The sequence below is a fragment of the Citrobacter sp. UYEF32 genome (assembly GCF_040546205.1).
GTDB classification, from domain to species: Bacteria; Pseudomonadota; Gammaproteobacteria; order Enterobacterales; family Enterobacteriaceae; genus Phytobacter; species Phytobacter diazotrophicus.
The window spans coordinates 230,686-288,356 of sequence record NZ_JBEPNI010000006.1 but is presented as its reverse complement, the minus strand read 5'-3'; the positions used below and the strand labels follow the sequence as shown (position 1 = coordinate 288,356).

The 57,671-nt window shown below is 55.4% G+C and carries 47 protein-coding genes, 1 tRNA gene and 1 other RNA gene (2 of these 49 only partly in view); 19 read left to right on the top strand and 30 right to left on the bottom strand.

The genetic code is table 11. The annotated features are described in order from the left end of the window. The 6 genes in view from bcsC to bcsR are tightly spaced (at most 25 nt apart) and all read right to left on the bottom strand, a layout consistent with a single transcriptional unit that may run on beyond the window. On the bottom strand, positions 1-737 hold the 5' portion of the coding sequence (bcsC, locus tag ABIB59_RS18825; RefSeq protein ID WP_354036560.1) for a cellulose synthase complex outer membrane protein BcsC. The gene continues 2,755 nt to the left of window position 1, outside the view; the window shows 737 of its 3,492 coding nt (coding positions 1-737); the start codon lies at positions 735-737; its stop codon lies beyond the left edge, outside the window. Further along, positions 719-1,825 carry a cellulose synthase complex periplasmic endoglucanase BcsZ gene (bcsZ, locus tag ABIB59_RS18820; RefSeq protein WP_354036649.1) on the bottom strand — a complete coding sequence of 369 codons (1,107 nt, stop codon included), beginning with the start codon at positions 1,823-1,825 and terminating at the stop codon, positions 719-721. Before bcsZ ends, bcsC begins: the two co-directional genes overlap by 19 nt. 6 nt (positions 1,826-1,831) lie before the next feature. Continuing rightward, positions 1,832-4,243, bottom strand: a complete 2,412-nt coding sequence (gene bcsB, locus ABIB59_RS18815; protein ID WP_052249308.1) for a cellulose biosynthesis cyclic di-GMP-binding regulatory protein BcsB — start codon at positions 4,241-4,243, stop codon at positions 1,832-1,834. A 25-nt stretch (positions 4,244-4,268) separates the two neighbouring features. Beyond that, positions 4,269-6,866 (bottom strand): UDP-forming cellulose synthase catalytic subunit, encoded by a 2,598-nt coding sequence (gene bcsA / locus ABIB59_RS18810; RefSeq protein WP_107224346.1) that lies wholly within the window; start codon positions 6,864-6,866, stop codon positions 4,269-4,271. Beyond that, on the bottom strand, positions 6,863-7,627 hold the full coding sequence (bcsQ, locus tag ABIB59_RS18805; protein ID WP_354036558.1) for a cellulose biosynthesis protein BcsQ: 765 nt from the start codon (positions 7,625-7,627) through the stop codon (positions 6,863-6,865). Before bcsQ (ABIB59_RS18805) ends, bcsA (ABIB59_RS18810) begins: the two co-directional genes overlap by 4 nt. An 11-nt stretch (positions 7,628-7,638) precedes the next feature. Further along, a complete protein-coding gene (gene bcsR, locus ABIB59_RS18800; protein WP_039080217.1) occupies positions 7,639-7,827 on the bottom strand; it encodes a cellulose biosynthesis protein BcsR in 189 nt (62 codons plus the stop codon). 171 nt (positions 7,828-7,998) lie between these two features. Between bcsR and bcsE the strand changes: the two genes are divergently transcribed. The 3 genes from bcsE to bcsG are packed head-to-tail and all read left to right on the top strand — an operon-like array spanning position 7,999 to position 11,424. Further along, on the top strand, positions 7,999-9,558 hold the full coding sequence (bcsE, locus tag ABIB59_RS18795) for a cellulose biosynthesis c-di-GMP-binding protein BcsE (RefSeq protein ID WP_125123739.1): 1,560 nt from the start codon (positions 7,999-8,001) through the stop codon (positions 9,556-9,558). Continuing rightward, positions 9,555-9,752, top strand: coding sequence for a cellulose biosynthesis protein BcsF (bcsF, locus tag ABIB59_RS18790; protein ID WP_039080215.1), 198 nt, complete (start codon positions 9,555-9,557; stop codon positions 9,750-9,752). The genes bcsE and bcsF overlap by 4 nt, the downstream gene beginning before the upstream one ends. Beyond that, positions 9,745-11,424, top strand: coding sequence for a cellulose biosynthesis protein BcsG (gene bcsG, locus ABIB59_RS18785; protein ID WP_354036555.1), 1,680 nt, complete (start codon positions 9,745-9,747; stop codon positions 11,422-11,424). The genes bcsF and bcsG overlap by 8 nt, the downstream gene beginning before the upstream one ends. Before the next feature lie 126 nt (positions 11,425-11,550). Here bcsG and ABIB59_RS18780 read toward each other — a convergent pair whose 3' ends face one another. Genes ABIB59_RS18780 through bcsO form a run of 7 tightly spaced genes read right to left on the bottom strand, consistent with a single transcriptional unit; the run spans position 11,551 to position 22,853 of the window. Beyond that, positions 11,551-12,549: a family 8 glycosyl hydrolase gene (locus ABIB59_RS18780; RefSeq protein WP_039080213.1), complete on the bottom strand. Its 999-nt coding sequence runs from the start codon at positions 12,547-12,549 to the stop codon at positions 11,551-11,553. A gap of 8 nt (positions 12,550-12,557) precedes the next feature. After that, positions 12,558-13,037 (bottom strand): cellulose biosynthesis protein BcsD, encoded by a 480-nt coding sequence (bcsD, locus tag ABIB59_RS18775; protein ID WP_025760132.1) that lies wholly within the window; start codon positions 13,035-13,037, stop codon positions 12,558-12,560. Continuing rightward, on the bottom strand, positions 13,037-17,038 hold the full coding sequence (locus tag ABIB59_RS18770) for a cellulose biosynthesis protein BcsC (protein WP_354036553.1): 4,002 nt from the start codon (positions 17,036-17,038) through the stop codon (positions 13,037-13,039). Before ABIB59_RS18770 ends, bcsD begins: the two co-directional genes overlap by 1 nt. Positions 17,039-17,051: 13 nt before the next feature. Beyond that, complete coding sequence (gene bcsB, locus ABIB59_RS18765) at positions 17,052-19,346, bottom strand: cellulose biosynthesis cyclic di-GMP-binding regulatory protein BcsB (protein ID WP_354036551.1); 2,295 nt, start codon at positions 19,344-19,346, stop codon at positions 17,052-17,054. Then, positions 19,343-21,457 carry a UDP-forming cellulose synthase catalytic subunit gene (gene bcsA / locus ABIB59_RS18760; protein WP_079496934.1) on the bottom strand — a complete coding sequence of 705 codons (2,115 nt, stop codon included), beginning with the start codon at positions 21,455-21,457 and terminating at the stop codon, positions 19,343-19,345. The genes bcsB (ABIB59_RS18765) and bcsA (ABIB59_RS18760) overlap by 4 nt, the downstream gene beginning before the upstream one ends. A 17-nt stretch (positions 21,458-21,474) precedes the next feature. Next, a complete protein-coding gene (gene bcsQ / locus ABIB59_RS18755; protein ID WP_025760128.1) occupies positions 21,475-22,278 on the bottom strand; it encodes a cellulose biosynthesis protein BcsQ in 804 nt (267 codons plus the stop codon). Then, positions 22,269-22,853, bottom strand: coding sequence for a cellulose biosynthesis protein BcsO (gene bcsO, locus ABIB59_RS18750; protein WP_107224353.1), 585 nt, complete (start codon positions 22,851-22,853; stop codon positions 22,269-22,271). Before bcsO ends, bcsQ (ABIB59_RS18755) begins: the two co-directional genes overlap by 10 nt. Before the next feature lie 574 nt (positions 22,854-23,427). On the opposite strand from bcsO, the gene ABIB59_RS18745 reads away from it, so the two are divergent. Beyond that, a complete protein-coding gene (locus ABIB59_RS18745; protein ID WP_039080208.1) occupies positions 23,428-24,339 on the top strand; it encodes a LysR substrate-binding domain-containing protein in 912 nt (303 codons plus the stop codon). Here the strand turns inward: ABIB59_RS18745 and ABIB59_RS18740 are convergent. Continuing rightward, positions 24,331-25,149: an oxamate carbamoyltransferase subunit AllH family protein gene (locus ABIB59_RS18740; protein ID WP_354036548.1), complete on the bottom strand. Its 819-nt coding sequence runs from the start codon at positions 25,147-25,149 to the stop codon at positions 24,331-24,333. The two genes, ABIB59_RS18745 and ABIB59_RS18740, sit on opposite strands and share 9 nt — an antisense overlap. A 239-nt stretch (positions 25,150-25,388) precedes the next feature. Between ABIB59_RS18740 and ABIB59_RS18735 the strand changes: the two genes are divergently transcribed. The 6 genes from ABIB59_RS18735 to ABIB59_RS18710 all read left to right on the top strand — a co-directional run bounded on the left by ABIB59_RS18735 (position 25,389) and on the right by ABIB59_RS18710 (position 31,351). Further along, on the top strand, positions 25,389-26,051 hold the full coding sequence (locus tag ABIB59_RS18735) for a cysteine hydrolase family protein (protein ID WP_039080206.1): 663 nt from the start codon (positions 25,389-25,391) through the stop codon (positions 26,049-26,051). Positions 26,052-26,118: 67 nt separating this feature from the next. Continuing rightward, the gene (gene fdrA, locus ABIB59_RS18730) at positions 26,119-27,666 is read left to right on the top strand and encodes an acyl-CoA synthetase FdrA (protein WP_039080205.1); all 1,548 of its coding nucleotides are present in this window, start codon (positions 26,119-26,121) and stop codon (positions 27,664-27,666) included. A 3-nt stretch (positions 27,667-27,669) separates the two neighbouring features. Further along, positions 27,670-29,070, top strand: coding sequence for a YlbE family protein (locus ABIB59_RS18725; RefSeq protein WP_354036546.1), 1,401 nt, complete (start codon positions 27,670-27,672; stop codon positions 29,068-29,070). A gap of 110 nt (positions 29,071-29,180) precedes the next feature. After that, positions 29,181-29,309 (top strand): hypothetical protein, encoded by a 129-nt coding sequence (locus ABIB59_RS18720; RefSeq protein WP_255423272.1) that lies wholly within the window; start codon positions 29,181-29,183, stop codon positions 29,307-29,309. Positions 29,310-29,337: 28 nt separating this feature from the next. After that, positions 29,338-29,733: an allophanate hydrolase-related protein gene (locus tag ABIB59_RS18715; RefSeq protein WP_107224357.1), complete on the top strand. Its 396-nt coding sequence runs from the start codon at positions 29,338-29,340 to the stop codon at positions 29,731-29,733. A gap of 19 nt (positions 29,734-29,752) precedes the next feature. Next, positions 29,753-31,351: a hypothetical protein gene (locus ABIB59_RS18710; RefSeq protein WP_039080202.1), complete on the top strand. Its 1,599-nt coding sequence runs from the start codon at positions 29,753-29,755 to the stop codon at positions 31,349-31,351. Positions 31,352-31,477: 126 nt separating this feature from the next. Here ABIB59_RS18710 and dppF read toward each other — a convergent pair whose 3' ends face one another. The 11 genes from dppF to ABIB59_RS18655 form a co-directional block, all read right to left on the bottom strand. Further along, the gene (gene dppF, locus ABIB59_RS18705; RefSeq protein WP_039080201.1) at positions 31,478-32,488 is read right to left on the bottom strand and encodes a dipeptide ABC transporter ATP-binding subunit DppF; all 1,011 of its coding nucleotides are present in this window, start codon (positions 32,486-32,488) and stop codon (positions 31,478-31,480) included. Then, positions 32,485-33,468 (bottom strand): dipeptide ABC transporter ATP-binding protein, encoded by a 984-nt coding sequence (gene dppD / locus ABIB59_RS18700; RefSeq protein ID WP_039080200.1) that lies wholly within the window; start codon positions 33,466-33,468, stop codon positions 32,485-32,487. Before dppD ends, dppF begins: the two co-directional genes overlap by 4 nt. Before the next feature lie 10 nt (positions 33,469-33,478). After that, entirely contained in the window at positions 33,479-34,381 is a 903-nt protein-coding gene (gene dppC, locus ABIB59_RS18695; RefSeq protein ID WP_039080199.1) for a dipeptide ABC transporter permease DppC, read from the bottom strand. Positions 34,382-34,390: 9 nt separating this feature from the next. Then, complete coding sequence (gene dppB / locus ABIB59_RS18690) at positions 34,391-35,410, bottom strand: dipeptide ABC transporter permease DppB (RefSeq protein WP_354036543.1); 1,020 nt, start codon at positions 35,408-35,410, stop codon at positions 34,391-34,393. A gap of 169 nt (positions 35,411-35,579) precedes the next feature. Next, positions 35,580-37,187: a dipeptide ABC transporter periplasmic-binding protein DppA gene (dppA, locus tag ABIB59_RS18685; protein ID WP_039080197.1), complete on the bottom strand. Its 1,608-nt coding sequence runs from the start codon at positions 37,185-37,187 to the stop codon at positions 35,580-35,582. Between the two features lie 868 nt (positions 37,188-38,055). Then, positions 38,056-38,189, bottom strand: a non-coding RNA gene (locus ABIB59_RS18680) — RtT sRNA. A 32-nt stretch (positions 38,190-38,221) separates the two neighbouring features. Continuing rightward, a tRNA-Pro gene (locus tag ABIB59_RS18675) sits at positions 38,222-38,298 on the bottom strand. A gap of 90 nt (positions 38,299-38,388) precedes the next feature. Then, positions 38,389-40,071 carry a kdo(2)-lipid A phosphoethanolamine 7''-transferase gene (gene eptB, locus ABIB59_RS18670; RefSeq protein WP_039080196.1) on the bottom strand — a complete coding sequence of 561 codons (1,683 nt, stop codon included), beginning with the start codon at positions 40,069-40,071 and terminating at the stop codon, positions 38,389-38,391. Between the two features lie 214 nt (positions 40,072-40,285). Then, positions 40,286-40,717: an organic hydroperoxide resistance protein gene (locus ABIB59_RS18665; RefSeq protein WP_354036540.1), complete on the bottom strand. Its 432-nt coding sequence runs from the start codon at positions 40,715-40,717 to the stop codon at positions 40,286-40,288. 136 nt (positions 40,718-40,853) lie between these two features. Continuing rightward, the gene (locus tag ABIB59_RS18660) at positions 40,854-42,056 is read right to left on the bottom strand and encodes an L-lactate MFS transporter (protein ID WP_039080194.1); all 1,203 of its coding nucleotides are present in this window, start codon (positions 42,054-42,056) and stop codon (positions 40,854-40,856) included. 244 nt (positions 42,057-42,300) lie between these two features. Next, complete coding sequence (locus tag ABIB59_RS18655) at positions 42,301-42,990, bottom strand: autotransporter domain-containing protein (RefSeq protein WP_039080193.1); 690 nt, start codon at positions 42,988-42,990, stop codon at positions 42,301-42,303. 160 nt (positions 42,991-43,150) lie between these two features. On the opposite strand from ABIB59_RS18655, the gene tag reads away from it, so the two are divergent. Both tag and ABIB59_RS18645 read left to right on the top strand, forming a co-directional pair. Beyond that, positions 43,151-43,732, top strand: a complete 582-nt coding sequence (gene tag, locus ABIB59_RS18650; RefSeq protein ID WP_039080192.1) for a DNA-3-methyladenine glycosylase I — start codon at positions 43,151-43,153, stop codon at positions 43,730-43,732. Further along, on the top strand, positions 43,710-44,156 hold the full coding sequence (locus tag ABIB59_RS18645) for an N-acetyltransferase (protein ID WP_108700470.1): 447 nt from the start codon (positions 43,710-43,712) through the stop codon (positions 44,154-44,156). The genes tag and ABIB59_RS18645 overlap by 23 nt, the downstream gene beginning before the upstream one ends. Here the strand turns inward: ABIB59_RS18645 and ABIB59_RS18640 are convergent. Continuing rightward, positions 44,119-46,467: a molybdopterin guanine dinucleotide-containing S/N-oxide reductase gene (locus tag ABIB59_RS18640; RefSeq protein WP_335256576.1), complete on the bottom strand. Its 2,349-nt coding sequence runs from the start codon at positions 46,465-46,467 to the stop codon at positions 44,119-44,121. The genes ABIB59_RS18645 and ABIB59_RS18640 overlap by 38 nt on opposite strands. Here ABIB59_RS18640 and ABIB59_RS18635 point away from each other — a divergent pair. The 6 genes from ABIB59_RS18635 (at position 46,462) to ghrB (ending at position 51,938) form a co-directional block, all read left to right on the top strand. Continuing rightward, the gene (locus ABIB59_RS18635) at positions 46,462-46,752 is read left to right on the top strand and encodes a hypothetical protein (protein WP_146158920.1); all 291 of its coding nucleotides are present in this window, start codon (positions 46,462-46,464) and stop codon (positions 46,750-46,752) included. The genes ABIB59_RS18640 and ABIB59_RS18635 overlap by 6 nt on opposite strands. Continuing rightward, positions 46,664-47,680: a LacI family DNA-binding transcriptional regulator gene (locus ABIB59_RS18630; protein ID WP_039080189.1), complete on the top strand. Its 1,017-nt coding sequence runs from the start codon at positions 46,664-46,666 to the stop codon at positions 47,678-47,680. The genes ABIB59_RS18635 and ABIB59_RS18630 overlap by 89 nt, the downstream gene beginning before the upstream one ends. A 112-nt stretch (positions 47,681-47,792) precedes the next feature. Then, entirely contained in the window at positions 47,793-48,542 is a 750-nt protein-coding gene (locus ABIB59_RS18625; protein WP_354036536.1) for a sugar phosphate isomerase/epimerase family protein, read from the top strand. Between the two features lie 4 nt (positions 48,543-48,546). Next, positions 48,547-49,485: a sugar kinase gene (locus ABIB59_RS18620; protein ID WP_107222627.1), complete on the top strand. Its 939-nt coding sequence runs from the start codon at positions 48,547-48,549 to the stop codon at positions 49,483-49,485. Between the two features lie 177 nt (positions 49,486-49,662). Beyond that, positions 49,663-50,943, top strand: coding sequence for an MFS transporter (locus ABIB59_RS18615; protein ID WP_271849382.1), 1,281 nt, complete (start codon positions 49,663-49,665; stop codon positions 50,941-50,943). Between the two features lie 20 nt (positions 50,944-50,963). After that, a complete protein-coding gene (gene ghrB / locus ABIB59_RS18610) occupies positions 50,964-51,938 on the top strand; it encodes a glyoxylate/hydroxypyruvate reductase GhrB (protein WP_071195041.1) in 975 nt (324 codons plus the stop codon). 65 nt (positions 51,939-52,003) lie between these two features. On the opposite strand, the gene ABIB59_RS18605 is transcribed toward ghrB, so the two are convergent. Beyond that, positions 52,004-52,714, bottom strand: a complete 711-nt coding sequence (locus ABIB59_RS18605) for a DUF3053 domain-containing protein (RefSeq protein WP_039080184.1) — start codon at positions 52,712-52,714, stop codon at positions 52,004-52,006. Between the two features lie 377 nt (positions 52,715-53,091). On the opposite strand from ABIB59_RS18605, the gene ABIB59_RS18600 reads away from it, so the two are divergent. Next, entirely contained in the window at positions 53,092-53,385 is a 294-nt protein-coding gene (locus ABIB59_RS18600) for an HTH-type transcriptional regulator (RefSeq protein WP_039080183.1), read from the top strand. Between the two features lie 43 nt (positions 53,386-53,428). On the opposite strand, the gene ABIB59_RS18595 is transcribed toward ABIB59_RS18600, so the two are convergent. The 3 genes from ABIB59_RS18595 to glyQ form a co-directional block, all read right to left on the bottom strand. Further along, on the bottom strand, positions 53,429-55,048 hold the full coding sequence (locus ABIB59_RS18595; RefSeq protein WP_071195042.1) for an ABC-F family ATP-binding cassette domain-containing protein: 1,620 nt from the start codon (positions 55,046-55,048) through the stop codon (positions 53,429-53,431). 256 nt (positions 55,049-55,304) lie between these two features. Further along, on the bottom strand, positions 55,305-57,374 hold the full coding sequence (gene glyS, locus ABIB59_RS18590; RefSeq protein ID WP_079496919.1) for a glycine--tRNA ligase subunit beta: 2,070 nt from the start codon (positions 57,372-57,374) through the stop codon (positions 55,305-55,307). A gap of 9 nt (positions 57,375-57,383) precedes the next feature. After that, positions 57,384-57,671, bottom strand: partial view of a glycine--tRNA ligase subunit alpha gene (gene glyQ, locus ABIB59_RS18585; RefSeq protein ID WP_004126458.1) — the final stretch only. Its footprint extends 624 nt past the window's final position; the window shows 288 of its 912 coding nt (coding positions 625-912); its start codon lies off the right edge, out of view; it ends in the stop codon at positions 57,384-57,386.

Here is a 57,671-nt window from a genome sequence, read left to right as displayed (position 1 = left end):
CTAAACACGCTCAGGAAACGCTTGAGAGCCGCCACGCTTTTTTCGCTGACGGCCATGCCCTGAATCTGCTGATACCAGAGGTTGGCTGCGGCATCGCGCCCGGTGTTGTTTTTCGCCATTTGCTCAAGAACGGCATAGCCTTCTTCGTTGCGCCCGTCGGCGATCAACAGCCGTGCCAGCGTAATTTGCAAATCGGCATTTCCCGGATTGCTGGCATTAAGGGCTTTCAACTGAGTAATGGCTTCGTTGTGTCGCGCCGGGACTTTCGCCACCTGAATCCAGTATTCCGCCGCCAGATCGCCTGCTGGCGCACTGCCGTTAAACATCTTCTCGTAAGCGGCAACGGCCTCCTGCGGATGCCCCGTGGCCGCCTGTAAACGCGCTTCCTGCAAGGCCTGTCGCCCTTCGGGTGTCGACAGCGCCATCGTGATACGCGACGCTTTGGTCGCGCTGGCGTTTGGTGCGAGAGCGTTCAGCCGCGCCATCTGCTTTTGCGCTCCGGCATTATCACCCTGACGCAGCAGATAGCGCAGACGCGCGGCAATCACGTCCGGGTCGTCGGGGGCCATTAACTCAAGGCGGTATAACGACTGGCGAACCAAATCTTCACGTTTGGTGGTTTCGCCCAGGCGTACCTGTTCAAGCAGTTGTTGTTGCGCGCCCGGTGCCGCCTGCGCGAAAGGCATCACTGAGATGCCGAGCGTGAAAGACAATAAACTTAATGTGAGCTTGCGCATTGCTGGCCCCAGTCAGGTTGTAACTCACCGCGAGGGGTGAAGCGGAAACGATGCTCGTCCCAACCTTGTCCGAAAAGGGTCAGAACATAACTGTAATACGCGTCTTTGCCGGGGAAGCGATCCGCCACCCGCTGACGCTGCGCCGCCTGAGCATCACGATCCTGTAAAAACGGCAGGAGTGCCGCCGAGAAACCCACAGGGCTATTACCCTGTACCTTGCCGGTCGCCACGTTGACTCTTTCTGGCGGCACACCCTGTTTCGCCGTCATGGTTTCCATGGGTTTGAGGCGCGCCAGCATACGCGCCTTTTGCGGGTCGCTGTCATGCATCATGCCTACCCATGCATACACGCGAATCGCATCGTAACCCCCGATAACCGGCTTATCGGCGGTAAGCTGCCAGCCCTTATTTTTCTGATAACTCACCCAGTCAGGGGAGAACCCTTTCGGCGCGCTTTCCATAATTAACCGCAGGTTGGTCTCCCGTAGCGTCGTCCAGGGCGCGCCATAACGGGTAAAGTACTGGGCCAGTTGGGGCGGCAGATAGCCGGGGTTGAAGCGCCAGGTATCGTTATCAGCAAACCCGATCTTGCCGGGAAGCAGCATGGAGCCAAGGCCGGGTACCGTGGTCACCTCTTCTTTGGCAATGCGCGAGAGCAGCGCTTTTCCGATCCCGGTATAGTCCGGCATGTTCCACAGCCGTCCGGCTTCCAGCAGAGACCAGGCAATCCAGATATCCGCATCCGACGCGGAGTTGGTATCCAGTACCGTCCATTCGGTTTCGTTTTTCCGCCCCCACAGCCATGCGGGAAGCCGCGCGCTTAAATCCCCTTCCGCCAGGTTATTTTGCGTCCAGCTCAGCACCGTTTTAAAGGCATCGCGATCGTTCGCCGCAAGGGCAAAGAACAGGGCATAGCTTTGCCCTTCGGAGGTGGTTATCTGGCGGGCATCACTTGGGTCAATGACGCGTCCGCCATCGCTAATATAGTCCTGTTTAAAGCGCTCCCATGCGGGCCAGTTACAGGCGGCGCTTACCTGCGCCGCCGCCAGCATAAGCGCCGCCATGACCATCCAGCGTAGCGCTTTCATCACCGCTTACTCGTGATCCGGGTCGAGACGACGACGGCTAATAATACGCAGCAGACGCCACAGCACCCATGCCAGCAATACCACGCTCACCGCGGCCAGAATCGCCAGCAGTACCGGATGGTTCGCCAGCGCATACCAGATACGTTCGAACCACGGCAGATGCCCCACGTAGTAGATGTCACCCACACGCAGACCGTTCACCCCCGATTCACGAATCACCGACACGGAGCCGAAAATCGAGGCACGTTTACCGCTGTCATTCATCGCATCGTTTAACAACTCGTAGCCGCGCGGGCTATCCGCCAGCAGTGCCACCACGCTGCGCTGATCGTTATAAGGCGACTGGAAGCCGATAATGGCCGCCATCGGGCCGCTGGACGACACCGAGGTCTGCGCATCCGCCTGACGATCAACATCATCAGGCGTCACGCCAGGGAACGGCGTCTGGCGCAGCGGCGTTTTCACCCAGCTTTGCGCCGCGTGAACCAGCAGGTCGATACGCTTGTCGTCTTTCAGTTTTTCCGGGAGCGCGCCGATGATCATGATGTCGGCGTCTTTCCCCTGAATCTGCGTACCGTCATTGGTCAATGTCACGTTAATGGCCGGGAAGCCCGTTTGCGCACCGACGGTAGCCAGCGAGTCCAGCAGCGTGGTCAGTTGCCCCTCCGTCGGAGTTGGCGGCACCACAACAATGGTTTCAGACAGGTCAGCCATTCGGGTGAACGGGAAGCCTGCATTGGCAAACGCGCGCAGATCCGGCATCGCCAGGAAATGGTAGTACTTCGAGAAGTCGATGGTGGAATCGTCGCCAATCACCACACGGTTTTGCACCGGCTGGAAGGTGACGCAGTTGTCGATAGTGCCCCCCGGCATGGGATTCATATACTGGAAGTCAAAGCGCAGTTGGTTCACCGCCCCCAGTTTCAGCGCCGGAATAGAAACATCGGTTTTACCATCCAGCAGCCCCTGTAACACCGGCAGGCGCAGCAGTAGTCGGTTGGTATCCTGATTACTGACCAGACTGAAATATTGCAGGAACTGGTTGTTCAGGCTGATATCCATGCGCGAATTGTCTTTGGTCGGCGGCGCGGTATAACGATAGTTCAGGTGCATATCGATACCGTTGCTGCGCAAGAGATAGAGATCCGGCGGCAGGTTCAACGCGACATTGATCGACGCCGGTTGCAGGCCCGTGGACTGCAACTGCTCTTCATAGGTTTTCAGTTCACCAAAGGTGACCGCGCGGTCAGTGCGTATCCAGTTCGGCGCATCATAGGGTTTACGCGCCAGCAGTGGTTTCACTTCATCAACGGTGACACTGCTGCCACGGAACAACACGTTCCCCTGAGCGATACCTTTTGCCGCCTGTAACAGGTCTTTGTCATCGCGCCCAAATACCACCAGTAATTTCACATAAGGATTGTTCGGGTGGCTCATCATGGTGATGGTTGGGGCGTTCACCGCCGGTGCGTCACGCAGGAAATCCGGACGCTTGTCGTTGGTGGCGAAAATAATCGCATTACGATCCGGCAGACCGTTGTACATGACCGGGAAATTCTGCCCCCGCCAGCCGGTACGCGAACCAAACCAGGAGGCAATGACCGCCGCCGCCTGCTGCTCAGCCAGATCCGGCGCACCGGCGAAGACCATCGGCAGCGTTAACGGACGGGTGTCACGCGGGTCGAAGAACGGGATCGGGAAGTGCGACAGGTCGTTTTGCACGGCCAGCGTCTGGTAAGAAAGTTCCAGCGAGCTACTGCGGCCAATATCCATCCACAGCGTCGTGCTGGCCGGGTTTTCACAGACATCGCGATAGTGACCGACAAACTCCAGCCGCACACGGTTGAAGTCGGTAATGTAAAGCGGGTCGATGGGCACCTGCGCAAAGGTCTTTTTACCCAGTTGTTCTTTGGTGACCGGCAGCACGCCCATCAGTTCGTCATTCAGGTAGACCTTTAGCTGCGACTGGACCGGCAGCAGTGACGGTGATGGGGTATATTCGAGATTGAGCAGCGCTTTCGACACCACTTCATCGCTGCGCGTGCCGAACTCAATGCCATTGTTCGGGTTGACACCGCGCAGCACCATACTGCCTGGCGGCGGCGCAATCTCAGCAAACGTCAGCTTGACCTCGCGCGATGGCGCATTTGAAAGCGTCACGGCCGGCGTCACCTGCCCTGTGGCATGGCTTCCGGTCGGGGGTGCCGGTTGCGTTTGTCCCTCTGTCGGGGTGGTAGGGACCAGCGTTTCCGATTGTGTCGGCGCAGGCGTCGCGACCGGCTGTGTCGCAGGCGCGACGGCAGGCACGGTGGGGGCCGCTTGCGCCGCCGGGTTACCGGGTGCCGCATACGTCATCAGGGAGGGTATAGCGCTCATCCCCACAGCCACTGCACAAATCCAGGAAAGTTTTCTTTTCATCGCGTTTTCATCATTGTTGAGCCAATCACGTCACGGGGTGCTGTATTACCGCTTCACGTTCCGGGCGACGCGGTATAAACGACACAATCCAGGCAACCAGTACGGTTAGCGACCGGAAAATCATTTTCACAGACGGTGGAGCAAATTCCGCGAGATGGCGATAACCACGGAAGCCCAGTTTTAAAATATCCATCAAGCTTTCCAGTGGCTTATCTTCCGGGAAGCTGTCCTGCCACAACGCCCATGTATCCGCACGGGCAAACGTACACTGCACAAAATCGATATGCTGTTTCGTGGTCAGCGGCATTAATTGCAGCCCCACCTCATTGCCGGAAACGCGCACGACCATTGTCGGGAAGACATACTCTTGTTGGCCGCGTTTTAACAGCAGGCTGACTTTCTGCCCTTCCAGTACCTGGGCCTGGCCATTGATTTTGATCCCCAGGCCGCCGTCGGAGAAATCATGCACGGTACAGGAGAACAGATGACCGTCTTCGCGGGCGATAGCCGCAGGCATGGCTATCTCCACGCGGTGCGCGCGACGAACCTGCTTGCTTTCCACCGATACCGCCACCGCGCCACCGAGGATAATCAGGTTGTAGAACACCCATGCGATACTGACGAAGACCGTTAAAATCTCGTTTTGCGGGCCGTAGAAATAACGCCAGATGCCTACCAGCACGCCGACGATGTTCAGCAAAACAAGGAAGATATAGGGCCGGGAGATAACCCAGTCGACATACTCTTCTTCGACCAGTCCCCCTTTTGCGGTGACGTTGAATTTGCCCTTGTGCGGGTTAAAGAGCGCCACCAGAGTCGGCGGTGCGATATACCAGGCCAGCACGGTTTCGTAGATTTCACTCCAGAACGAATGGCGATATTTACCCTGAATTTTGGAGTTGGTCAGGCTGGCGTGGATCATGTGCGGCAAAACAAACAGCGCAATCATGATGGCTGGCGCATAGATGATGTAGGCATGCAGCAGCAGGAACGCCAGCGGCGCGGTGAGAAACACCAGGCGCGGGATCCCGGAGAGGAAGTGCAGCATGGCGTTGACGTAACACAGACGCTGCGCCAGTTTCAGCCCTTTGCCGAGCAGGGGATTATCGAGACGGAAAATCTGAATCATCCCGCGCGCCCAGCGGATACGCTGGCCGATGTGCGCCGACAGACTCTCCGTTGCCAGACCGGCGGCCTGGGGAATACGCATATAGGCAGAAGTATGTCCTCTGCGATGCAGGCGCAGCGAGGTATGGGCATCTTCGGTGACCGTTTCCACCGCGATACCGCCAATCTCATCCAGCGGCCCACGACGAATGACCGCACACGAGCCGCAGAAGAAGGTGGCATCCCACATATCGTTGCCGTCCTGAACCAGCCCGTAGAACAGAGTTCCTTCGTTTGGCGTTTTACGGAAACGGCCAAGGTTGCGCTCGAACGGGTCCGGCGAGAAAAAGTGGTGCGGCGTCTGCATCATCGCCAGATCTTTTTCTTTGATAAACCAGCCCATGGTCATTTGCAGGAAAGAGCGCGTCGGCACGTGGTCGCAGTCAAAAATCGAAACGAAATCGCCTTTGGCATATTTCAGCGCGTTATTGATGTTCCCGGCTTTCGCGTGCTCATGGGTGGTACGGGCGATGTATTCCACGCCCACGGTCTGGGCAAACTGACGAAACTCTTCCCGACCGCCGTCATCAAGGATCCAGATTTTGAGTTTATCTTTCGGCCAGTCGATACCCATCGCCGCATAAATGGTGTTTTTCACCACATTTAAATCTTCGTTATAGGTGGGCACAAAAATATCGACCGACGGCCAGAGAGCCATATCTTTTGGCAGCGGCACCGGCTGGCGATTAAGCGGCCAGGCCACCTGGAAATAGCCGAGAATGAGCACAATCCACGCATAGGTTTCGGCGAACAGCAACACGATACCGCACACCAGGCTGACCGGGTCATCCCAGTTCAGGGTGGAGGTATAGCGCCACCAGATGTAGCGGCAGGAGACCGTTAGCGACAGGACGATCAGCATCAGCGCGGAGAAACGCCCCGGAATACGACGAACCAACAGGGCCACGCCCCATAACAGCAGCAGGAAAATGAGCTGCGACAGTGGGTTAAACGGCTGGGTAATGCAGACGATCGCCAGAATCAGCGAGAAGGTGATGATGATCCCCAGAATGAAACGTCGCGTTCTCCGGCTGAGATGCCCCAGTTCTTTTTGGTTATCCAGGTGGCGGGTCTGGTCAGAAACGCGGGTGGGCAGAGAATCCAGCCAGCGATGGTAACGTTCGCGCAGCTTATGGACGCGTTCAGGTTTCTGCGCCTGCGCTGCCACATGCTGTGGCAAAGTTGCCAGCAGCCAGAGGACCTGCAACAGATAACGTGCCGGGTCAAGCGGACGCGGTTTGTCCGGATTAATGTGTGGAAACAGCGCCTGATGCTGCTCACGCACCCGCTGCCAGCGATCATTTTCCAGCGGCAGAAACAGCCATGCCAGTGCTACCCAGAAACAGCCGCATGCCGCACTGAACCCCGACGCCTTATTCCGGCGATAAAAGCGGTAACGCTCGCTTAAGCGGGTATATACCGGGGGGGTCAGAAACAAGGCGGCCAGACGACTCATTCAGGCACCCTCGCGTGTTGTTCCCCCGGCGTGGCTGCGGGCGAACAGTGCAGCAAACACCAGTTTGCCAGCGTCAGGATCTCTTCCGCCGCCAGTGAATCACTCCGGTATTCTCCCAACGGCTGTTTGGCTGCCAGACATTCCACCATCGCTTCATCACGGTGGATGAGGACGGGCATCAGGTTGCGCTGGCTTTGAAGCCACACCTGATACAGGTCATCCTGCAATTGGCTGCCAATACGTAAATCATTAATCAGAATGTGCGCGCCTGTCGGCAGCCGCTGTTGGTGCAGGCGCACGTGACAGTTGGTATCCGGTTTCACCACCGCCAGCGTTTGGTCGCAATATTCAAGAAACTGGCGCGCCAGCGGCGAGCAGCCGTGCGGTAAGTCAACCAGCACCCATTGGTAGCGCTGCTGTACTTTCAGCGCCTGTAATAGCGTCGTTAGCTGGCCCGGGGGCTGATATAAGAGGTGCTGGTTTTCCCATTCGGCATCCGTCAGGCGGCCAAAGGGCAGGATGTCGATGCTGGAGGTATAACGCAGGCCCGCGTCGCGCCAGTCTTTGCCGTCCAGAAGCGCGCGCGCCCAACCGTCGGCGTGGTCGAAATCAACATTAAATGAGAGGCGCAGGAGGTTATCGGGGCAGGCGTCAATAACAAGTACCGATTCCCCTAAAAGTTGTAATGCCCAGCCAAGCGCCGCGGTAATTGATGTGGTGCCCACACCGCCGCGTACCCCTTGTAACCCCAATACAGCCATCCACGGCTTCCTTATTGTTGACGAGCAAATTCTGCCAGCAGGGGCCAACGTTTAATAGCCGCCGCCAACTGTTCTCGTTGGGAAATATCGGCATAATCTATTTCGGGCAGAGAAAACACCTTACTGAGCGCCAAAAAATCATTTTGAAACGTATAACCCAGCGTCGAATCCATCTGAGTTTTAGGTTCATCGTTATGCATTCAGACACGACCCTTATAATCAGGAAAAGATTGCGTACATTCTTAGTAAGGTATTTGCGACGAAATTCGTTTACATGCTAAATCTGATGTTCTTTAATTTCAATGTTAGGTTTATTTCTCTGCTTTCGCTAGTAAACTGAGATACAGATAAATTACGCGTAGAGGGACACCGTGGACCCCATATTTTCTATTGGCATCCAGTCGCTATGGGACGAATTACGTCACATGCCTGCCGGCGGCGTCTGGTGGATTAACGCCGATCGTGAAGAAGACGCAATTAGCCTTGTTAATCAAACAATTGCATCGCAATCTGAAAACGCGAAAGTCGCGGTTACGGGTATGGGTTATGATTTGCAGAACATCCTCAGATTAGAATCCGATCGCGGCCCAAAAAAAATACAACTTTTTTCCATGCCAAGTCATGAAAAAGGTCTATACTTTTTCTCCCGCGATTTACTTTGTTCTATTGAACCTGAGAATTATTTACTCATTTTGCTGTGTGCAAATAACGCCTGGCAGAATATTTCGGCAGAGAAATTACACCACTGGCTAATACGAATTCATGAGTGGACGAAATATCATAACTGCGCATTGCTGGTAATAAACCCTGCAAACAATAGCGACAGGCAATCATCAGTATTGATAGGTAAATACCGTTCATTGTTCGGTTTGGCTAGTTTGCGTTATACAAGCGGAACGCATCTTTATGATGTGGCCTGGTGGTGTAACGACAGAGGCGTGAGTGCCCAGCAACAACTTATTCTTGAACATCGCGATGGTCACTGGCAATTAGCGAAGCAGGAAGAGGCCTCCGTCCAGCCGCGCAGTGATGAAAAACGAGTGCTCAGTAATGTCGATGTGCTGGAAGGGGCGCCCGCGCTTTCTGAACACTGGACGCTATTTAAAACCAACGAAGGAATGTTTGACGAGGCGCGAACCAGCCAGGCCGCGACCCTTATTTTCGCCCTGAGTCAGAATAACCAAATCGAAACCATTGCCCGCCAGATTCATACTCTGCGCCGCCAGCGCGGTAGCGCACTGAAGATTATCGTTCGTGAAACCAGGGCCAGCCTGCGCGCCACCGATGAACGTTTGCTGTTGCGGTGTGGCGCAAACATGGTCATCCCCTGGAACGCCCCACTCTCCCGCTGCCTGACGCTTATCGAAAGCGTACAGGGGCAACAATTTAAACGTATTGTGCCGGAAGATATCTCTACGCTGCTCTCAATGACACTGCCGCTCAAGCTGCGCGGCTTCCAGCCGTGGACCACGTTCTGCGAAGCGGTAGCCAATATGGTGAATAACACGCTGTTACCGCCAGACGGCAAGGGGGTACTGGTGGCGCTGCGCCCGGTGCCCGGTATTCGCGTAGAACAAGCGCTAACGCTCTGCCGCCCGAACCGTGCCGGGGATATTGTCACCATCGGCGATAATCGCCTGTTGATGTTTTTGTCGTTCTGTCGTGTGAATGATCTCGACACCGCCCTTAACCACATTTTCCCATTACCTACAGCCGACATCTTCTCTAACCGCATGGTGTGGTTCGAAGACAACCAGATTGCGGCCGAGCTGGTGCTGTTGCGGGAAGTCGGGCCGGAAAAATGGGGCAGTCCGCTGGCGGGTACAAGCGATGAGCCGAAAATCATGAATGCCGAGCATGACGGGCAAGTCTGGCGACGTATCCCCCAACCCCTGCGACTGTTAAGTGAAGAGACGGGGAGCGCATCATGATGTCCATCGCCGATATTATTGAACTCGTTATCCTTTGCGCGCTGATTTTCTTCCCGCTGGGCTATCTGGCACGCCACTGGCTGTACCGCATTCGTCTTATTGCAAGAATAATGTTTATTAAACCTCGCTACGTTAAACCGGCCGGCATATTGCGTCGGGAATCGTTCGTCAAGGCAGACCGAAAACATGACTAATCAAACGCTGACGCCTTCCAGACCCTCGACGCTGTGGCAACACTGGCGCGGTTTATCCGGCTGGAATTTCTATTTTTTGGTGAAATTTGGTTTGCTGTGGGCGGGCTACCTTAATTTTCATCCATTGCTGAACCTGGTGTTTATGGCCTTTTTGTTGATGCCATTGCCAGGTCCGGGCCTGCACCGCCTGCGCCACTGGATTGCCCTCCCGATTGGTTTCGGCCTGTTCTGGCATGATACCTGGCTACCGGGTATCGATAGCATTATGAGTCAGGGCTCCCAGGTGGCAGGCTTTAGCGCCGATTACCTGCTCGATCTGGTAACGCGTTTTATTAACTGGCAGATGATTGGCGCGCTGTTCGTGTTGCTGGTCGCCTGGCTGTTCCTGGCGCAGTGGATACGCGTCACGGTATTTGTTGTCGCTATTATGATCTGGCTGAATGTGCTGACGATTGTCGGCCCGGCCTTCACCCTGTGGCCGCAAAGCACCCAACAAAACACCATTGCCACAACGGGCGGTACTGTGGCGCCGACCGTCGCGAATACCGCGGCAACACCCGTGGTGGGCGATATTCCGGCACAAACCGCGCCGCCAACCTCAGAGAACCTGAATGCCTGGCTCGCCAGTTTCTATGCCTCCGAAGAGAAACGCCAGACGCCGTTCCCGACACAGTTGCCGGCAGATGCACAGCCTTTTGATCTGCTGGTTATCAACATTTGTTCGCTCTCCTGGTCAGATATTGATGCCGCAGGTTTGTCATCACACCCATTGTGGTCACATTTCGATATCGTCTTTAAGCAGTTTAATTCGGCCACTGCCTATAGCGGCCCGGCGGCCATTCGTCTGCTACGCGCGAGCTGCGGTCAGACATCGCATAAAAATCTCTACCAGACAGCCGGCGCCCAGTGCTACCTGTTTGATAACCTGGCCAAACTGGGCTTCACCCAACAGTTGATGATGGATCACAACGGCGTGTTTGGTGATTTCCTCAAAGAGATCCGCGACAACGGCGGCGTGCAGGTGCCGTTGATGAATCAGGCAGGCTTGCCGCCGGTTCTGTTGTCGTTTGATGGCTCCCCGGTCTATGACGATACCGCCGTGTTGAACCGCTGGATGGAGAACGAGGCGAACAATAATGGTCAGCGTACCGCAACCTTCTATAACCTGCTGCCACTGCACGACGGTAACCATTTCCCCGGCGTGCGCCAGACGGCGGATTATAAAATTCGCGCCCAGAAATTGTTTGATGAGCTGGATACCTTCTTCACGCAACTGGAGAAATCCGGGCGTAAGGTGATGGTGGTGATGGTGCCGGAACATGGCGCGGCGCTGCAGGGCGATAAGATGCAGGTTTCCGGCCTGCGTGATATTCCAAGCCCATCAATTACCCACGTCCCAACGGCAATCAAATTCTTTGGTATGAAGGCGCCGCATGAAGGGCCTGCGATTGAGATCAATCAACCGAGCAGCTTCCTGGCGATATCAGAACTGGTAACACGCGTGCTGGATGGCAAGATATTCACCGAAGATCGTGTGAACTGGGATCAGTTGACCAGCGGCCTGCCGCAGACAGCGCCGGTTTCAGAAAATGCTAACGCCGTGGTGATTCAGTACCAGAATAAGCCGTATGTTCGGCTGAACGGCGGCGACTGGGTGCCCTATCCGCAGTAGGTTATTTCCCCTCGACCTGGCCCTCTCCCCAAAGAGGAGAGGGGACCGATCGTGCTCGCATTTTTGTGGGGATTCCTCACTCCTCAAGGGAGAGGGTGAGGAGACATCACCAGGAAAAGCGGAAAATTACTGTTGCTGCTGTGCCAGCCAGACCAACATTTTCAGACTGGCAGAATAATAATCATCCTGTGCGTTGATTTGCGGCTCGCCAGACGTTTGACCCATCGTCAAATCACGTACCGCCAGCAAACCGCCATTCATATTGTACGGGGCGGTATCGTTGGTTGTAACGTTCACCCAGGCCGGGGTGCGGCTACGATCATAACCCTGCCACCAGTTGCGCCACGGCGTCAGCAGCGAACTTTGCGGGTTCCACCATGAGATATACAACGGAATACGAATGGCGTCGAAACTCATGCGCGGCGGCCACTCTTTAGCAGGGCTCAGTTTGCCATCCGCCGACAGTGATACCCAGTCGGTAGGCAAATGCGATTGACCCCAGCCCATTTTGCCAAGCAGCGTAGTGCTATCACGGATCAGATCATTCCAGACCACCAGATGGCTACGGTTGGCGAACGCTTTCCATGCCGGGAAGATAAAATAGGACGGGTTCAGGTTCACATAACTGTTGAGATTGAACCCCTTCGCCCCCGGCAGCATCACCCGATAACCCGCATAATTGATCACCGTATGTTTAATCATCGCCTGGGTAATGGCATCCGATGCGGTGGCATAACTATTATCATTCCAGCGCTGACTGGCTTTTAACAACGCCCATGCAATTAACGCATCGCCATCCGTTGCGTCATTCTTATCGGCAATCGGATCCGGCTCGACGGGGTTAAAACGCCAGTAGAACAGACCATTGTCCTTGTTCCTGAGCGTCTTATCTGTCCATCCCCAGATGCGGTCAAACGCCGCTTTATCATTGCTGGCCACCGCCATCAGCATGGCGAAACCCTGGCCTTCCGTGTGAGAGACGTTTTTATTGCCGGTATCAACAATACGGCCATCCGTCATCAGAAAGCGCGCTTTGTACGCTTCCCAGGCCTGTCCCGCCTGTGAAAACGAGGAAAAAAGCACACTCACCATCATCACCATCATGGCGAAAACGCGTTTAAACATACTCAGACTCATTGTGGGTTAGCGTAGCGGAACACAACGTCCGATACGGAGTAAAGCCGTTCGCGGCTAAAAGCGAGATGCGATTGCCCGCCCTGTCCCTGCAGCCAACGGGAATAAAGCCCTTCCAGTATGGCGCAAAATGCGTAACACCAACGCGTCTGGCTGTTCTCATCCCGGGAGACCGGTAACCCCTGATGGCGGAACGATAATCCCTCTTCGCTGGCATCAATATCAATATAGCCCCAATTAAACTCCGCAAGCAGCGCGTTGATGTTGGTTTCGAGTTCGCCGATGGTTTGTGAGGCAGGCAGAGGAAAACGTTCCGCCAGCGATGCCCCCATCTGGCGCAAGAAGGGTTGGCTTTCCGCTTCCCCCACGTTTCTCACCATGCCATCAACCATTACCGACAGCAGGTCAAACCAACCGGCCGGCGTTTGCTGCCGTTGAAAATAAGACAGCAGTAAAGGATTAGCCGTACTCGACGTCATTATTTATCTCCCAACATATAGCGGAACCAGATCCCGGCAGTACTTTCGTTATAGTCGCCAAAGGTGTCGTAACCGACCCTACCGCCGACGGTCATGTTCTTGTTCAGGTTGTAATCAATCCCTGCCCGGAAGGTATAGCCAATCCCGTTTTGCGATTTGCTGCCATACTGCGCTTCTTTGGTAAAGCCCATATCAGCCAGTTGCTGCAACATTCTCTGTGCTTCGGGATCGTTCGGGAAATAATCGCTCTTATCCTGGGTGTAGGACTGATATCCCACCGATCCGCCCAGGCTCAGCTTCCAGTTATCGATTTTTTGCGAGAAATCGACAGGTAACGACACGCTGACATAGTTCTGTGGGCTAAAGTAGCCCCCCTGTCCATAGGTGAAGTAGCTGAGGTTTTTCGAGAAATTCATCCAACTGACGCTTAAGCCCGTCTGCAACTGACGGAAATCATCATGCCACGGACGAAGGTACACGCCGGCGTTGGCGTTGGCGCTGGTGTTGCTCGCCACGTTGTTGCCAATGTAGCTGTAACCACCGCCCCCCACGAAGAAGCCCGCATCACCGTCGTCGTAGCTCAGTTGTACGCTACCGCCGTTTTTCGTCACCTGGCCCCAACTGTCTCCTGAATATTTATCTTTCAGGCCAACATAGGAGAGCAGGCTATCGGTCACTGCGCGGCGTTCGCCGGTCAGAATTAACGTCAGGTAATTGGAAAGCTTCGGCGACCATTTCACTCCGCCCACCAGCGTACTCATGTCCTGACCGAGCGGCGTACTGCCGATATCCACACGGTAGCTATCGCCACTGAGCGCCATATTCAGCTCAACGCCGTTGCCGTTTTGCGAATCCGTTGATGAGTTAATCGGATCGCTGGAACTCGCTTTATAGCTGGAAGTACTGAGCGCTTTCAGACGGCCTAAATCGGTGCCTAACAATCTGTCCAGACGTTCCAGGCCAGTATCAGTAAACGGCGACAATTTGTTCGCATCCGCATACCCGGACAGGTCGGTAAACTTGTCCGTCGCATTGGTATCGGTCGTGGTATTGGCATTGGTGACAGACTGACTGATATTGGTTACCGCATTCGCCAGCGGGTTCGAGCCATAACGGCGCCAGGCATCGCCCGAAGCGGTTCCTGAACTCAAACTGATCGGCGTGGCGGTAAACTCGAAGCGCGACTCACCAAACGGCGAACTTGACCAAGTCAGCGGCGTTTTGGCTTCGGTCAGTTTACTGGTGCCCGACTCACCGTCACGGCCACGGATATCGACCTCGCCCTGCAACCACATCCCTTTCTTCTCATCAAGCTCCTGCATCATGTTATCAACCTGACGCAGCGTGCGGCTTTGCGCGGTCTCGACCGGCAAATCGGTACGGGTTGTGCCCGGTAAACTGCTCCCCGGCTCACGAGCCACTTGCGCGACCTGCCACGGCAGAATAGTGCCGTACAACGCCTGTGGAGAACTCGACTGCGGCGGCGTTTTACTGGTAGTGGTAAACGGATTATCTGCCAACAGTATGCCGCCAATCGTCGGCGTAGCCGCGCTGTTAGACGACTCCAGCCCCACCAGCTTGCCGCGTGCGCTACGTAAGTAGGTCATCGCCTGCTGGTGGTTGCCTTTTGCCTCTTCCAGACGCGCCAGCAACAGCATACGTTCTGGTGAGCTGTCGCTACGCAGACCGCTGGCAAGGGTAGTAGCTTTCTGCACGTTATTCTCGGACAGCGCAACGTCGATAGCCCCCACACGCGCCGCCTGATCCTCGGTATCACGGGTCATCAGGTAGTCGTAGAGTACGCCCGCTTCTTTGTTCATTTTGCCTGTCTGGTACAGACGGCCCATGGCGAACATCAAATCGGTGTTTTGCGGGTCGCTTTGCAGCGCACGGATCAGCTTGTCATACGCCGCGGCGTAGTTGCCCTCTTCACGCAGTTTGTCGGCTTCATTAATCACGTAGCCATTGCGGATACCCGCAAGCTGAGCAGGCGTACTGCGCGCCTGTAGCTCCGGGTTCGACATCAGGGTTTGCGCTTCCTGAGTGAGCCCCGCCTGGTTCAGTACCGCTATCTGATCGGCATAATCCCCGGCGTTGCCTTCTACGCCATCTTTAATACTGTTGCGCACCAGCGATACGGCGGTGGTGATGTCACCCGAACGGGCAAGCATCCGCGCCAGTTTCCCTGCATCGACCGGGCTTTTCGGCGGCTGACTGGCCAGCGCTTTCAGCGTATTGGACGCCGCGGTCATGTTCCCTTGTGAAAGGTAACGTTCTGCCGTTGCCATTTGCAGGTTGTAATTCACACTTTCCGACAGATCGCGCATCTGGCTATTACGGCTGGACGGCGGAATACGCGCCAGCAGAGAGTTGGCCTGCTGCCAGGCCCCGCTTTCGCTGGCATAGAGCGCAGCGGCGTACAGTGAATTGCTGTTAGCACCATCGCGACCCGCCGGGATCATCACCGTGGCCGCTTCACCTTCCTGCCCGGATTTTTGCAGCAGGCGGGCAAGGTCAAGACGCAGCCACGGATCATCCGGCACGCGGGCAACGCCCTGGCGCAGTACCGAAATCGCCTGGTCAGTATTACCGGCCTGGACCAGTTGCTGTGCCTGACGGCGAATCGGATCGCCAGGCGCCCCCGCGACCACACGCGGCTGCAGTTTTTCCTGCAGGCTGGCGGGTAAAGTACGCAGCATCGCCTGCGCTTCTTCCGTTTTATTCTGGTCGCGCAGGACGTAATAGAGGTTTTCCCGTGCCGGGGCGTTCTGCGGCTGCTCGTTGAGAAGTCCCCGCAGGGTCTGTTCGGCCTGCGAAAAGTCTTTGTTCTGCCTCAGCACTGAAGCACGGAACAGTTTTCCTGCCGTGCCACGCTCCCCACTCTCTTGTGCCAGCGGGGCCGAAAGCGCCAGCGCCTGGCTAATATTACCCTCTTTCAATGCCTGCTGAGCCTGGGCGAGCTGGCCGTAAAACGCCGCGTCTGCGGCCTGATTTTTACGCTCATCAGAAGCATCCCCGCCCTGACTGGCTGCCCGATTCAGGTACTGTGCCGCCGCTTTGTAATCACCGCTACGCTGGGCGATGTAGCCCATCCCGGCAAGGGCGTCAGCATCGTTAGGGTTGGTTTGCAGCACCTGCTCAAATTTGTTTTTTGCCGCACTGTTATCACCGCTATTCAGCGCGGTATAGCCCGCGCCTTTCGCCGCGCCGCCGACATTTTTACGGTAATAGTTTTGGACATCAGTATCCTGCGGATGCCGCTGTAGCCAGGTGTCGTAGAAGCGCTCATCGCCTGCCTGCGGCCCCAGCCATAACAGCGCCTGACGCAACCCGTCATCGGCCTCTTTACTGCCGCTGGCCATCGGTTCGAGCAACAAAATGCCGTCGCGGCGCGTCTCTTCACGCCAGGTCAGGATTTTGCCGAGTGCAATGCGCGCAGAGGTATCCTGCGGGTTATGCATCACGAAATTTTTCAGTTGCGACACGGCCTGCGGATAAAGGGTTTTATCTCCCGCCATCGTCTGGTAGTACTCAGGGGCGAGGCTGGGTGGCGGCGTATCGCCGTTAAACATGCTGCGCCAGGTCGCCAGCGCCGCCGGTACGTTACCGCTGCGCGCCTGCTGGCGGGCAAGGCTCAATTGCCCCTGCGGAACCTGCGTCAGTTGTTTGGCATTATCCAGCGCCTGCAACCCCGGATCGTCAGGAGAAACCTGCGCCAGCCGCGAACGCCACTGGGACGAGACTTGCAGATCGCCATTTTGCTGCGCCCATAACGCCATCAGGTACATCGCCTGGGTGTTATTGGCATCCACCATCAACACTTTACGCAGCGACTCCATCGCCAGGTCATCGTGGGATTTCTCATGCCAATAATTCGCCTGGTCAAATAAGGCTTTGAGCGCGGCATCATTCGCGGCGGCATGGGCCAGCCCTGGTATACCGAAAGTGAGCGCGCTGGACAGGCACAGCGTCGTCAAACGGCGGGCGGTTTTTATCATCATTCTTGTCACCCTCTTATTTGCGGTTGTCCAAATCCAGACGTCGTTTCGCGCGATTTCTCAGCAAGACAAAGATCGCCGAGCCAACAATGCAACCAAATAGCAGCCCTAAAATCGCCAGCAGCGCCGAGTGCTGATTTGCATACCAAATCACCCGCATTTGCGTTGGCATCTCGCCACTCGGGAACTGCTCACCCACGCGGAAGCTGCGCACGCCGTTCTCATTGGTGATCACCGCTGCGTCGCCACGGATCCCGGCGTTAATTTTCGCTGAGGCGAGGTCACCGTGCAGACGTGAGAGCTGCTCGTCATTGCTGCCGATAGCCAGTACCACCAGACGATCGTTATTCCACGGTGAACGGAAGCTGACAAAACCGCGCCAGGCTTCGTTGGAGGAGAAGTAGCGGTCGGCTTCCAGCCCGTCTGATGCCCAGTCCCCTGCTATCCAGCGTTTGATACGCTCCCAGGTCGTTGGCTCACGTACGCCCAACGTAGAGTCGTGCATCACAAACGGCGAGGTATTGAGGATCGCGCGGTTAAAGTCATGCTGATCCAGGCCCGTGACCGCCAGCACATCGCGGTCGTTCAGCAGTTCAACACCCGCCCCGCCAGTGGGTACGCCGAGCAACACGCGGTTGCGGCCCAGCGCCGTTCCCGTCGCGTTACCGGAACGTGCCGTCATATCTAAAAGCGTGGCAATCTGCGTTTCAGTCGGTTTTTCCGGCAGCATCAGCACCGTTTCCGAATAATCCGCAAGCCGGGTGAACGGGAAGGACGCGCCCACAAAATAAGAGAGGTTCGGCAACAGCGCGAAGTGACGCGTATGGCTGAGATCAATCCACGAGTCGTCTTCGATACGGCTCTTAATGTTATTGTTCAGCAGCACACTACACGGGGCGCTCGCCTTGGGTTGAATGTTGAAGTACAGCGAGAGCTGGTTGTCGCCATAGATCATGTACGGCTCCAGCGGCATATCAAACTTCTCCTGGCGCGCATCACCGCCAAGCTTATGCCACAACGTTTCCAGCGCCCCCTGCTTATTCACCGGCAGGTTATGCAGGAAGGTATCGTTCATGGTCATGCTGAGCCACGAACGGTCTTCATCAATCCAGCTTTCCGTCGGGAAACGGTAACCAATGTGCAGAGGAATCGTTTCGCCATCCCACAGGAACAGATCCGGTGCCGCACGGAATGCTACGCGCAACGCATCGTGCCACAGCCCCGTGGTGGTCAGGCTCTGATCTTTACGGATCAGTTCTGACAGTTTTACCGGACGATCGGTAGGGATCCAGCGCGGCGCATCGTAAGGTTTACTCGCCGGGATCGTTTGGGTGGTGACATCCACCGACGGCGTCTGCATGGCGAAATTGCCGCGGGTTAAACGCCATGCCGCCGCACGCAGGCTGGCATCATCTTTACCCACCACCAGCAGCAGCTTATAAACCGGGTTTGCCGGGTTATCGACCACTTTGAGTAGCGGCTGCTCGGTAGTCGGTAGCGTCAGGCCACCAATTTGCTCGCCCGGATGACCAATCAGGATGCCGTTCTTTTCCGGCAAGCGGTCATGATAGGCGGCGAACGACACGCCACGGTAGTCTGCCTGGATCCCCATCCACGATGAGATCAGCGCACTGGCGCTTAAGGTATCGCCACTGAGCTTCGCCGGGAAAGCCATGGCGATCGCCGCCGGGGTCATTTGCATGCTGTCAAAGAACGGGCGCGGGAAGTGGCTTAAATCGGCGCCAATGTCCAGTTGCTGCCCTTCCAGCTCGAAACGGGAATCCGCCATGATGGTGACGCGATATTTATCGCTCAGGTCGCGCTGGCACTGCATGGCATCGCCATCGTTGATTTTAAAGCTCAGGTTGTTGCTCGACACCATCAGCGCGGAGGGAATATCCAACTGATAACGCGCGGTGTCGCTGTCGGTCACGGTCAGCGGTACCGTCCCCAGCGGCTGACCATTGAGCATCAACTGCATGGTGGCATTGCGCGCCACCATCGCGGGCGACACTTTCAGGTTCAGTTCAAGGCGCGCCGTGGTAATCACCTGGTCCACGGGCAGGGTAAAGGAGGCGCCCCCCTGGAACTGGCCACCCGTCAGGGAAATCCCTTCCGGGAAACCCATCTGCGCGAGACTGATGCTGTTAACCACCGAAGGAATAAATACCGGTGCGCCCGACGGCGGCACGGGTGGCGTCTCCGCCGGCTCGTTTAATTTCAGTAGCGACTCGATGGAGGTGTCTTCGGCATGCAGCGGCATCATAAAGAGTGCGCCGACCAGCACAGCCAGTGTTGTCAGACGTTTCATGCGTTGCCCTCCTCCTGGGAAGCGGCCTGGTCCTGGCTGGCGCGCAAACGGCGATTTTCGCGACGGTCTTTCCAGGTCAGCCAGAAGAGGTCAAACACACAACGCATAATGGTCCCCAACGAACGGAACGGGTTGTCCTGAGGTTTCGGTGGGTGAATCCATGCATCCGCACGGGAGAGCACCACGCGCACCAGTTCACGACGGCGGGCGAGCGGGATGTCTTCAAACATCAGACGAATCGATTCTTCATCCGTGGCGATGGTTTTTACCGGAATGAGGATCGCGCCGGATTGCAGCAGCAGCTCAATCTCTTCAATCTCATCATCGAGATGGCGATCATCCGGTGCCACAATACGGCAGCCGCCCATCGACAGGTCAGCGGTATGGCTGCGCGACACCACGCCGCTGGCATGGTGGAGCAGTACCGGGATTTCCGCATCAATACGAATGGTTTTGCGCGTCTGTCGGGTTTCGCGCGCAACGGCAATCGCGGCCAACAGAAAGATCAGACTGTACAACCCCCAACCGACGTTTAGGGCGATAACGCGCGGATCCACGCCAAAGTAGTCATGAGCACAGGCGCGAACGATACCGGCAATCACTCCGGCCGCCAGCAGCAGGGCGATAATCAAATGCGGGCGCACCACGCTAAAATCAAAGTACCCCACGTCCAGCAGCGCACCCTTGTCGGTCACGTTGAATTTGCCGCGTTTCGGGAAAAACATCGTCACCACAGTCGGCAATGCAATGTGGAAGGCCAGCACCAGGTCGTAGATCTCCCCCCAGAAGCTATAGCGATGCCGCCCGTTCATGCGCGAGTTGACGTAAATCGCGAGGAACAGATGCGGGAGCGCATAGGCGAAAACCAGGCTCGCTGAGGAGTGAATGATGTTCAGGTTAAACAACAGATAGGCCAGCGGCGCGGTCAAAAACGCAATACGCGGCAGCGCGAACTGGTAGTAAAGCATGGCGCTCAGGTAGCACAGGCGCTGTTGGATAGTCAGGCCGCGACCAAACAGCGGGTTATCCAGACGGAAAATCTGCGTCATCCCACGCGCCCAGCGGGTACGCTGGATAACGTGCAGCACCAGACGTTCAGTCGCCAGACCGGCAGCCAGTGGGATATCCAGGAATGCCGAGCCCCAACCACGGCGCTGCAATTTGAGCGCGGTGTGAGCGTCTTCGGTAACGGTCTCTACGGCAAAACCGCCAATCTCTTCCAGCGCGCTACGGCGAATCACCGCACAGGAGCCGCAAAAAAAGGTGGCGTTCCAGTTGTCGTTGCCCTGCTGAATCGGTCCGTAGAACAGCGACCCTTCGTTAGGGATGTTACGTCCAACGGAGAGGTTACGCTCGAACGGGTCCGGCGAGTAGAAATAGTGCGGTGTCTGCACCAGCGCCAGTTTCGGATCTTTCAGGAAACCACCCACCGTCGCCTGCAGGAAGATGCGTGTCGCAACGTGGTCGCAGTCGAACACGGTAATCAACTCACCCTGCGTCAGCTTCATGGCGTGGTTGAGGTTACCGGCTTTGGCGTGATTGTTGTCGTTACGCGTGATGTACCCGACGCCAACGTCTGCGGCAAAAACAGCAAACTCGCGGCGTTTGCCGTCATCCAGCAGGTAGATATTCATCTTATCGCGAGGATAATCAATGCATTGCGCCGCCAAAACCGTATCACGCACCACATCCAGTGGCTCGTTATAGGTAGGAATATAGACATCCACCGTCGGCCACTGGCTCATATCATCCGGCAGCGGCACAATTTCGCGTTTTAACGGCCAGACCGTCTGCAGATAGCTCAGCAGCAACATGACCCAGACGTAGACCTCCGCCAGAAACAGTCCCATTCCAAGAATGGTTTCAATTTCGGAATTAAAATGCAGGGTTTGCGTCAGGCGGAAATACATATAGCGCGTCGATAAGAGCACCGACATGACCACCATAATGACCGACACGCTGCGTTTTTTGCTAAACCCCATCAAAAACAGCACACCGATGCTGAGCAGACCAAAAATATACTGTTTCTGGCTGTCCATAGGCGTAATGATGACCAGCAGCGCAACAGGTAGCATTGCCAGTACCAGCAAAACATAAAGGAACTTTTTCATAGGTTGCCCTGCGCGAATTAGAAGCCAGACATTTTCGGTTTACTGTGAACCGTGCCGTCTCCGATTTTTACGCCTAAGATTCCGGCGACTCTTTTTGCAATGAGTTCGATATCGAATGCAGCGGCGGATGCAGGACTAAAGTCGAAAACCGACTGCTGCGAGGCATTCGCTTCTATGACGCTTTCATCACGATGAATAACGCCTAAAAGTTGATTACCTAATTTCTGTTCCATAAATGCGGTGACATCCCGGCTGACCTGACGACGGTTGTCGCTCTGGTTGAGCACGAAGTAATGGCCCGCTTTTCGATTGAGGACATCCCCGGTGAGACGGTGATTTTCAACGTGAGGCAACAGGGAAAGAGAGGCGGTATCTGCCTGCATGATGACCAGATGCAGATCGGCCAGGCGCGACATGGCTTTCAGTGCAGCAGAGGGGCCGGGAGGAAAATCGGCCACAATGATCAGGCCCGGATAATTCAGCAACGTGTTGAGGCCACGAATCAGAAAATGTTCGTCATTCGTCAGACGTTCTTCAAATACCAGGCGTTGATCTTCGCTGGCTTCGCCATAAGGCAACACAAAGATATTCCCGCCTGCGGTCAATACGAATTGACTCCAGTCCGAGGACTCGGCTGATTTGGCGACATAACCACGCTCGTCAGACAGCGGCACGCCAAAGTGCAGACGCAGTGCGTTCTGCACGTCAAAATCCAGCGCCAGGACCTTACTGCCAGAACGCGCAAGGGCGTAAGCCAGATTAGCCGTGAGCGTCGTTTTCCCAACACCACCCTTCGGTGAACAAACACAAATCAACGGCATGAAGCGATCCTTTCTAGCAAAGATTGTAAAGGTTGGTTTTTTTCTACGGTGGGTTTTGCTTCTGGCGCTTTCGTTGCAAACAGCCGGGAATAATCAGCAGGCGCTGTCGCAGACGGAGCCGGTGCGGTGGTGGTCGTTGGTACAACCGGATTAGCCGCCGGTTGGGCAGAAGGCGCAACGGGTGCCGCCGATTGCGATGCAAGTTGTCCGGCAACTTCACGGAAAATAGACGGGGCGGTCACCGCCGGTAAGTCTGTGTCGACAGGGGGAAGAACGCTTTCGGTGCTGTTTTCGGTGGTTTCGGTGCTTTCAATACTGTTGATAGTATCGATACTTTCGACGCGCTCATGACGTTCGTCACTCGCGAAGACATCCGGGGCGACAGCCTGCGGTTGCGGCAGCGAAACGTGACCACCCATCGCCAGTTTAGACTCCTCTGTTGCAGGAGCTAGCTGATTCATGATCGCCCAACTTCCATGGTCAGGAGAGAGGTTCTGCGCCGACAGATCCTTGAATTCGTATTTTTGGTTGCGGGTCTTATCCTTAAACCTCTGCAAATCATCATAATGGTTCATAGCTATACTCATGATTTACAAAATAAACTATATACCCACCACCTACATAACCTGAGCGATCAGTTATTGGTAGATTCGTTTTATAATTAGGCTGCTCGCCTGTTGTGTGGGTACGTAGATGCTTTGGCTATTAACAATTCGCCTTATTATCGCGTGATTAAATTACACCAGTGCTAACACGCTGTTTATTTCTAGCAAATATATAAATTTCACCTGTACACATGCTATCTTTTTTTTCCCTAAAAATCATTAAAGTAGTTAATAGCAACTCATTACGTTGAACATCAACCTAAGAATCAACTTAATGTGGATAACTAACACAAAAAACCAAATAATACACGGCATGCAGGGTTTTACACCAGTATGAATAGTGAGCGATTTAATTATTGGTTACCTACTGAAATATATAGAAATACTTATTTCATTTAGAACCGGGATAAAAAACGGCAACTCACGATAACTGTGAGAATTAGCGCAACACGCCTGTTTTTAGTAGGGACCGGATGAGCAAGCTGGTCTGAATGCAGGTAATGCGTTAAAAAATAACAACGCGCTATCCGGCAAGGGAGACGGCATGTTGATTAGTGCACAAGCATTGAATGTAATCATCACCATTGCACGCTGCGGTAGTTTTGCCGCAGCCGCAGAGGAACTGCATAAAGTACCGACGGCGCTTAGCTATACGGTTCACAAGCTGGAAAGTGAATTGGGACTCAAGTTATTCAAACGCCTCGGGAAACAGCTCGAATTAACGGAAGCTGGCCGTTATTTCATTAGTAAAGGCCAGATTATCCTGACTCAACTGGATGATCTCCAGTTTGCCACCCAGCGTATTGCCGCTGGTGTCGAGACTCGTCTCAATATTACCCTTAATAATATTGTCAGCCTGCGACCGGTTTACACCCTACTCTCAGAAAGCGAATTACTTTTTCCACAAACCGAAATTCATATCGCGATTGATGTACATGATGGCGTCTGGGACGCCTTACTGGAAAAACGGGCGGATATCGCCATTGCCGCGCCCAACCAGGTCGCCTTACCCGGTGAAATATGCTGCCTGGAAATTGGCACGGTCGAATGGCTATTCGCCATCGCGCCCGATCACCCTCTTACCGCCATTCATCGTCCGCTGCGTGCCGACGACCTGCGTCCTTATCCTGCGGTGTGCATCCCGGATACCTCGGTAAAACTTGAACCCAAAGTTGCCTGGCAGCTACGGGGACAAAAAGCGGTGGTCGTGCCTGACTATCATGCGAAAATCTCTATGCATCTCAAAGGGCTGGGCATTGGTTTTCTGCCACGCCATATTTGCCAGCCCTATATTGATGATGGCCGACTCGTACATCTGCATGTTGAAGAGAGCAAACAACCGACGCCGCTGTTTCTGGCCTGGCAAAGCCGCCCGCCGCGCCCCTGTTTTAACTGGTGGCTGCAGCAGTTAAAACAGACGGAGGTGCAGAAAGCGTTATTTACGCCGTTAAGCTAAGACGTGCGCTGCCGTGAGGACGCCCGCCAGCATGTCGTGACCAGAAGAGTGCCCGTAGTCGGCGACGCGCGCGATGGCCTGCGGCCCTGTCTCGCTTTCGCCTCTCGCCAGCGTCAGCAGTTGGGCGCTGTAATGATGATTACAGCCCTGCTCCAGCATGGCGCGGCTGATATCGGTCGTACGGTCGAGTAAGGGGAGCAGCGCCGCGTTAAATGCCGCTGCACGCGCAAAGCGCCAGTTATGAAGAACCAGCGACACACCCAGCAGGAAATCATCTCCGGCGGGGGTGAGCCCCTCCCCCCGACCAATAAAGCCCATAAGGCATTCATTGAGATCCCCTTCACCCGTGCGCAGCCAGTGGACCAACGAGGTCTGTGCGCGTATTAACGTCGCGTCCGTACGCAGCGCAAGGCGAATGCCTTTTTCCAGCTGATGGCTGAAAAAGGCGGCGATCTGAGCTGCCAGGCGCGCCAGCATTTGCGCTTCGCCGCAGGGTATTAGCCGCGTGGAAACCGGCATGGCTGAGCCCAGTTCGATACGCGCTTTTGTGCCGTACAGGCAGGTTTCATCACGCCAGCGTAGCCGTTCCCCCACGTTAAAAAAGGGGCGCAGGTCAACGCAGTCAGTCACCATTCCCGCCGGGGCCAGCGGCATATCGCTCGCCTGCACCACCCATAGCCTCCCTTGTGGCGTTTGCACGTTACAGGCGCGCTGAAAAATCGAATGGACCCGAAGCCAGGGAACCATAGGGCGCCATGGGGGTAAAGCGTCGCAGAGTTGTATCGCCGCAATATCTCTTCCTGAGGTCATGATTACGCCTGTCAATAGGTGCGAGGTCACAAATCCGCTATCTTGTTTTGGGTGCTTTTTTTACCCAAATCCGGCGCTTGTACGCCTAAAGCCTCGCCAGTTCACGATTTACGCATTATGGCGTTTTCGCGTACAGAGATGCCTCATATTTTTTGAGGTTCAGGCAGAAAAGCTTTTTGCGCACACGGCGTTATCACTCCGTACACTCCAATGAAAGGCGAATCAACAAAGGAACGTTTATGCGCACGATTAAAGCTCAACCTTTTGACTTTCAGTTCGATCCCGCCACCACCGCCCTCGTGGTGATTGATATGCAGCGCGACTTTGTTGAACGCGGTGGTTTTGGCGAAGCCCTTGGCAATGACGTCTCCCTTGTTCGCCGTGCGATCGAACCCTGTGCCGCATTGCTGAAAAGCGCTCGCGAGGCGGGTCTGCTGGTTATTCATACCCGGGAAGGACACCGTGATGACCTCAGCGACTGCCTGCCCGCAAAACGCACCCGTGGCGGTAAAACCTTTATTGGCGAGCCCGGTCCGATGGGCCGCATTCTGGTGCGAGGCCAGCCGGGCCACGACATCATTCCCGAACTCGCGCCACAGCCCGGCGAGCCGGTGATTGATAAGCCAGGCAAAGGGGCGTTTTACGCCACTGACCTGCATCTCATTCTGCAATCTCACCGCATCGCCTCGCTCATTATCTGCGGCGTCACCACCGAGGTGTGTGTGCAGAGTACCGCCCGTGAAGCCAATGATCGTGGCTATGAGTTGGTGATTCCGGAAGATTGCTGCGCCTCCTACTTTCCGGAATTTCATCAGGCGGCGCTGGCGATGATCAAAGCCCAGGGCGCCATTGTCGGCTGGGTGAGCCATTCAGCGGAGGTCATTGCGGCGCTGCGCCCATGACGCTCCGGCAGACCGATACAACGTAGTAAGCAGCAAAATGAGTACCGTTTTTGCTCAAGGATAAAAGATGACACTGCACTATCAATGTTTCCCGAACCTGTATAAGGACTCCGTTTCCCTTATGCAGATTTCCGCCAAACTCAACGCGCTGGATGGGGTAGAGCAAGCATCTGTCGCCATGGCGACCCCGGCTAATATTGAACGCATGCGTGACGCGGGCATGGACATTGTCATCGACGCGCGCCCTAACGATCTGTTAATTGCGCTGGAAGCCAGCGAAGCCGCTGCGCAAGCGGCGCTGGAACTCGCGGCCTCCTTGCTGCGCCCGTCGGCAGTCGAGCCTGTTTCCGGCGCGACACAGCGTGTACCTGTCAGTATCGCTATGGGTCTGCACGACGCGCTGGAGGCCAATTTTGCCCTGATTTCTGTGCCAGGCCGCTATGCCGCTGCCGAAGCCTTGAAAGCGCTGAGCAACGGTCTGCACGTGATGATATTCAGCGATAACGTTCCGGAAGATCAAGAAGCCGCCATCAAGCGTTATGCCAGTCAGAACCAGTTGTTGGTCATGGGGCCGGATTGCGGTACCGCCATTATCAACGGTCTGCCGCTGGGCTTTGCCAATGTGGTACGACGCGGCGCTATTGGCCTGGTGGCAGCATCCGGGACCGGACTACAAGAGGTCAGTTGCCATATTCACCATCTTGGCGCTGGCGTGTCGCAGGCCATCGGCACGGGCGGGCGCGATCTGCACGAAGCTATCGGCGGTCTGAGCATGATTCAGGGCATCACCCTGTTAGCAGAAGATCCTGAAACACAACTTATTGTTCTTATTTCTAAACCACCAGCACCAGGGATTATGCAAAAAGTACTGGCCTGCGCACGCCAGTGTGAAAAACCCGTCGTCGTCCATTTTCTGGGCGCCGACGAGCACAGTTTGCAATATGAAGGCGTCATACCCGCACTCAGTCTGCGTCACGCAGCGGAGATCGCGGTAGCCACGTTAGAGGGTAAAAAGGCGCCCAAAGAGACCAGCACCAGGGAATCTCTCCTCGCCAAAGCCCGGGACAGCATTGGGGCAATGGCGGCAAAACAAAAAGACATTCGCGGCGTATTCGCCGGTGGCACATTCTGTTACGAAGCACAACTCGCCCTGCTGGCGGCGGGGCTGTCATGTGAATCCAACGCCCCTGTTCGTGGGGCTACGGAGTTACGCAGCCGTCAGCAGGGTACCGGACATAGTCTGGTCGATATGGGGGATGACGAATTCACCCAGGGCCGACCGCATCCCATGATTGACCCCAAACTGCGCAACGCACGCCTGTTGTCGGAAGGTCGCGATCCCACCACGGCCGTCCTGTTGTTTGACATTGTTCTGGGCTACGGCGCCAGCGCAGATCCTTGCGCCACGTTATTGCCTGTGCTGGATACGCTGCGGCAAGAAGCCGCACAAGCGCAGCGACACCTTTTGCTGATTGCGCACGTTTGCGGGACCGAAGACGATCCTCAGGATCGTCAGCAGCAAATTGAATGTTTAGAACAGGCTGGCGTTCTGGTGGCGGACAGCAATATCGAGGCCGCGCGACTGGCGGCTTTTGTAGCCCTTCAACGGAAATAGATTATGACGACGTTATTTCAACAACCGCTCAGCGTGCTCAACCTGGGTCTGGAGAGTTTCGCCAATAATCTGCGAGATGCAGGAGGGGATGTGTTGCATCTGCAATGGCAGCCCGCCGCATTCGGCGACGAAGAGGCTAACTGGATGTTGGCGAAATTAATGGCGGATACCCGCGTGGATGCGGCAAATGACATCGCGTTGCAGCGCTACCTGGATGCGCAACCGGTGCTGATCGGAATCAGTACAGCGCAGGAAGCCATTCCGGCGCTGGCAGCAGAATGCAAAATTTTGCACGCTGGTCCGCCCATCGCCTGGGCAGACATGTGTGGCCCAATGCAAGGGGCGATTGCCGGCGCGATTGTGCTCGAAGGGTGGGCCGACAGCGTTGAGCAGGCCATGCTAATGGCGGCAAATAGCGAGGTCGCGCTGGAACCCTGCCATCACCACCACGCCACCGGGCCAATGGCGGGGATTATCAGTCCTTCCATGCCTGTCTGGATAGTAGAGAACAAAACGCATGGCAACCGGGCCTACTGTAATTTCAACGAAGGGCTCGGGAAAGTGCTGCGCTTTGGGGCCAATCACGAAGAGGTCCTGACCCGCCTGCGCTGGATGGCCGATGTGCTGGCGCCGGTGCTCAAGAAAGCCCTCGCCATGAGCGGCGATATTGAACTTAAGCCAATGATTGCCCAGGCGCTACATATGGGTGATGAATGCCATAACCGCAACGTTGCGGCCAGCGGGTTGTTCTTTCGCCGCCTGGCCTCCCATCTGGCCCGCATTGAAAAGGGCCCGGAAGTGCTGGAGTTTATCGCGGCCAACGATCACTTCTTCCTGAATCTCTCCATGGCGGCTTGCAAATCGATGCTCGATGCCGCCAGCAATGTCCCGCACAGTTCCATGGTCACGGTGATGGCACGCAACGGCGTCAACTTCGGTATCCGTCTTTCCGGGACCGGCGATCGCTGGTTTCAGGCTCCGGCTAACCCGGTTGATGGCCTGTTCTTCCCCGGTTTTGGAGTTAATGATGCGGCGGCGGATCTGGGCGACTCGGCCATTACGGAAACCGCAGGCATTGGCGGTTTTGCCATGGCGGCGTCACCGGCTATCGTGAAATTTGTTGGCGGCACCCCGGCCGATGCGGTGAGACACAGCCAGGCCATGCATGAAATTACCTTAACCACCCAGCCGGCATTTACCCTGCCCGCCCTCAATTTTGTGGGCAGCGGCTGCGGCATTGATGCGCGGCGCGTTGTCGATAGCAATATTCTGCCCATTATCAATACCGGAATCGCCCATAAGCTGGCAGGGGTCGGACAAATTGGCGCGGGTATTACCACCGCACCGCTGGCCTGCTTCATTGCCGGGCTGACGGCTCTGTCGCAAGGGAACGATCGTGTGTAGCGGTAAGGTCGCTGTCGTCGCTGTCGGCGGCAACGCAGCGCTGGCTTAGCCAGCTTTCACTCGCCGAAGCAGAAGCGCTGCTGCAAAGCCGCGAATTTGGCGCAGGCAGCATGGCCCCGAAAATTGAAGCCATGCTGACTTATTTACGCGCTCAGCCGCAGGGGCTGGGCCTGATTACCACGCCGCAGGGCATTTCCCGCGCGCTAAGCGGCAAGGGTGGCACCCGTTTTACCCGCTAACGCTGCACACTTTTCTGAGCAAAAAACCATGATAAGTAATAAGATTTTACTGGCCGTTAATGGCACATTAATGCGTGGCCTTGTGCTTAATCCTAATATGATTGCCGCACGGGCTGAGTTTGTTCGTGAAGACACTACCGCCGCCTGCTACCGCTGCTGGAGCATTAATGATAATCACCCAGGCATGATTCGCACACCCGGAGAGGGCGGGCAGATTGCGCTGGAAATTTGGGCGGTGCCGCCTGCCGGGCTTGGCGAGATCCTGCTAAAAGAACCTGCCGGATTATGTGTCGGTAAGGTCGAGTTGAGTGACGGTAGTGAAGTACTGGGTGTGCTGGCCGAACCCTGGCTGGTAGAAGGACAAAAAGAAATTACCTCTTTGGGAGGCTGGAGAGCTTATACCGGCCACTTTATGACAGCTTGATAACGTCAGGAGTAGGATCATGGCGCAAGGAAATCTCGCTCATCGGCCACAGCTTTGGGTCGCGGGCGATTTAAATGCTTTTTTTGGTCTGTTCACGAATGTGTTATTGAATGTGCTGGTGCTCTCCGGGCTGGCACTGTACGTCGCGCAAATCCCGGCAACAACAGTTTATGGTCGTATCCTGCCTGCTCTGGGCATTGCACTTCCCCTCGGAAATCTCTTCTATGCCTGGCTTGCCTGGAAATTAGCCCAGCGCGAAGGCCGCAATGATGTTACCGCCCTGCCTTATGGCCCCAGCGTGCCGCATATGTTTATCGTGGTCTTTGTGGTGATGCTGCCTACGCTGCTGATTCATAAAGACTGGATGCTGGCGTGGAAGCTGGGTCTTATCTGGGCGATGTTCGTCGGCGTTATTGTCCTGCTCGGCGTTGTCGTTGGCCCGACCATCCGTAAATATACTCCGCGTGCCGCTATGCTGGGGACGCTGGCCGGGATCGCGATTGCTTTTATCGCGATGCGCCCGGCTTATCAGATGTTTGATACCGCATGGATTGGCGTCATCTGCTTCGCCATTATCCTGCTCAACTGGGTCGGGAATGTCCGTCTGCCGTTCGGTTTGCCGGGTGGGCTGGCCGTGGTCATCGTTGGCTGCGTGCTCGGCTGGGGGGCTACGCTGCTGGGTCTGAGCGACATCATGAACCCGGCTGCCGTAAAAGAAGCAACCGGCAATTTTGCGCTCCATCTGCCTTCCCTTACCGGCGATGTGTTCAGCGTGCCGTCGGAGCTGGTCTGGCCGCTGCTGGTGACGGCTATCCCGCTGGGTATCTTCAACTTTACTGAAATCCTCAATAACGTGGAGTCCGCCGCCGTAGGTGGCGACAGTTATAACCTGCGTGCGGTGCTGGCGGCAGATGGCGTGGGGGCGATTGTCGGTGCGCTGCTGGGCTCGCCGTTCCCGCCTGCGGTCTATATCGGCCACCCCGGCTGGAAAGCGATGGGCGGGCGTATCGGTTATTCGCTGGCGACCGGTATTGCGATGGCGATTGTCTGTTTCCTGGGGCTTACCGCACTGCTGCTGTCGATCATTCCGCTGGTCGCGATAGTGCCGATTCTGCTGTTTATCGGGCTGGTGATTGGCGCACAGGCGTTCCAGGTGTCGCCGAAACGTCATGCGCCCGCCATTATTCTGGCGCTGGTGCCGAATATCGCGGAGTGGGCGAAAACGCAGGTCGATGGCGCACTGAATGCGGCGGGAGCGAACACGGTGAATCTGCCTGCTGAGGTGATGACCAATATGGCCAATAACGGCGTGCTCTATAACGGTATGGCCACCACCGGTGGGGGTGCCGTGCTGGCAGGGCTGATGATGGGGGCGATTGCCGCGTTTATCATTGACCGTCGTTTTAACTGGGCCGCGGTCTATGCCGCTGCCGCCACGGTACTTTCCTTCTTTGGTTTTATTCATGGACACCAGATGGCGGTTAACGCCTCGCCAACGGTGACTTTCGCCTATGCGGTGGTGACGGTGATGCTAACCTTCCTCGCCTGGCGTCAGGTGCGCGAGCAGGGCAAGCTGGACTGGTCGCCGATTGATAACGACAGTGAGCCGATGAGCTAAAACCCGCAGTCCCCGGTGGCGCTGCGCTTACCGGGGCTACGAACGGTAACCCGGATAAGCAATTCGCGCATTCGGAAAGGCATAAAAAAACCGGAGCACATGGCTCCGGTTTTTTATTTCAGCGCGTTAGGCCTGTGGTTTCTCGCCGTTTTCATCCTGATCGACCGCGAAGCAGGCAACCAGTTGACCGCCGTAGTCTTTGAGCTGCGGCTGCAACTGGGTGCAGGGACCGAAGCGGCGGCGGCAGCGGGCGTTAAACGCACAACCCGGCGGCGGACTCAGCGGGCTCGGCAGCTCGCCGGTCAACTTGATGCGCTCGCGGCGATCGTCCGGGTTCAGGCGCGGCGTCGCAGAGAGCAGCGCCTGGGTGTACGGATGACGCGGATTAGAGAAGATCTGGTCCTTGGTACCCTTCTCGACGCAGCGGCCCAGATACATCACCATCACTTCATCGGCAATGTGTTCCACCACGGACAGGTCGTGGGAGATAAACACATAGGACAACCCCAAATCCTGCTGCAAGTCCATCATCAGGTTCAGCACCTGCGCGCGAACAGAAACGTCCAGCGCGGAGACCGGTTCGTCGGCGATCACCACGTCCGGGTCCAGCATCAGACCACGGGCAATAGCGATACGCTGACGCTGACCGCCGGAGAACATGTGCGGGTAACGGTCGTAATGCTCGGTTTTCAGGCCGACTTTCGCCATCATCGCCAGCGCTTTCTCACGACGCTCCGCCTTGCTCAGGGAGGAGTTAATCAGCAGCGGTTCTTCCAGAATCTGTCCCACTTTCTTGCGCGGGTTCAGCGAACCGTATGGATTCTGGAACACGATCTGGATTTTCTGGCGACGCAGCTTCTGCGCATGCGGATCGTGTTTAAGCAGATCCTGCCCCTGGTAGTACAGCTCACCACCGGTCGGGGTTTCGATCATTGTCAGCAGACGGCCCAGCGTGGATTTACCACAACCGGATTCACCAACCACAGCCAGCGTTTTGCCACGTTCCAGGGTGAACGATACGCCGTCCAGCGCTTTTACCAGGCGTTCCGGGGCAAACAGCCCCTTCTTCACCGGGTAGTGTTTTTTCAGGTCGATAGCCTGCAACAGCGGTTGCGTGGCGGCCTCGTGCGTACTCATAGTGTGGGCCTCCCGGCATCATCGAGTGGGTAGTGACATTTCGACTGGCGCCCACCGTCAACGGTGTTCAGCGCAGGCTCTTCGGCGCGGCATCGGTCCGTTGCGTAGGGGCAACGCGGGTTCAGCAGACAGCCATTCGGACGGTCATACTTACCGGGTACGACGCCTGGCAGCGACGCCAGACGCGCTTTATCCTGCGCAAATTCCGGCAATGCCCGCAGCAGTGCCTGGGTATACGGATGACGCGGTGCGCGGAAGATATCTTTCGCCGCCCCGGTTTCCACCACCTGGCCTGCATACATCACGATGATTTTGTGTGCCGCTTCGGCCACCAGCGCCAGGTCATGGGTGATCAGGATCAGCGCCATGTTCTCTTTTTGCTGTAGCTCCAGCAGCAGCTCAATAATCTGCGCCTGAATAGTCACGTCCAGCGCAGTCGTTGGCTCATCGGCAATTAGCAGTTTCGGCTGACACGCGATCGCCATCGCAATCATGACACGCTGACTCATCCCACCGGAGAGCTGATGAGGATAAACGTCCAGCCTTGATGCCGGATCGGGAATACCGACCTGGTTGAGCAGATCAATTGCGCGCTGGCGGCGGGTGTGCTTGTTGCCCCCCTGATGCACTTTGATCGCTTCCATAATCTGGAAACCGACGGTGTAGCAGGGGTTCAGGCTGGTCATCGGATCCTGGAAGATCATCGCTACTTCGGACCCCACCAGACTGCGGCGCTCTTTTTCCGAAATGCGTTTCAAATCCTGACCGTTAAACTCCAGATTTTCCGCCATTACGCGGCCTGGGAAGTCAATCAACCCCATGATCGCCAGCGAACTGACCGATTTACCAGAGCCAGACTCCCCCACGATGCCAACCACTTCACCCTGATTCACACTGTAGCTTACGCGGTCTACTGCGCGAAACTCGCTGCCTTCGTCGCCGAAATGCACCGATAATTTATTAACATTTAATAACGCCATCTCGAACCTCTTACTGCTTCAGTTTGGGGTCGAGCGCATCACGCAGGCCGTCACCCATCAGGTTAAATGCCAGCACCGTCAGCAGGATCGCCAGACCAGGGAAGGTCACGACCCACCAGGCACTTTGCGCGAACTGCAACACGTCGGAGAGCATAGTGCCCCACTCCGGTGTTGGCGGCTGCGCGCCCATGCCAAGGAAGCCGAGGGCGGCCATGTCGAGAATGGCGTTCGAGAAACCGAGCGACGCCTGAACAATCAGCGGCGCAAGGCAGTTAGGGAAAATATTGACGAACATCTGACGCATCGCGCCAGCCCCCGCTACGCGGGAAGCCGTCACGTAATCGCGGTTAACTTCCACCAGCACCGCGGCACGGGTAAGACGTACATAGTGCGGCAAGGCGACGAAAGTGAGCGCTAACGATGCGTTGACTATCGAAGGACCAAATATCGCCACCAGGACCAGCGCCAGCAGCAGGCTCGGCAGGGCCAGCATGATGTCGACAACACGCATGATGATGCTATCGATAACGCCGCCAAAGTAGCCCGCCACCAGGCCGAGGATAATCCCCATGATCAATGACAGCACCACTACCAGACAGCCGACCAGCAGCGACAGACGCGCGCCAAACATCAGACGCGACAGGGTATCGCGACCTACGTCATCGGTACCCAGAATATGCGACCATGTGCCGCCATCCTGCCAGACCGGTGGCGCCAGCAGCGCATCGCGGAACTGATCCGCCGGGTTATGCGGCGCCAGCACGTTCGCGAAGATAGCGATAAGCAGCATCACGATCACGTAAACCAGACCAACAACCGCGCCTTTATTACGCTTGAAATAGTGCCAGAACTCCTGCAGCGGGGTCATCGGGACCGGTGCAGAGATAACTTTATTTTCAGTAACTTGTGACATGATGGCCCCTTACTTCTTGTGACGAATACGCGGGTTCACCACGCCGTAGAGCAGGTCGACCAACAGGTTGACGAGAATGATCATCGTCGCGACCAGCAATACCCCACCCTGCACAACCGGATAATCGCGGCGTTGCAGCGCGTCAATCAACCAGCGGCCCAGGCCCGGCCAGGAGAAAATGGTTTCCGTCAGGATCGCGCCTGCCAGCAATGTCCCGACCTGCAGACCGATAACGGTCACCACCGGCAGCATCGCATTACGCAGCGCATGGACGATGATAACGCGCATACGGGTTAACCCTTTGGCGCGCGCGGTACGGATATAGTCTTCGCCCAGCACTTCCAGCATCGAGGAGCGGGTCATACGGACGATAACCGCCAGCGGGATTGTCCCCAGCACGATGGCAGGCAGAATCATGTGCGCCAGGGCATCGATAAAGTTACCCTGCTCGCCCCAGATAGCCGTGTCGATCAGCACAAAACCGGTAAGCGGGTTACTGTCATCAAGGAACACCATGTCACTGACGCGCCCGGATACCGGCGTCAGGTTCCAGTGTACCGACACCAGCATGATCAGCATCATGCCCCACCAGAAGATAGGCATGGAGTAACCGGTCAGCGCGAGGCTCACGGCGGTATGATCAAAAATGGAACCACGCTTCACAGCGGCCATTACGCCCACCGGGATACCGACAGCCACCGCGAAAATCATGGCGCAGACGCCGAGTTCCAGCGTCGCTTTAAAACGCGGTACGAACTCGTCCCACACCGGAAGACGGCTCTTAAGAGAGATCCCTAAATCACCATGCAACACGCCCCACACATAGTTGACGTATTGCTGCCACAGCGGCTTGTTGAGACCAAGCTCTGCCAGCAACTGGGCATGACGCTCAGGAGAGATACCACGCTCACCTGCCATGATCATCACCGGGTCACCGGGAATCATATGAACGAAGGCAAAGGTGAGAAGGGTGATACCGATAAACGTCGGGATAACTAGCCCCAGACGTCGGAGGATGAACTGCAACATAACCCGGATTCTCTGTAGTGACGCATGCACCTGGCGGTAGTGCGTCTGTATTGCTCACAAATGTTTGGATAAACGGGAAAATCCCACTCTATCCAGGCCTTTTCCCGGAGGAATAAGGAACAAAAACCCTCCCCCCGGAAAGGGAGGAGGGACTCAGGCATCGTGCCTATTATTCAACTGACACGTTTTCGAAGTGGTGTTTGCCCAGCGGATCAACCACGTAGCCTTTGACTTCTTTACGCACCGGCTCATACACGGTGGAGTGCGCGACGATCAGTGCCGGAGCCTGGTCATGCATCACTACCTGAGCCTGTTTGTACAGTTCAATACGCTTGTTGTGGTCGTCAGTTGCGCGAGCCGGCTGAATCAAGTCTTCAAACGGCTTGTAGCACCAGCGAGAGTAGTTGGAACCGTCTTTCGCCGCAGCGCAGCTAAACAGGGTTGCGAAGAAGTTATCCGGATCCCCATTGTCGCCGGTCCAGCCCATCATTACAGCCTGGTGCTCACCCGCTTTGGCGCGTTTCAGGTACTCGCCCCACTCGTAGGTGACGATCTTGGCCTGAACACCGATTTTCGCCCAGTCAGCCTGAATCATCTCAGCCATACGGCGAGCGTTCGGGTTGTACGGACGCTGTACCGGCATCGCCCACAGCTCAACGGTGAAGCCCTGCTCGTGGCCGGATTCTTTCAGCAACTGTTTCGCTTTCTCAACGTCGTAAGTGTAATCCTTAACGTCGTCGTTATAGCCCCACATTGTCGGCGGAATCAGGTTTTTCGCGGCTACGCCAGCACCCTGGTAAACGGCTTTGATGATCGCTTCTTTATTTACCGCGTAAGTCAGCGCCTGACGCACTTTCACGTCATCAAACGGTTTCTTCTCGGTGTTGAAAGACATGTAACCGACGTTCAGGCCAGCCTGCTCCATCAGGTTAATGTTTTTGTCTTGTTTCATACGAGCGATGTCAGCCGGGTTCGGGTACGGCATAACCTGGCACTCGTTTTTCTGCAGTTTGGCATAACGTACGGAAGCGTCAGGCGTGATGGAGAAGACCAGACGGTCAATCTGCGGCTTGGTGCCCCAGTAACCTTCAAACGCTTTGTACAGAATACGGGAATCTTTCTGGTACTGTTGCAGTTGGAACGGACCGGTACCGATCGGATCCAGGTCAACTTTGTCCGGCGTACCGGCTTTCAGCATGTTGTCGGCGTATTCTTTGGACAGAATAGACGCGAAGTCCATTGCCAGGTCAGCCAGGAACGGAGATTCCGGACGGGTCAGCACGAATTGAACGGTGTTGTCGTCGACTTTCTTCACTTCGCTAATCAGGTCTGGCAGGCCCATACCTTCAAAATATTCGTAGCTGCCGCCAGAGACTTTATGGTACGGGTTCTGGGCGTTTTTCTGACGATCAAAGGAGAATACGACGTCGTCCGCGTTGAATTCACGCGTCGGTTTGAAATCTTTGTTGTCCTGCCACTTCACGCCTTTACGCAGGTGGAAAGTGTAGGTTTTGCCATCGGCGCTGATATCCCACTTCTCAGCAAGACCCGGAATGACCTCAGTAGTACCGGTTTTGAACTCAACCAGACGGTTATAAATCGGCACAGAGCTGGCATCGTAAGTAGTACCAGAAGTGAAAAGCTGTGGGTTAAAGCCTTCAGGCGAGCCTTCTGAACAATAAACCAGGGTTTTTGCCTGCACGCTGGCCGCCACAGTCATAGCCACCAGGCTAAGACCAAGCTTCAGCATCCCTGACTTCTTCAAGGAAATACTCATTATTCTGCTCCAATGTGATATGTGTTGTTACCCTTGCGCTGGGTTATCCGACAGGCCGTTATTAGATTTTTGCCTGGACTTATCGGAAGCTATGAGAGACGGGAAATCCTTTCACGAGATTGACTGAGTTGCAGTGCAGATTCTCCATGAAATGCCCCTCATGCCCTACAATCTGTCAATAGAATGTCAAAACGTCAATACAGGTAACGGGGATTTACATCGTTGATGAGAATCAACAAACAAAGTTAAAAAAAACTTCAAGCTGCTATTTTCAGCAGGTAAATTTGTGCTATGCCGTTATGGGCAGAATAATAAGCTTGAGAATCATCTCAGGTTGGTGTTTAACGTTTGAGCAGATTATGAAAAATTTCTTGCGGAATGATGAATATCTGAGCGATTAATACCGCGAACGTTAAAACGCACAGCGTAAAATGCTAACTCTATCCATAAGCAACGCGAAAAAAGATCGAACTATATATAAAAAAATACAATGGATTATGTCACAAAACCGTGACGCGGCAGGGTGAAATAAGGTGATGGAACGGTAACAGAAGCGGATGATTTTCTCCTAACCTTCTCGCCAGGGAGCCAGAAGATAGGTTCCGTGGGTGCCAGCATAAAATGGTGGATATCTGCCACCCTCCAAGACACCAGGCAAGCAGGCCGCATTGGTTTTCCCCCTCTCCCTTGAGGGCTGAGGAATCCCCACAAAAATGCGAGCACGAACGATCCCCTCTCCTCTTTGGGGAGAGGGCCAGGGTGAGGGGGAGATGCGGTTCAATATCACCACCCCGGCGGCGCTTTGCTTGCCAGGGCTACAAAACCACAGATGCAAAAAAGCCTGCTCAACGAGCAGGCTTTTCGAATTTGGTCGGTGATAGAGATTACTCGCCACTGCGTGGCTCGCCCTGCGGGCCGTTGCTGACGCAACGTTCTCTCGCTTCGCTCGGGTCGAACCTCCCTGCCCCCGGAGGTTCTCATCCTCATTGAAACAGATGCAAAAAAGCCTGCTCGTTGAGCAGGCTTTTCGAATTTGGTCGGTGATAGAGGATTCGAACCTCCGACCCCTTCGTCCCGAACGAAGTGCGCTACCAGGCTGCGCCAATCACCGAATGCGGGGCGCATCTTACTGCCACACACCCCGACCGTCAATCCCTTAATGTAAAAAAGCCAACTGACTGGCGAGAAAGCCGCCAGCGCCTCAATTTACCTTGTTAGCAGGCACATGGCACCAGTTGTTATTTTCATTAATCCCGCCGTTTGGCGAGGTATATCCCAGGCAGCCCATGATGGTGTCGTACAGTTCAACATGGCGGCGCGGTACCTTGATCTCCGCCTGCTGTTTGAGCTGTGCAAACATCTTCGCCTTGTCCGGGTTTTGCAGATATTTGTCCGACATCCATACCATCATCGGTACGCGGAACTGCTCCGGCGGCGCCATCTTACGCGGCGTACCGTGCAGATGTTCCTTCTCATTAATCGACTCACCGTGGTCCGCCGCATAGAAGATAATCGCTTTCTTATCGCGCAGCTTGTCGATTACGTTGTCGATAAAATAGTCCACATAGGTGACGGAGTTATCGTACGAATTGATCAACTCTTCTTTGCTGCATTTATCGTCCACCCCCACACACTCCGGCGTCCATTGTGCGAAGCTACGGGGATAGCGCTGGGTATAATTGAAGTGCGAACCTTTGGTATGCAGAATAATCAGATGCTTACCCTGCTTGTTGTTATTTAGCGATTGCTGCAACTCATCAATTAACAGCATATCGTCAACGCTCTTGCCCCGATTACGCGGCTCCGCGCCAATCTGTTCACGATAGGCAATGTTGTCTGCCATTGTGTTGCTGTAAAACCACATCTCGCTTTGCATCGCATACAGGTCGGAAGAGAAGCCCATCTGTTTTAGCACGGAAAAGACGTTTTGCTCTTTTAACGTGCGCTGGGGATTATCCTCAGCCCCACCTTCACGTACGAACATACACCGCAGCGACAACTTGGTGGCGGTATCACACGAGTAGCCACGGAAAGCGACCAGGTTTTTCTCCTGCGCCAGCTTTGGCGTGGTGTTACGCGAGTAACCGAGTAAGCCCATGTGATCCCAGCGCGTCGTTTCACCAATGATAAACACGACATAGGTGTCATTGATGTCGTCCGGCGCGACATAACTGAATTTCGCCGCCGGGTTGATCAAGGAACGATGATCCGACGACTCGTCTACCTGCGCCCAGGCGTACAGCCCGAGCGCTGAAAGCCAGTTGGAAGGGAGATAAGAGTTCGCTACCACGCCGCCATAGCTCGGCATGTCCACGCCCGATGTCCGTTCTTCTTCCTTCTGCTGCAAATCCAGAAGGCGAATGGGCCCCCATACCAGCAGCGCGGCCAGGACTACCAGGGTCACGCTCTGCACACGGTGGCCGCGCGTACGCAACTGGCGCAACAGGGTGTAGCGACAGCGGTTATTCCAGATAGACAACAGCGGCATAACACTGACAATCGCCACCCAGGCAATGAGCTGCCAGCCCACCACCTCTTTGGAGAGATCGATGTCTGTGGTCATCACCGAAGCGATAATGCCATAGCCAATAACCACATTCAGGAAGGTCATGTAATAGCTGGCTGCTGCTGAAAACAGCACCACCAGCGATGCCAGTACACGCCAGGCCCGGCGCCCGAACAATGAGAGCACACGTAATAAAAAGAAAGTCACCAGGACAGTGGCAACCAGTTCAACAACCGCAGAGAGTCCTTTCCAGACGGTGAACGCTTGCGCATAACCATCAAACCGACGGTAGAAAACTGCGCTATTCATAAACAAGCCAATATACAACGCCAGCAGAAAACTCAATTTCTGCTGAGTCATTGCTTTTAAATAACTCATGCAAGCAACCCTGGAAAAAGGGAAAACAAAGCCGCTCAGCGCTTGTAGCAGCACCGATCGGGCATTAAACGCAAGGGAAGTTAATTGAGGAACTTCTTAAGCGCGGATAAGTAGACCACAAGGAAAGGAAAAAGTGTCTGTCCGGAGTGTGATCCGGTCATACATTTACAAAATTATATAACCGGAAACACACTATCTGACACCTGAATAGTATTCAGGCAGTGATTACGTTCAGCTTAACGTCAATATTGCCGCGGGTCGCATTGGAATAAGGGCACACTATATGGGCTTTTTTCACCAATTCCTGTGCTGCCTGATGATCCATTCCTGGCAGGTGAATATCCAGTTGCGCTTCAATACCAAACCCGGTCGGCAAAGGGCCAATGCCCACGGTGCCTTCAATATAAGCCTCTTGCGGTAGGCGCTGTTTTTCTACCGACGCGACATGTTTTAACGCTCCGAGAAAACAGGCCGAATACCCGGCGGCGAAAAGTTGTTCCGGGTTCGTCACCTCCCCACCGGCTCCCCCCATCTCTTTTGGCACGCCCAGTTTCACATCCAGAACGCCATCGGAAGAGATGGCTCTGCCGTCACGGCCTCCGGTGGCTTTCGCCTTCGCCCGATACACCACTTTTTCTAACGACATGTGCAACTCCTTCTGTTGGAAGACCTGCCATTAAGAATAGTCGTTGTCAGGGGAGCCTCAGAAAAGCCCGCACGTAAGGGTAATAAAAAACCGCCGACAGTTTATGGCGGCGGTTTTTTGTAAAGCAGAGGAAGAATCAGGCATGTGCTGGTTTATACACGCTGCGCTGCGGCTGACGGATGGTCGTGGAAAGTGCCAGGGAGACAATCAGGAGCGCGAAGATGACGCAGAAAGTGACATAGAAACCGCCAAACAGCGAAGCGATAATCGAACCACAAATACTGCCAATACCAAAACCTAAGTAAATCACACCGTAGTTTTTCGCGAGGTTATTCAGACCAAAGAACTCGCTGACCAGCGACGGGAACACGGTAATGGTGCCGCCGAAATTGAAAGCTACGCAGGCTATCGCCGCGAAAAAGGAAACCGCATTCAGTGGCGCAAACAGCAGGGCTGCCATGCCAACCAGTGAAATCACCTGGCCAATGGTAATAACGCGGATGCGGGCGATTTTATCGGACAGAATGCCCAGCACCAGGCGACCGGTGAGGTTCGCAATAGAGATAACGGTGACCGCATTGGCGGCGGTTGCCACATCAAGATGCACCATGCCCTGCGCAATATCTTTCGCTACGCCAATCACATACAGGCCACTCATGCAGGCGGTCAGGAACATTACGGCTAACATCCAGTATTGCGGTTTACGCATGGACTGCGCCAGCGTGAAGTCGTTTTCCACCACACCATTGACCGCACCCACTTTTTGTTGCGGAGCGTCAGTCATCAGCATCGCGCCGCAGACAATCATCACCAGCACCATCGCCCCCCAGATCATGAAGGTCTGTTCCAGGCCAACGGTGGCCAACAGGTGGCTGTCGATAAATTTAAAACCCAGGCTGCCCAGGCCATAAGCCCCGATGGCGAAGGCGGAAATCAGCCCTTTACGTTCCGGGAACCATTTCACGCAGTTGGAGAGGGTGAGCAGGTAACCGGCGCCATCCGCCAGCCCCACAAGCACACCCGCACTTAGCCACAGCATCGTCAGGTTGTTGGAGTGGGCGGTCAGGAAAAAGCCGATACCCAACAGCACGCCAGACGCTATGGTCACCCGTTTTACGCCAAAACGTTCCTGCAGTTTCCCGGCGATGGAGGAAGATAACGCCAGCCCCAGGCTTAACAAACCAAATGAAAACGCAACCTGGCTTACCGGCTCGCCCAGCTTGTCTGCCAACGCGCTATTAAACAGGCTCCAGGTATAAACAGATCCCAACGCAAATTGTGTGATGATGGTGCCAGCCAGCGTCAGCCAGCGTGTGCGATTCAAGGATGATGTATTCATGGCAGTTGTCCTGCAGAGAAAATTAAGGGAATTCACTGCGGACAACAATAACGAAGCGCATTTCATGCCAGGGCTAAAAAGGCATGAAATGCAGTAAGCGGGGAATGAAATGCATATATGCAGGAATGAATGACATTTCGAAACACAGACTCACCTTATTTTCTCAGGTGAGTTAGTACATACTATCGATACAGAGCGCGTGTTTATTGTTTCTTAATTGTGATCACTTTGTATTAAATGATCTTTAAAAACGGGCGCTGACGCCCATGCTGTAGAGATAATTCGGCCCGGTGAGCGAGTTTTCCGACTGCGACATTGAGGCATAAGCGGCGAAATGTTGATTAAGCAGCATATCGGCACCGACAGACACATCCAGCCAGTTGCCGTACTGGTTCGCCGCGGTCAGGCGACTCAGCCCGGATTGTGATTTCCAGACGTTTTCCCCGAACTGTTGGTTGTAACTAATTTGCGCCCATGGACGAAAGTCACCAATATGGCTATCCACGCGCCATCCCAGGGAACTGACGGTCGCGTGCCAGAGCGGATCGCTGTATTGCGACGTGGTCGCGCTGTCGCCATATTCATTGTACATTGACGTCGTAGAGCCATCGTAATGCCAGACGGCCACCGGCCCGGTCATCACATTGCCTGTGAGTGGAATATTCAGGCCAATACTCATAGTGCTGACGGCATCCATCGGCGTTTTATCGGGCAGATTAAAGGCAACGCCAGGCCCACTCTGCGCCGAGCGAATGCGTTCTTCCAGGATATCGTTATAACGTGGCTGGTGATCGCTATCCCATGTATAGCGTTGCGGCATATTATTTTGCGAATCGATCGCGATATATTCTTGTTGCCAGGCAAATGCAGCATGGCTAAAAAGCAGACAAGCAGGCACTACCGCTATCAAACGGCCACTGTTTTTAATTTTCATCAATGCGACTCCACAAAAGAGCCAAAACGGCGTATTTGTTATCGTTTTTGTTGGGCAAAAGGCGAGGGTAGATATCCCTTACCTAACTATTGTCTTTTTAGCAGTCGCGTCAAGTCTGCAACTTACATAATTTTGATCAACATCAGCAACGGAGAAGGATATGCAGCGTTGTGGTTGGGTGACTCAAGACCCCCTTTATCTTGCTTATCACGATAAAGAATGGGGCGTACCGCAAACAGACGGTAAAAAATTGTTTGAGATGATTTGCCTTGAAGGACAACAGGCAGGTTTATCATGGATTACGGTACTCAAAAAACGCGAAAATTACCGTAATGCCTTTCATCAGTTCGATCCTGAAAAAGTGGCTGCGATGGGGCCAGAGGATGTCGAACGCCTGATGCTGGATGCCGGAATTATTCGCCATCGCGGCAAAATTGAGGCGATTATCGGCAATGCCCGCGCCTTGCTTGCCATGGAACAAAATGGCGAGCCTTTCGCCCCGTTTGTCTGGTCGTTTGTTGAAAACGAGCCGCAGGTTACCCAGGCCGCCACACTCGGCGACATTCCCACCTCAACGCCCGCGTCAGACGCCCTGTCAAAGGCGCTAAAAAAACGCGGCTTCAAATTTGTCGGCACCACCATCTGCTACTCCTTTATGCAAGCTTGCGGTCTGGTTAATGACCATATTACGGACTGTTTCTGTCACCCCGGAGGTCGGCATGATCCGAGAGTGGCACAGTAAAGATTTGTCTCCTCTGTTGAGCCTGTGGCTTGAAAGCACCACCTATGCGCACCCGTTTATTGCGGCAACCTACTGGCAAGACAGCGAGATGCTGGTGCGGGAAGTTTATCTCCCGTCGGCCCGCACCTGGGTCTGGGAGGAAGAAGGCAAGCTGTACGGCTTTATAAGCGTAATGGACTCACAGTATATCGGGGCGTTGTTCGTCTGCCCGAAGGCGCTGCGCAAAGGGATCGGCACCGCACTGCTTGATCACGTCAAGCAGCGCTTTAATGCCTTAAGCCTGGAGGTGTACCAGAAAAACGAGCGGGCGGTGAATTTCTATCACGCGCAGGGCTTTCGCATAGAGGACAGCGCCTGGCAGGAAGAGACGCAGCACCCGACCTGGATTATGAACTGGCAGGCGGATCAAACGCCGTCAGCGTAAGCGCCGGACCGCTGTATTTTTCCATCCATACCAGTGCGGTATTCCCCGCACAGCCATTCCCCAGCTTTGAGCTGGGGAGATCTTTTGTCAGCACGTTAACCGCGCCGTTTTTACAGATCCCCCCTTCGGCACGCTCAAGATCCGGCCAGGCGCCCTGGTGAATACAGATCACTCCGGGCTTGATCCCTTCGCTGACCACGGCGCCTGCCAGCACCTGTCCGCGTTGGTTCCAGACACGCACCAGATCGCCATCAGCGATGCCGCGCGCTTTCGCATCGCTCGGATGCAACGTCACCGGTTCGCGCCCCGCCACCGCATACTGCTCGCGAAGTGATGAATAGTTAAGCTGGCTGTGCAGACGATGCGCCGGGTGAGCAGAAAGAAGCTGCAACTGCTCTGGTCGGGCATTACCGTGCCATTCATCCGGCTCAAGCCACATCGGATGCGGCGGGCAGTCGGCATAACCAAAACCGGCAATGCGCGCCGAGTAAATTTCGATTTTACCACTGTCGGTTTTAAGCGGATGCGCCTGCGGGTCACGCCGGAAATCAGCGAAGCGTACAAAGCGGGCATTCTCTTCGCTTTCTGGCATTTCAATCAGGGCATTCGCTTCCCAGAACTCGGCAAACGGCGGCAGGGTAACGCCCTGCGGGGCACCACGCTGCGCAGCGATGTTGTAGAAGGTTTCCAGCCATTCGAGGTCGCTTTTACCTTCGGTAAAGCGCTCACGTCCGCCCGCTTCCCAACGCTCGCTGAGATCGGCGAACACCTCGAAATCGTCACGCGCTTCATCGCGCGGGGGCACCACGCGCTTCATCGGCACCAGATGCTGGTTGCTGTAGTCGCCCGTCATGGTCATATCGTTACGTTCAAACGATGTGGTGGCAGGCAGGACAATATCCGCGTGTTTTGCCGCCGCCGTCCAGAAACACTCGGAAATGACGACCAGTTCCGGCTTCTGCCAGGCGCGAATCAGCCGGTTCGTGTCCTGATGGTGGGTAAAGTTGGCGCCACCCGCCCACCAGATAAATTTAATATCCGGGAAGTGTCGGTCCATACCATTGTGCTGGTAGAAGGCTCCCGGTTTTTCCAGCGCTTCAATAATGCGCGCCACGGGAATTTTTTCGACCGCCTCAATGCCGCCTTTAACGCACCCCTGCATGGAGGCCAGTACTGCCGCCCGGCGCGTAGGGTTACCGCCGTTGGCAAAATGATACGACAGGCCAAAACCGCCGCCGGGGATCCCAATCTGGCCCAGCATCGCCGCCAGGGTCACCAGCATCCAGTGTTTCTGCTCGCCAAACTGCTGGCGCTGCATTCCCCAGCCGGACATCAACATTGTGGTGTTTTCGTGGAAAAGTTTTGCCAGTTCACGAATTTTCGCCGCCGGAATACCGCAAATATCCGCCGCCCACTCTGCCGTTTTCGCCACGCCGTCGCTTTTCCCGGTCAGGTAATCTGCAAAGACGCTATAGCCTTGCGTGCAGCGCGCCAGGAATGCCTCATCCTGCCAGCCGTTTTCTACCAGCGTATGGGCGATACCGAGCATCATCGCCACATCGGTCCCCATGTGCGGCGCTAACCATTCCATACTGTCGCCAAAGAAATCGACGGTCTCCGATCGCATCGGATCGATGCAGATCAGCCGTTTGCCGCTTTTGCGTAAGGCATCGAAATAGCCGATACCCTGCTCATCCGAGGCATTCCAGGCAATTTTCAGCGTATTCAGCGGGTTGGCGCTCCACAGCACCACCACATCGCTATGTTCCAGCACCAGAGGCCAGCTAGTTTGCTGCTGATACACCTCGTTGCCGCCGACCACGTACGGCATGATCGCCTGCGCAGCACCGGTGGAGTAGTCCCCCAGATGGCCGGTATAGCCACCAGCAAGGCTCATATAACGCTGCAACAGGGTCGCCGCTTTGTGCAACACACCGTTTGAGCGCCAGCCATACGATCCGGCGAAAATGGATGCCGGGCCATGTTCGTCGCGAATGCGTTTGTGCTGCTGGTGGATGAGGGCAAGCGCATCATCCCAGGAGACACGGACGAATTCATCCTCGCCGCGAACGCCCTGCGGGCTGTCCGGAGATGCCAGAAAGCCTTTACGGACCATAGGAAAGCGGACACGAGTTTTACTGTGGACCTGGTCGCGCACCACCGTTTGCAGCGAGTTAGGGTGGTTCGTGGGAAGCGCCCCGCGTGATGACAGCACCGTTTCGCCGTCGGTTTCGACCAACATCGGCCCCCAGTGGGCTGCCGTAAGAACTGTTTTAACTGCAGAGTTTGCCAAAGCGCGCTCCTGATGCATGCAGGTGGCGACAGCGTCGTTTCGCTGTCTTATGAAATAATGGATGTCGCGCTCTATCATCCACACGCGCGGCAAATTGGCAAAGAATTAAACGGCATGATGGCCACGCAGAAGGCGATAAGCGGGATGTTCCCCCTTGCCAGTGCGGATTTTCGCGCTATCGTGTGGTCTCACAACTACCGCGAGGGAAGCATTTATGGCGAAAACGACGCGCCCGACCATCAGCGATGTCGCGAAAGCGGCAAAAACGGGCAAAACCAGCATTTCACGCTATCTGAATGGTGAAAAACATCTCCTGTCGGATGCCTTGCTGGCGCGAATTGAACATGCCATTGCCGAACTCGATTATCGCCCCAGCCTGATGGCGCGCAACCTCAAGCACGGGCGCACTCGCCTGATTGGCCTCATTATTGCCGATATCACGAACCCCTATTCCGTAGATGTGCTGAGCGGAATCGAAGCGGCCTGCCGGGAAAAAGGCTTCACCCCGCTGGTCTGTAATACCAACAACGAAGTCGATCAGGAGCTGCACTACCTGGACCTGCTGCGTAGCTATCAGGTAGAAGGCATCGTGGTGAACGCGGTGGGGATGCGCGAAGAGGGGCTAAACCGCCTGCAGCAATCCTCCCTGCCCATGGTGTTGATTGACCGTAAGATCCCCGATTTCGCCTGTGACGTCGTGGGGTTAGATAACACCCAGGCTGCCACCACCGCCACGGAACACCTGATTGAACAAGGCTTTGAAGCCTTGCTGTTCCTCAGCGAACCGCTGGGCACGGTGAATACGCGGCGGGAACGCCTGGATGCCTTTCGAACCACGCTCGCCCGCTACCCCGGCGTGGTGGCAGAAAACGCCGAAACGCCGCTACACGAAGCCAGCCAGATCGATAACGCCCTGCGCCAGTTCCACTCTCGCCACCGTGGGATGCGCAAAGCGGTGATCTCTGCCAATGGCGCATTGACGCTGCAAGTTGCCCGCTCGCTGAAACGCATTGGTCTGCACTGGGGCAGCGATATCGGCCTGCTCGGCTTTGATGAGCTGGAATGGGCTGAGCTGGCAGGGGTCGGTATCACTACCCTCAAACAACCGACCTGGCAAATTGGTTATGCCGCGGTAGAACAAGTGGTTGAGCGTATCGAAGGCAACAGTGATACCGTCCGCGAGCGGGTCTTTTCCGGGGAGCTCATCGTGCGCGGTTCAACTGCACGATAATTAACCTTCGTGATGACGATCATAAATTCGATGCACTGTGCTTTTCTTTGGAACCGGTTCCATCTAGCGTTACAGACAAGCAAATTGTCTTTAACTCCTGGGAAGCCGGAAGATGAAAAGAAAAATCATCGTTGTCACCGCCGCCTATGGCAGCGAACAAATTAAGGCGATGGGCGGCCAGCAGGCCGTCCTGCCGCTGATTGCCAACGCAGGCGCAGACGGCGTGGAAATACGCCGCGAACTGTTAAGCGATCAGGAATTGAACAGCCTCTCTACCCTGGCCGCCACCATTGAAGGCCACCGTTTACTGGCCTGTTACTCCGCGCCATACGCGCTGTGCCTGCAAGATGGTTCGCTGAACCCGCACTTGCCTGCCCTGTTTGAAGAAGCGCGCACGCTCAAGGCACTGTGGCTCAAGGTCTCCCTTGGCCATTATCAGCGTAAAGACGTGCTGGAAACCCTACGCGGCTGGCTTGCAGAGAGCGGCATGGCGCTGGTGGTAGAAAACGATCAGACCGAATGCGGACAACTGGCGCCGATGCAGCGCTTTAAAGCTGCCTGCAATGTACTGGCGCTGCCGGTGACGCTCACCTTCGATACCGGCAACTGGGTATGGGTCGGCGAGTCGCCGGAAGCGGCAGCGCATCTTCTGGCCCCCGCAGTGAGCTATATTCATGTGAAGGCTGCCATTCCACACCATGAGAATTATCGCGCCGTCGCACCCGATAAAGCCGATGAACGCTGGCTTGCCCTGTTAAACCAGCTACCGCCCGATGCCCCACGTGGGATTGAATTTCCACTTGAAGGCGACGACCTGACCGCCGTCACCCGTCACTACGTCGAATTGTTACGTGAGGAGTAACGCCATGCATAACTCGCTTGATGTCATCACGATTGGCGAAGCCATGGCCATGTTTGTCGCCACCGAAACCGGCGATCTTGCCGATGCAGAACATTTTGTGAAGCGCGTTGCGGGCGCGGAGCTGAACGTGGCGACGGGCCTGGCGCGGCTGGGAATGAATGTCTGCTGGATCAGCCGCGTAGGCGATGACAGTTTTGGACGTTTTGTTCTTAACTCGCTGAAAAAAGAGAATATTGACACCCGCGGCGTCACCGTTGATGGACGCTTCGCAACGGGCTATCAGCTAAAATCGAAAGCCGAAAATGGAACCGATCCCATTGTGGAGTATTTCCGTAAAGGATCGGCGGCAAGCCATCTTTCAACGGATGATTTTCACGCCGCAGCCTTCAACGAAGCGCGCCACCTGCATTTGAGTGGCGTGGCGGCAGCGCTCTCTTCGACATCCTATGAACTGCTGGAACATGCGGCAGCGGCCATGAAAGCTCAGGGCAAGACCATCTCTTTCGACCCGAATCTGCGCCCCGTGCTGTGGAAAAGCGAAGCAGAGATGGTAGAGAAACTGAACCGCCTCGCTTTCCAGGCCGACTGGGTGTTACCGGGGCTGAAAGAGGGCGTGATCCTGACCGGACAGCAATCGCCAGAAGGCATCGCTGATTTTTACCTGCAACGCGGCGTTAAAGCCGTAGTGATTAAAACCGGCCCGGATGGCGCCTGGTATAAAACAGCCAGCGGCGAGCAAGGCGCGGTCGCTCCCGTGAAAGTGGATAACGTGGTCGATACCGTCGGCGCCGGGGATGGTTTCGCCGTCGGTGTGATTAGCGCCCTGCTGGAAGGCAAGACGCTGCAACAGGCCGTTCAGCGCGGCAACAAGATTGGCTCGCTTGCCATCCAGGTGCCTGGGGATAGCGAGGGGCTGCCCACACGTGAAGGGCTGGGTGAATGATTCCCCTCACCCCTGCCCTCTCCCGCAGGGAGAGGGAGAAAAATATCGCAGCGGACTTATCCCCTCTCCCTTGAGGGAGAGGGTTAGGGTGAGGGGGTAAACCCATCACTAAAAGTAACAAAGCCACCCTGGACCCTACAAACAGGCGGCGCAAACCTCAACCATAGAGGCAACATTATGAAAAGCTCGACAAATGCAGCAAAACGCTGGCTTTACATCATGCCGATTGTTTTCATCACTTACAGTCTGGCCTACCTCGACCGGGCGAACTTTAGCTTCGCCTCCGCCGCCGGGATCAACGACGACTTAGGTATTACCAAAGGGGTCTCTTCCCTGCTTGGCGCACTGTTCTTTCTGGGCTATTTCTTCTTCCAGATCCCCGGTGCGATTTATGCGGAACGCCGCAGTGTTCGCAAACTGATTTTTGTCTGCCTGATCCTGTGGGGCGGCTGCGCGTCACTGACCGGGATGGTCACCAATATCCCGATGCTCGCCGCCATTCGTTTTATTCTCGGCGTAGTAGAAGCCGCAGTCATGCCCGCCATGCTGATTTATATCAGCAGTTGGTTTACCAAATCGGAACGTTCACGTGCCAACACCTTCCTTATTCTCGGTAACCCGGTCACCGTGTTGTGGATGTCTGTGGTCTCTGGTTACTTGATTCAGGCGCTCGGCTGGCGCGAAATGTTCATCATTGAAGGGGTTCCTGCCATCATCTGGGCTTTTGCCTGGTGGATGCTGGTCCGCGACAAACCCACTCAGGTTGGCTGGCTGTCAGAGGACGAAAAATCTGCCCTGCAAACACAGTTGGATCAGGAACAGCAAGGCATCAAAGCTGTGCGTAATTACGGCGAAGCTTTCCGCTCCCGTAACGTTATCCTGCTGTGTATGCAATATTTTGCCTGGAGTATTGGTGTTTACGGTTTCGTACTGTGGCTGCCGTCCATCATTCGTAACGGCGGGGCCAATCTCGGTATGGTCGAAGTGGGCTGGCTCTCCTCCGTTCCGTACCTGGCTGCGACCATAGCGATGATTCTGGCCTCCTGGGCATCGGATAAGCTGCAAAACCGTAAGCTGTTCGTCTGGCCACTGTTGCTGATTGGCGGCTTCGCGTTTATTGGCTCCTGGGCAGTTGGAGCAAACCATTTCTGGGCCTCTTACACCCTACTGGTGATCGCCGGTGCTGCCATGTACGCCCCCTACGGCCCGTTCTTTGCGATCATCCCCGAAATGCTGCCGCGTAACGTTGCGGGCGGTGCCATGGCGCTTATCAACAGCATGGGCGCGCTCGGCTCATTCTTCGGTTCCTGGTTCGTTGGCTACCTCAATGGCGCAACGGGCAGCCCGGCAGCCTCGTACATTTTTATGGGGGTGGCACTTTTTGCATCTGTATGGCTTACTTTAATTGTGAAGCCTGCTAACGATAAAACAATTCCAGCGGGCGCTCGTCACGCCTGAATCTTAACGAGGGAGAAGCCATGAAGCCGTCCATCATCCTGTATAAAGCATTGCCTGATGACCTGAAACGCCGTCTGGAAGAACATTTCACCGTCACGCAGGTAGCTAACCTGCGCCCGGAAACGGTGGAGCAACATGCCGACGCGTTCGCCAGTGCCGAAGGCCTGCTGGGTTCCAGTGAAAAGGTGGACGCCGCATTGCTGGCAAAGATGCCGAAACTGCGCGCCGCATCGACCATTTCAGTGGGTTACGACACCTTTGATGTGGACGCGCTGAATGCAAAAAATATTCTGCTGATGCACACCCCGACCGTGCTGACCGAAACTGTGGCCGATACCATCATGGCGCTGGTGCTGAGTTCCGCACGTCGGGTGGTGGAAGTGGCGGAGCGAGTGAAGAAAGGCGAATGGACCAGGGGCATTGGTCCGGACTGGTTTGGCGTTGATGTCCACCACAAAACGCTTGGCATCGTGGGGATGGGGCGCATTGGCCTGGCGCTGGCGCAACGTGCGCACTTTGGTTTCGGTATGCCGATTCTCTATAACGCACGCCGCCAGCATCAGGAAGCGGAAAGCCGTTTCCAGGCCCGCTACTGCGATCTGGATACGCTGCTTAAAGAGTCTGACTATGTGGTTCTCGTCCTGCCGTACACCCAGGAAACACATCATCTGATCAACGCAGAGAAATTCGCCATCATGAAATCATCGGCGATTTTCGTCAACGCGGGTCGCGGTTCGGTTGTCGATGAGAAAGCCCTCATTGAGGCGCTGAAAAAAGGCGAGATTCATGCAGCCGGTCTGGATGTGTTTGAGAAGGAACCTTTACCTGTGGACTCCCCTCTGCTGACGTTACCCAACGTAGTGGCACTGCCGCATATTGGTTCTGCCACTCACGAAACACGCTACGGTATGGCCGCCTGCGCGGTGGATAACCTCATTGATGCGCTGAATGGCAACGTCGAGAAAAACTGCGTTAACCCGCAGGTTTTAAAATAAGCTTTCTCCGGCAGAAACAAAAAAGAGGCGATTATCTCGCCTCTTTTTTATTATGGGTTCCACGCTTACTGCGTCGCATTCACCGTGGCAGTCCAGGCTTGCATAAACGCCTGATGCTGAGCCGCCAGCGGCCCAATCAGTGAATTATACTGGCTGGCCTGCTGTGAGGTCGGGAACTGGATGCCATTGGCAACAAAGCTCACCTGCGTACCCTGCTGAGCAATAAAATCACCCACCTGCACCAGTTGCTGCGTGAAAGTCTGTGCCGCCGGGATCAGCGGTTGCAGCGCGTTAGCCGGAGCAGTGACCACTTTCGAATACACCTGCTCGAAGACCGGTTTCAAGTCATCCGCCTGTTTCAGCCCCGCGTGAGCTGTATCAGCCTGCACTTTCGCATTCTGCAATTGTTGACTCAGCACGCCGAGAGAACCATTGGCCTGACGCAGCGGTTCACGCTGAGTCATATAATCCTGCGGTACGCGAATCGCGTTCACGCTATCCACCACCGGACGCAGACCGGAATCCATCGCCTGGTTCACCTGCTGAGAATAACCATACAGAATGGCGTAATCAGAGACGAACGGTCCAAACTGTTTTTTCTGGTCGGCCGTCAGCGCGGGAAGACGTTCACTGCTACGCATCGCCGTATTTTGCAGGAAATCGATAAAAGCCTTGCGCTGATCGCCTTCTTTATCAAAACACCCACTCAGGCCAACTACCATTAACAACGCCGCAAGAGGCGCAAACCAGCGAGAGCAGGACTTACCTGTCGCCATTTTAATACTCCTTTCACCCAAAAATGCGCACAACGAAACACGCGTGCCTGACGGCTTACAAGGATAGTCCAGGTCGGCGTCTCAGGATACCCTTTTCCATGCTTTCTTATGCACGTCGGGACACGCTCAGGTCAAACCTCGCGCCGTTTCGTCATGCAATTTTTTGCTAACGATTTACAAAAAAATACGTATTTATTCCTGGGCTTGCGTAATCAAGCAATTAACGTTTAGCGAAACGTTTGAATATGCATTTCAAAAGCATTAAAAGCCCTTTTATCCACGATATATCCTGGTCACGCCCTCCCGCCCGCGTTTTTAACGACTATTCTTATTAGTGCTGTATCACTATCCGCTGTGTGTTTTTAGAGGAGTTCTCAATGGAATATAAAGATCCGATGTTTGAGCTGCTGAGCAGTCTGGAACAGATTGTCTTTAAAAAAGATGTAGCGCAAGCGGTTACCCTGACCCAAAAGCCTAATTCTTTTAATGAGTTTGAACAATTACGACGTGGCACTGGGTTAAAGATTGATGATTTTGCACGCGCAATGGGTGTTAGCGTAGCAATGGTTCAGGAATGGGAATCAAAACGAGTTCGTCCTTCCGCGACCGAAATGAAACTGATGCGCCTGATCCATTCAAATCCGATGCTCAGTAAACAGTTAATGGAATAAATCTGGCTGTAAAACCCCCGCCATGACGGGGGTCAATACCCTCTTACTTCCTTTCACAGTGCCATCTTTCTTCTCGCCACTCAATCTGGTGCGTTAAGTTTAGCGCCTGCAGAAATGCCTCATCATGTGAAACCACCACTATTGCGCCCGGAAATGCCGACAATGCCAACTCAATCGCCTGCGTCGAAGCCAAATCCAGGTGGTTCGTGGGTTCATCAAGCAAAAGCAGTTGTGTCGCCTCACGACGCCAGAGTACACAGGCCAGCGCCGCTTTCAGGCGTTCTCCACCGCTTAAAGCCGCCAGCGGAAGCGTCACTTTCTCTGCCCCAAGTTGCAGTTGCGCCAGTCGGGTTCGCAGTATGCCTTCGTCGAGTGGCGTCTCACTGGCGTGAAGGTGTGCCAGCACCGGGAGGGAAAGATCCAGTTGCGACAGATGCTGGTCGAGGTACGCCGTCGCGACCGATACCTGACACGTGCCTGATAGCGGCTTTTCTTCTCCGAGCATGACGCGCAACAGAGTCGATTTTCCACAACCGTTTGGCCCGCGTAGCGCTACACGCATCGGCCCGTCCATTCGCCAGCTCAGGGGAGATGAATTGCCATAAGGCAAGATGAGGTTGTCCATCACCAGCACCTGTTTACCCTCAGCCACCTGGCTGCCCGGCAGGGTAAACAAGACTGGCGCATCGTCTTCAACTCGCTCGCGGGCCTGTGCAACTGCGGCATTCAGCGCCTCGTTCTGCTCACGGTGCTGCCGACGCAACGTGCCTGTCCGCTCCTTTGCGGCTCCTTTGTATTTCACCCGCTCGAACGAGGCAATGTTGAGTGTATCGACAGTTCGCAGAGTCTGGGCTGAACGCCGCTGGCTGGCATCATGCTCCTTTTGCTGGCGGTTACGTACCCGACGACGCTCGGTAGCCGCATGCTCAAGCGCCGCGTGGGCTGCCTGCTGCTCGGCTTCGCGTTGACGCTGATAATCACCATAATGGCCGCCATAGCTGCGTAATCCGGCGGGAGATAATTCAAGGATGCGCGGCATCAAGGCCAGCAGTTCACGATCGTGGCTCGCCACCAGCGTTCCGCCCTGCCGACGGGCAAGCCGCGTATAAAGCCATTCTCGTCCTTGTCTGTCGAGATGGTTGGTCGGTTCATCAAGCAGCAGGTAATCGGCGTCTGCCATCAATGCCGCGCACAGCAGGGCACGAACCCGCTCGCCGCCGCTCAGCGCTGCGGCAGGTCGCTCGGGGGTGAACGGAGGCAGACTGGCATCCATAAAGGCCGCAGTCAGGCGCTCCTCAAGATCCCAAAAGCCTTCCATACGTTCGAGATCTTCTGGCAGGTAATCACCCGATTCGATACGCCGACGTGCAGCAAACACCGCGTCATAACCCAGCAATTCGGCAAGCGTAGTCGACGGGGAAACCGCGTGTTGTTGAGCGACGTAAGCCACAGTACCAAAACGTTCGATATGTCCGGATGCGGGGAGGTCAAGCCCCGCCAGCAGGCGCAATAAGCGGGTTTTACCACAACCATTGCGCCCGACCAGGCCACACAACGCGGGTTCGAGCGAAAGAGAAATTGGGCTAAAAAGTGTCACGCCTGTCGCAAACTGACAGGTGACCTGATGCAAAATAAATAAGGGGGATTGGGCGCACTGAGCCATAAGCACTCCTGAGTGAAATCAATACATCCCCTGCTCGCCATAAGCGCGAAGCAAGGATTCGAAGTCAGCAGGTGTGTTTATCCATTTTCAGTGGGCCTCAGTGAGACGAGGGATTCGTCGGGGCAAAGGATAGCCGCAGACCGGACAGGATTTCAAGGTTAAATTTTAGGCTCTTATTCGAGATCGCTTTGAAGAATAAAGATTCAGATAATAAAAAACCCGCCCGCAGGCAGGTTTTTATTTATCGACCACGCCATTACTGCAGCAGGGAAATATCCGCGACCTGCAGGAACAACTCGCGCAGTTTGGACAGCAGCGTCAGACGGTTCAGACGAACGTCTTTATCTTCCGCATTCACCATCACGTTTTCGAAGAACTCATCAACCGGCTCACGCAGGGATGCCAGTTCGACCAGCGCTTCCTGGTAACGGCCTGCGGCAAAGTACGGCTGCAGCTTGTCGCGCAGAACGACCAGATTGCCCGCCAGTTTGATCTCTGCCGCTTCTTTCAGCACGGAAGCATGCACGATGTCGTTCAGCGTCTCGTCTGATTTCGCCAGAATATTAGAGACACGCTTGTTGGCCGCAGCCAGCGCAGAGGCCTCTTCCAGCGTGCGGAAGTGAGATACCGCTTTCATGCGCGCATCGAAATCCGCCGGACGGGTCGGACGACGCGCCAGTACCGCCTGGATGGTGTCGACGGTATAGCCTTCGTCCTGATACCAGGCGCGGAAACGGCCCAGCATAAAGTCGATAACGTCGTCGACCACTTTGGCATTCGTCAGCTTGTCGCCATACAGACGCACCGCTTCTTCGGTCAGCGTTTGCAGATCCAGGTTGAGGTTCTTCTCAACGATGATACGCAGCACGCCCAGCGCGGCACGACGCAGCGCAAACGGGTCCTTGTCCCCTTTCGGGTGCTGACCGATACCAAAGATACCCGCCAGGGTGTCCATCTTATCGGCAATCGCCAGCGCACAGGCAATCGGGTTAGACGGCAGGTCATCGCCCGCAAAGCGCGGCTGATACTGCTCATTCAGCGCAACCGCAACATCTTCCGCTTCGCCGTCATGGCGCGCGTAGTGCATGCCCATCACACCCTGGGTGTCGGTGAACTCAAAGACCATATTGGTCATCAGGTCGCACTTAGACAGCAGGCCCGCGCGGGTCGCGTGATTCACATCAGCGCCAATCTGCTCAGCAATCCAGCCCGCCAGCGCCTGAATACGATCGGTCTTGTCGCGCAGCGTACCCAGTTGTTGCTGGAACAGCACGGTTTGCAGGCGCGGCAGATGGTCTTCCAGACGTTTTTTACGGTCGGTATTGAAGAAGAACTCGGCATCCGCCAGACGCGGACGAACCACCTTCTCGTTACCGGAGATGATTTGTACCGGATCTTTGGACTCAATGTTGGCCACAAAGATAAAGTTCGGCAGCAGCTTGCCTGCATTGTCATAAACCGGGAAGTACTTCTGGTCACCCTTCATGGTGTACACCAGCGCTTCGGCAGGCACCGCGAGGAATTTCTCTTCGAATTTCGCCGTCAGCACCACCGGCCATTCCACCAGCGAGGTCACTTCTTCGAGCAGGCTGTCGCTCAGGTCAGCGTTGCCGCCAATCTTACGCGCCGCTTCTTCTGCGTCTGCTTTAATTTTGGCTTTACGCGCTTCGTAATCAGCCACAACTTTGCCGCGCTCCAGCAGGATTTCAGGATACTGGTCGGCATTGTCGATGGTGAACTCCGGCTCGCCCATAAAGCGGTGACCGCGAATCACGCGATCGGACTGGACGCCCAGAATCGTTGCCGGGATGACGTCGTCGCCCAGCAGCAGGGTCACGGTATGAACCGGACGCACGAAGTGGACGTCAGACGCGCCCCAGCGCATCAGTTTCGGAATTGGCAGCTTCGCCAGCGAGGTGGCGATCATATTCGGCAGCAGCGCCTCGGTGCTCTCGCCTTTCACGTGCGCACGATACAGCAGCCATTCACCTTTGTCGGTGGTCAGACGTTCGGCCTGGTCAACGGTGATACCGCAGCCGCGCGCCCAGCCTTCAGCCGCTTTGCTCGGTTGACCGCTGGCGTCAAACGCCTGAGCAATCGCCGGGCCGCGTTTCTCAACTTCACGGTCAGGTTGAGAAGCCGCCAGATTCGCGACTTTCAGCGCCAGACGGCGCGGTGCGGCAAACCATTCGATTTTACCGTGCGCCAGGCCAGCGTTATCCAGCTCAGCGGTCACGTTCGCAGCAAAAGATTCAGCCAGGCTGCGCAGGGCTTTTGGTGGCAGCTCTTCGGTGCCAATTTCCACCAGGAAAGTTTTCTCAGACATGGCCGCCTCTTATTTATTCTTGTTGCACATCGGGAAGCCAAGGGCTTCACGGGAAGCGTAATAGGCTTCTGCTACCGCTTTGGTCAGCGTGCGAATGCGCAGAATGTAGCGCTGACGCTCGGTGACGGAGATGGCTTTACGCGCATCCAGCAGGTTGAAGCTGTGAGCGGCTTTCAGAATACGTTCGTACGCGGGCAGCGGCAGCGGATTTTCCAGCGCCAGAAGCTGCTGGGCTTCTTTCTCGTACTGCTCGAAGCAGGAGAACAGGAAGTCGACGTCGGCGTATTCGAAGTTGTA

Excerpts from the sequence above, each read along its gene's own strand:
- tag (WP_039080192.1), top strand. The coding sequence starts at position 43,151 with ATGCAGCGTTGTGGTTGGGTGACTCAAGACCCCCTTTATCTTGCTTAT.
- eptB (WP_039080196.1), bottom strand. The coding sequence starts at position 40,071 with ATGAGTTATTTAAAAGCAATGACTCAGCAGAAATTGAGTTTTCTGCTG.
- ABIB59_RS18780 (WP_039080213.1), bottom strand. The coding sequence starts at position 12,549 with ATGTTTAAACGCGTTTTCGCCATGATGGTGATGATGGTGAGTGTGCTT.
- ABIB59_RS18725 (WP_354036546.1), top strand. The coding sequence starts at position 27,670 with ATGACGACGTTATTTCAACAACCGCTCAGCGTGCTCAACCTGGGTCTG.
- bcsQ (WP_025760128.1), bottom strand. The coding sequence starts at position 22,278 with ATGCCGTTGATTTGTGTTTGTTCACCGAAGGGTGGTGTTGGGAAAACG.
- ghrB (WP_071195041.1), top strand. The coding sequence starts at position 50,964 with ATGAAGCCGTCCATCATCCTGTATAAAGCATTGCCTGATGACCTGAAA.
- bcsZ (WP_354036649.1), bottom strand. The coding sequence starts at position 1,825 with ATGAAAGCGCTACGCTGGATGGTCATGGCGGCGCTTATGCTGGCGGCG.
- ABIB59_RS18665 (WP_354036540.1), bottom strand. The coding sequence starts at position 40,717 with ATGTCGTTAGAAAAAGTGGTGTATCGGGCGAAGGCGAAAGCCACCGGA.
- bcsB (WP_354036551.1), bottom strand. The coding sequence starts at position 19,346 with ATGAAACGTCTGACAACACTGGCTGTGCTGGTCGGCGCACTCTTTATG.
- ABIB59_RS18605 (WP_039080184.1), bottom strand. The coding sequence starts at position 52,714 with ATGGCGACAGGTAAGTCCTGCTCTCGCTGGTTTGCGCCTCTTGCGGCG.
- ABIB59_RS18615 (WP_271849382.1), top strand. The coding sequence starts at position 49,663 with ATGAAAAGCTCGACAAATGCAGCAAAACGCTGGCTTTACATCATGCCG.
- bcsD (WP_025760132.1), bottom strand. The coding sequence starts at position 13,037 with ATGACGTCGAGTACGGCTAATCCTTTACTGCTGTCTTATTTTCAACGG.
- bcsO (WP_107224353.1), bottom strand. The coding sequence starts at position 22,853 with ATGAACCATTATGATGATTTGCAGAGGTTTAAGGATAAGACCCGCAAC.
- dppC (WP_039080199.1), bottom strand. The coding sequence starts at position 34,381 with ATGTCACAAGTTACTGAAAATAAAGTTATCTCTGCACCGGTCCCGATG.
- ABIB59_RS18770 (WP_354036553.1), bottom strand. The coding sequence starts at position 17,038 with ATGATGATAAAAACCGCCCGCCGTTTGACGACGCTGTGCCTGTCCAGC.
- ABIB59_RS18625 (WP_354036536.1), top strand. The coding sequence starts at position 47,793 with ATGAAAAGAAAAATCATCGTTGTCACCGCCGCCTATGGCAGCGAACAA.
- bcsF (WP_039080215.1), top strand. The coding sequence starts at position 9,555 with ATGATGTCCATCGCCGATATTATTGAACTCGTTATCCTTTGCGCGCTG.
- bcsA (WP_107224346.1), bottom strand. The coding sequence starts at position 6,866 with ATGAGTCGTCTGGCCGCCTTGTTTCTGACCCCCCCGGTATATACCCGC.
- ABIB59_RS18635 (WP_146158920.1), top strand. The coding sequence starts at position 46,462 with ATGCATGCAGGTGGCGACAGCGTCGTTTCGCTGTCTTATGAAATAATG.
- ABIB59_RS18735 (WP_039080206.1), top strand. The coding sequence starts at position 25,389 with ATGCGCACGATTAAAGCTCAACCTTTTGACTTTCAGTTCGATCCCGCC.
- dppA (WP_039080197.1), bottom strand. The coding sequence starts at position 37,187 with ATGAGTATTTCCTTGAAGAAGTCAGGGATGCTGAAGCTTGGTCTTAGC.
- ABIB59_RS18640 (WP_335256576.1), bottom strand. The coding sequence starts at position 46,467 with ATGCATCAGGAGCGCGCTTTGGCAAACTCTGCAGTTAAAACAGTTCTT.
- glyS (WP_079496919.1), bottom strand. The coding sequence starts at position 57,374 with ATGTCTGAGAAAACTTTCCTGGTGGAAATTGGCACCGAAGAGCTGCCA.
- ABIB59_RS18620 (WP_107222627.1), top strand. The coding sequence starts at position 48,547 with ATGCATAACTCGCTTGATGTCATCACGATTGGCGAAGCCATGGCCATG.
- bcsB (WP_052249308.1), bottom strand. The coding sequence starts at position 4,243 with ATGAAAAGAAAACTTTCCTGGATTTGTGCAGTGGCTGTGGGGATGAGC.
- ABIB59_RS18660 (WP_039080194.1), bottom strand. The coding sequence starts at position 42,056 with ATGAATACATCATCCTTGAATCGCACACGCTGGCTGACGCTGGCTGGC.
- bcsQ (WP_354036558.1), bottom strand. The coding sequence starts at position 7,627 with ATGGCTGTATTGGGGTTACAAGGGGTACGCGGCGGTGTGGGCACCACA.
- ABIB59_RS18715 (WP_107224357.1), top strand. The coding sequence starts at position 29,338 with ATGATAAGTAATAAGATTTTACTGGCCGTTAATGGCACATTAATGCGT.
- dppF (WP_039080201.1), bottom strand. The coding sequence starts at position 32,488 with ATGAGTACGCACGAGGCCGCCACGCAACCGCTGTTGCAGGCTATCGAC.
- ABIB59_RS18710 (WP_039080202.1), top strand. The coding sequence starts at position 29,753 with ATGGCGCAAGGAAATCTCGCTCATCGGCCACAGCTTTGGGTCGCGGGC.
- ABIB59_RS18655 (WP_039080193.1), bottom strand. The coding sequence starts at position 42,990 with ATGAAAATTAAAAACAGTGGCCGTTTGATAGCGGTAGTGCCTGCTTGT.
- ABIB59_RS18720 (WP_255423272.1), top strand. The coding sequence starts at position 29,181 with ATGGCCCCGAAAATTGAAGCCATGCTGACTTATTTACGCGCTCAGCCG.
- ABIB59_RS18595 (WP_071195042.1), bottom strand. The coding sequence starts at position 55,048 with ATGGCTCAGTGCGCCCAATCCCCCTTATTTATTTTGCATCAGGTCACC.
- ABIB59_RS18630 (WP_039080189.1), top strand. The coding sequence starts at position 46,664 with ATGGCGAAAACGACGCGCCCGACCATCAGCGATGTCGCGAAAGCGGCA.
- bcsA (WP_079496934.1), bottom strand. The coding sequence starts at position 21,457 with ATGAAAAAGTTCCTTTATGTTTTGCTGGTACTGGCAATGCTACCTGTT.
- bcsR (WP_039080217.1), bottom strand. The coding sequence starts at position 7,827 with ATGCATAACGATGAACCTAAAACTCAGATGGATTCGACGCTGGGTTAT.
- ABIB59_RS18600 (WP_039080183.1), top strand. The coding sequence starts at position 53,092 with ATGGAATATAAAGATCCGATGTTTGAGCTGCTGAGCAGTCTGGAACAG.
- ABIB59_RS18645 (WP_108700470.1), top strand. The coding sequence starts at position 43,710 with ATGATCCGAGAGTGGCACAGTAAAGATTTGTCTCCTCTGTTGAGCCTG.
- ABIB59_RS18740 (WP_354036548.1), bottom strand. The coding sequence starts at position 25,149 with ATGACCTCAGGAAGAGATATTGCGGCGATACAACTCTGCGACGCTTTA.
- bcsG (WP_354036555.1), top strand. The coding sequence starts at position 9,745 with ATGACTAATCAAACGCTGACGCCTTCCAGACCCTCGACGCTGTGGCAA.
- dppB (WP_354036543.1), bottom strand. The coding sequence starts at position 35,410 with ATGTTGCAGTTCATCCTCCGACGTCTGGGGCTAGTTATCCCGACGTTT.
- ABIB59_RS18745 (WP_039080208.1), top strand. The coding sequence starts at position 23,428 with ATGTTGATTAGTGCACAAGCATTGAATGTAATCATCACCATTGCACGC.
- fdrA (WP_039080205.1), top strand. The coding sequence starts at position 26,119 with ATGACACTGCACTATCAATGTTTCCCGAACCTGTATAAGGACTCCGTT.
- dppD (WP_039080200.1), bottom strand. The coding sequence starts at position 33,468 with ATGGCGTTATTAAATGTTAATAAATTATCGGTGCATTTCGGCGACGAA.